The organism is Pelatocladus sp. BLCC-F211 (genome assembly GCF_041928655.1).
Taxonomy (GTDB): Bacteria; Cyanobacteriota; Cyanobacteriia; order Cyanobacteriales; family Nostocaceae; genus Pelatocladus.
In genome coordinates this window covers 1-57,671 of record NZ_JBHFLM010000081.1, presented here as the reverse complement: position 1 = coordinate 57,671, position 57,671 = coordinate 1, and the positions used below count along the sequence as shown (strand labels likewise).

Below are 57,671 nucleotides of genomic sequence, written 5' to 3'. Positions count from 1 at the left end.
AATTTTGGAAATTTCCTGTGATGATTCTGCTAGTCGCTTCACTTTGCGGGTGGTTTCGGCGACAGTTTCGCGAATTTCTAAAATCCCTGCTACGGTATTTTCTACTGCTTCTCCTCCTTTAAGAGCGATCGCACTGGCTTCACGAGCAACTGTTTCTGCTTCCCGTGCCGCTTCTGCTACCCGTTGGATAGAATCAGTCATCACCTGTACTGAATTGAGGGTGACAGCTAACTCTTCGGCTTGGCGCAAAGCATCGCTAGATAAGGCCCTGGCAAATGTTTCAGAGTTAGTTGCACCTTTGGTTACTTCCCGTGCTGCGACTTTCACCTGTTGGACGATATCTCGCAGGTTTTGAATCGTTAAGTTAAATGCATCAGCAACTGCTCCTAAAACGTCGGCTGTCACTTCGGCTTGGACAGTCAAATCTCCCCTCGCGGCTCCTTCTACGTCGTCTAATAGACGAATTACTTGCCGTTGCAAGTTTTCTTTGGCTTCTTCCTGTTCCTGGGCTTTGTGTGTGGCTTCATTGGTGGTCGTAAAAATTACCCGTGCCATTTCATTGAAGCCAGCAGCTAACTTGCCTAATTCATCTTCTGAGTAGACTGTGGCTTGGACATTGAGATTGCCTTTTTGCACCGCATCAAATTGGTTTTGCAAATCTTTGGTCGTGCGCCGGATTTGCTTGAGAGTGAGATTGCCCATAATCCCAGTGGTAGCAAAACTTACAAGCCCTGCGGCTAATGCCATTGCCCAGCCAGTATTGCGTACAGACTCCCGTTGTTGGGGTGGAGAAACTGTCGTAGCGGTGAAACTAACTAAAGCTACAACTACTGCTGAAGCTACACCGACACAGCCAGCAACTATCCATTGCTTTTTGCCTAGTGGCGCATTTTCTAGGGGTGCGAGAATCCCTTGTTCAATGCTGACTTGAGGTCTGATGTTGTTAACGTCTGTTTGAGCAAAGACTGGGACTGCTTCTTGGGAACCGGTGATACTAAACAATTCATCATCGCGATCGCCTTCTGTGGAGTTATCCACATTTTCATTTCCTTTTTCAGCAATCTCAGAATTTTCCAAAGGTTGACTAAAACTTTTGTTGTTTGATACGAGTGAAGCAGAATTTAGTTGCGAGTCAGCGAAATCAGAATTGGTGACAAAATCAAACTCTGCCTCAATATTTCCCAAATCGTCAAATTCACCAAAGTCATCTAAAAACTCAATATTGCTACCTTGAGAAACTTTGCTATTTAGTTGGCTGTTATCTTCTTGTTCATTTTCAGAAAATGATTCGGAACCAAAAGCTGATTCAAATGCCTCTAGATCAAAACTGTCATCATCAAAGTTGTGATTTTGCTTCGTCTGGGAATTGGAATTTATTTCGTTATCTTCAATAGTAAAATTACTTTTTAAAGATTTACTGTTGTATTCCACACGATTGATTTCTGTGATTTCAATATCTGTCTCTAGTTTTTGAACTAGCAAAGTTTCATCGTCGGAATAATTTTTTTTCATGTTCTGCAAACTATTATCACTAGTTTTTGGTGAGATTTGCTCCACAGAATCATGTTCTTGACTCTTTAAGGTAGGACTGGGTGTGAAAGAGATTTTTGCAAAATCTGAATCACTAATGTTTGGCTGATTTTCCACCAAATTATGATGAGAAGTACTTGTATTATTTTTTTCTAAATCGCTATTAATTTCTGTTTTGTCTATAGATGATGAAAGATCATCCTGTAAAAAAGCAGGTAATTCTAATTCTGCTTTTTCCCAGATATTGGCTTGTGAAGTTAACTCTAATTCTTGTTGAGAGGAGGTAAAAGGATTATCGTTGATAATTTCGGGAAAATCTGTGTCTGGAACTGATTCACTACTATCGGTAGGTGTATGAAATGGGTTTTCCGCTAAGAAAAGCTCTTCTATCTCCTCTGCTGTCTCTTCATGGTTAGCGATCGCGTTTAACTCAAAGCTATGATTATTTAAATCCTCTAAATTTTCTAAATCTTCTAATATTTCTAACTCTTGTTCTGCTGGTTTTTCTTCGGCAAACACAGAAGCATCTTGTGCAGATTGCTGGAATTTGTTATCATCAGTAGTATTATCTAATGCCTGTTGATATTGATTGATATGCTCCAGTCCTGTTTCCGCAAAAACAGTTACTTCTGGATCATCAGTTAGTTCCAACACTTTTTCATATTCGACTTTTGCCACATCATACTGCTGTAAAACATAGTAGATATGACCTCGTAACAAATGGGTGTTGGGGTCATTTGGTAGATTTTGCACCACCTCGTCGATGAGGATGGCTGCTTCTTGGTAGTCTTGTTGCGCGTAGGCTGTTAAAGCCTGTTGGTATGTCTGCGCGTTATCTTCTATACTCGCTGCCATTTCTTAACCTCCCTGTTTCATCCTGCCCAACGCGCACTGCGTAAAATTGCCGTTTGATCTAGTAGTCGCAGACACTGTTTGTGTTGAGCATTTAATAACCACTCTCCTCGCAAAAAAGGAGCCATTGTATCCGGTATATTTGTTGGTGTTAATAGATGCTGTGCATCTAGCCAATCCATACCGCCAATTTCTTCCACTGCTAAACCGACAATTGTGTCTTGTTCTTCTATGGCGATCACCGGAATTTCGGCGCGATCCGTATTTAATACTGTTGCTTCCCCTAGAAATTGACCCAAATCAGCCACCCAGATAACTCGACCTCGTAAATTTAGAGTACCCAAAAGTAAAGGAGAAGCATTAGGGATTGGGGTGATTCGATCAGGACTCAGTTCGATGACTTCCCGAATACCAGTTGCTGGTAGTGCAAACTCCTGATGCGAAGGAATAAGAAACCGCAAATGTAACTCACCTTCAGGACTTTCTACTTGTAATTCAGGACGAAAGTGATCTTGTCCATTGCCTCCTAAAAAGTCCGGTTTATTGACCATGTTCTGCTCATCCTTATCCTCGCAGTAGTTGTTTGACTGTTCCCACCAACTCAGTTGGTTGAAATGGTTTAGCTATGTAGGCATCTGCACCTTGTTTCATCCCCCAATAACGATCAAATTCTTCCCCTTTAGAAGAACACATCACCACAGGTACATTTTGGGTTTTGGGATCGGACTTTAAGCGACGGCAAACTTCGTAGCCATTCATTCGGGGCATGACAATATCTAATACCACTAAATCAGGAGCAGTTGTTTGAATTGCTTCCAAAGCTTCTACTCCATCACTGGCATGGGTTACTGTTAAGCCACTCGCTTTCAGGAGGTCTGTGATCATCTCCCTTTGTGCGATACTGTCTTCCACGATCAGAACTGTACTCATAAACGCCCCTATCTACCTCCTGATGTAGACGTCCCTACTTGGAACAGGCCCTGCTTTCCCCGTAAGCATTTACTGTATAAAATAATTTTATTTTTCACTTTTACTAGATAATGAGGTTTCTTAGGCTGGCTAGTTCTGTAGATATTATTTTTTACTCTATCTTTTACCAAATCAACAAGTGCTATGTTTGTTTTATTACTTCATATCCACTATTGTTTAAATATTTCTCCACAAGAATTACTAACTCAGTATGCCCAAATGGCTTGGTTAAATAATCGGTAGATCCCACCATTGTGGCTCTGATTCGATCAAAAAATCCTTCTTTGGCAGTGAGCATAATAATAGGTATATTCCGAAACGATTGGGAGTGTCGCAGCATTGCACAAATCTCGTATCCATTCAACTGTGGCATAGCAATGTCACAAAAAATTAAATCGGGTTGGAATTCAAAAACAAGACTGAGTGCTTCTAAAGGATTTGTGACGGCGATAGCTTCATAACCTTGTGTTTTCAAAATAGCCTCTATATTTGTACAGATGCTGAGTGCATCATCAATACATAATATGCGTTGCTTGTGGTTTTGTTGTAGGGAAAATGCATTATCTTGTTGATTTGTCAATAATTCAGTTGTGTTTGAGTATACTAAATGTACCCAGCCCTGTTGTACATACGGATATATTGCCTGAGCAACAATTAGAATACTGCGGTTGAGATGACGAGCTAATTGACGTAGAGATGTTTTCCCATCTGCCCAATGCTGTAGCTTATTCACAGTTACTTCTGGTAGGGAAGACCGTAGGTTCACTATGTCAGTAAGCATGGGAAATTGTTCTGGCGACTGAATATGAGGATACAATTGCTTCCACTGCTGCACCTGCTTAACGATTTTGGTAAGTAAAGGAGCAACTTCTAAAGTCGTTAATTGTGGTGTCAGTGCAGAACCCACTTCAAAAACAAAGCTACCTTGCTGTAAATTCAGCAGGTCAAATAGAGTCTCATGCACTAGGCTATAAATAATACTCCGAGCCTGAGTTGGATTAATAATATTCTGCTCTAATAGTGTCCATAAATAGGCATATTCTGGTGCATTCAATGTTTCTAAACAGACTCTTTGTTCTTCATCAAACTGTAGCTTGACTTGATAATGATGCAAATAATCACTCAGGCGAGATAAAGTGCGATCGCCATTAACTGCATAAATAATCTGACCGTTTACAAAAAAGATAATCCAAGACAGATTTTTGCGATTCTGATTTCTCCCAGCTTGAGGATGCTTGTGAAAGCTATGAGCTTCTACAAATAATTGTCCAGTACGCTGCCCCAATTCTATTAATTGCAGGATACTGCGAATATCTATTTCATATAAATTTCCCTGCATTTAGTGAAAAGGTACTCCTTTTTTGGGGACTGGGAAGGGGGACATAGGAGACAAGGCGAGCCACTGCGCCCTTGCGGGTTAAGAGCGTTGTAGCACGTGGGGTGGACAAGGGAGATGGGGAGAATAATTAATGACAATTGACCATTGACCCTTGACCAACCACTAACATACTGAGGTCAAGTTAGTGATCACACGGTAGTCATCATAACTCACAACAGTACAAAATATTGGATAAACAACGAGTTACTTGTATGAATATCCAGACGTGATATTTCCCGTCTATACATATATTTTGCCTGTCTTGTTTACCTATGATTTGGGTTAGACAAGGCAGGTTAACGCAATTATCTAATGTATAACCGAAAACACAATTATTAAGTGCATCAAAAGGATTAAAGGAGTGCTGTATTTAGCAGAAGTACAAAAACAAAAAGGTGGTTTACTTGGTGGTGGTGGCAAAACCGAGCTAAAACTTCTGGCTTGTCAACGGACAGATCAAAGTTGGAGTGCTGGATCAGAAGAAATTATTACAGCTGAAGAAGCCAGTAAATTAAATGATGGGGCGCTCATACTTGTAGAATTGAATCCTCAGCGTCAAGTGCAGCGAATTCAAGAAGCGGGACGCCCGCTAGTAAATATTTTGCAGAATTTTTCCCGTCAGTTAGAAAAATTTAAACTGAAGGAAGAAGAAATTGACCAATGGAAAGAGTCGCTGACATTTCAAGCGCAGGAACTTAACCGCCGCGAAATTGAAATGGAAACGCGCTTAGAACAACTCCAACAGATGGAGGATGATTTTCAACACTTAGATGCAGAAAAACAAGAAGTGGAAACTTCCCGTGCGGATATCGAAAAGCTGCAACAAGAAATTGAGCGTAACCGCCAGGAACTCGAAGGAGCTTGGGAGCATTTACGGGGTGAGCAACGTCGTCTAGAAGAACATCAAGCACAGTTGCAACAAGGAACTGTGGTGGATGAAGAACAAAGTCGCACCTTAAAAGAGTTGCTTGATCGCCTTTCTAGTAGTGTTGCTCCGACAGAAATAGTGGGGGAAAATCTACATCTGGCATTTGAAATGGTGGAACAACAGCAAGCTCTACTTAATCCCCACTGGGAACAACTGGAACAACAAAAGAAATTAGCTGAGGAACAACAGGCTGAAATTGAGCATTTGTCGCAAATTTTTTTTGAACATCAAAATGAATGGCAGCAAGCTCAAAATTCTCTAGAACAACAAACAGTTGATTTACAAACAAATACAGCTACTCTTAATAGTAAACAAGAGTATATTCGGATACTGGAAGAACAACTGCAATATCAGGAACAATTATACCAACAAATTTCGGCTTTATCTGCAAATTCTGGTGATGTAGTTTCCTCTGGGGAGATTGATATTGAAACTTTAGAAAAAATGCCTCTAGAAGAACTGCAAAAAACAGTGCAGGACTTACAGGACAAGTTAAATATAGACTCTAGCTTTGTTAATGATCAAGAACAAGAACTGAAATATAAACAAGAAACTATAGAAGAAATACAACAAAAAATCAATCAAGCATCCCCAACTGAACGAAGTCAATTAGAAACAGAATTAGCTGATGAAAAAGACCACTACCAAATGCTGAATGAGACTTTGGTGGGACAACGCCGTCATTTAATTGAGCGTCAAGCACTTCTCAAGCAGCACAAAATAATACTAATGCGGCGACAAGGACAAAATCTCACAAATGTTGAGGAAGATGAAAAATTAGATTTAAATCCGATACTCGAACAAATCCAAAAACAGCGACAACAACAGTCAGAAATACTACAAAATTTAGCAACAGAGATTGAACAGATAAAAGATAGTATTCATCAAATGCAAGAAAACATTGAGCAGCAAACTCAACAACAGGTGATGAAACGTGAGGAACTGCAAACAATGGAGCAGAACTTGCTATCATTACGAATGACAACAGCTAAATCTCAAGGTCAGCTAAATTTATATCAACAAGCATTACAACCAATTCAAGATAGCTTGGATGGATTGCGACATAAACTACAAAGCGTTTCTGAATCTTTAGCTGAAGTTCAACAAATTGGTGATTCTCAAATCGACGTTATTACTCAAATGCGTCAAGTAATCTTAAATTTAATTTCTCAACCAGAATTAGCAGGAACATAGAGATCAGGGACTAGGGTTAGAGATTTATTATTAAAATAGGTATTAACTGATCATGAATTTAATAACCTACAATTTTTATAGGGTGCGTGACGCTAGCGCTAACACACCCTACAGTGATTTTATTTTTACTTTATAAATAACCTCTAATCCAGATCCAATCACTTTCTACTCTTGCTGTTGCACCACCAGGAAATGGATCGGTTTGAGATTTATTTGGTGCTGTAATTAAGGCTGTAAGTTTTTCTATTTGCTCAAAACTAGGACTTATAGGAAGTATTTGTTGTAATACTTGCCGCATTACCCGTCTTTGCAGAGCAAGAGGGGCTTTTTGTAATACATGACGGTTGAGTTTGAGAGGAAGAGAAAAAGAGGACACGGGGACACTCTGACACTCTGACACGGAGAGTATTGTTGATAGATTCACCGCGTCACCGTGTTTTCCCTTCTCCGCGTCTTCTTCTTTGCTCATTGCTTCTTCTCGCAACTCCTGAGCAGCTTTTTCTAAGTATTCCACTTCTGCTTGCAGTAGTTCTGCTGTTTGCGCTAAAGCTGATTCTACTTTTGGGTTAAAGTTTTCGCACAAATATGGTAATAGTTCTTGGCGAATACGGTTACGGGCGTACTTTAAATCTTGATTTGTTGAATCTTCCCAGATCGGTAGTTGAAAATCTTCACAAAATTGCCCGGTTTCTGTGCGCGTAATTTCTAAAAGTGGGCGTACTAGCATGATGCCATCAACAAGTGGACGTCGCCAAGTTAAAGCTTGCAAACCATCAGCCCCAGTACCACGAATTAAGTTGTAAATTAGGGTTTCTGCCCGATCGCTGGCTGTGTGACCTGTAACTACATACTGATAGTTATGCTGCTGGGCGATCTTACTCAAAACTTTATACCGCCATTCACGTGCAGCAGCTTCAGTTTGTATAGCCTCTCGCTCTTGCGTTTCTACAGTCTCTAAGTAAAATGATATACCCCAATTTTTAGCTAAATTTTCTATGTGTTGGGCATTAGCTTGTGAATCAGGACGCCAGCGATGATCACAGTGGGCAATACTTACGTACCATCCCCATTTTGGTTGCAAATCTAATAGTATTTTTATTAAACACAGAGAATCTTGTCCGCCGGAAACTGCTACTAGTAAGTGCTGGTTACGTTCAAATAGGTGACGCGATCGGATCGTGCGATGTGTTTTTACATGTAAAGGAGTCCATGCCATTTTGGATTTTGAAATGCAGATGGACGCATAGGTATAGGTTTTTTATGAAATTAGTTTAAGGGTTTGACATCCTCACCGCCCTAAAAGTGCGGTGATTCCAAGAATCACTTCTTGGTTTTCCTCTTTCCGCGACTCGACTTACTTTGAGGAGTTTCCTCACTCCTTGCAGAGGTCGATGTCTCCAGAGGCGTTAGTTCCGATGTGACCCACCGTACTTAATCCTTTTTCCAATATGTTTCGCGCAGCATTATGATCTCTGTCTTGGACATGTCCGCAATGTAAGCAAGTATGTGTTCTGGTACTCAAGGTTTTCTTGACCAGCTTCCCACAGTTAGAACAATTTTGGCTGGTATAGTGAGGTGGGACAGCAACCGTGACCACGCCAAACACTTTGCCATAATACTCAACCCATTGCCGAAACTGAGTCCATGCTGCATCAGATATCGATTTGGCGAGGTGTCGATTCCTCACCATGTTTCGCACCTTCAAATCCTCGTACGCCACCAAATCGCTAGATTTGACCACGCACCTTGCTGTCTTAATAGCAAAGTCTTTACGCTGGCGACTTACCTTGAGGTGTTTGCGAGCCAATTTATTTCTAAACTTAGCTCTGTTTTTAGACCCTTTTTTTGTTTTAGACATGCGGCGAGAAAGTCTTTTCAAGGACTTCTCCATCCGGCGAAGATGTCGGGGGTTGGGAACTGTGTTTCCGTCAGAGTCGGTGTAGAAATGGTTCAGTCCTACATCAATTCCAACCGTCTTGAACGTGGGTTCTCGTTTTTCCTTCCGCTCAGTGTCGATGCAAAATTGAACGTAGTACCCATCTGCGCGACGGACAACACGGACACGCTTAAGGAGCTTCAACTGATAAAAATGCAAGTCACGGGTTCCCCACATCTTGAAGGTTCCCGCTTCAAAACCGTCAGAGAAAGTGATATACTGCCTATCTTCAGAGAGTTTCCACCCACTGGTCTTGTACTCAACACAACCATGTGTTTGTTCTTTCTTGAAGCGCGGATATCCCTTCTTCCCTGGTTTGTTCTTTTTGCAATTATCGTAGAAATGAGCAATGCTAGACCAAGCCCTTTCCGCACTAGCTTGACGCGCCATAGAATTGAGATTCTTGGCAAACTCAAACTCGGATGCCAATACAGCGCAATAGGCAGAAAGTTCGTAGCGCCCAATATCTTTATTGTCCATCCAGTATCTTAAGCAAGAATTACGAACAAAACGAGCAGTCCGAATCGCTTCATCAAGCTTTCGGTATTGCTCGCTTTGTCCAGAAAGTTTTGCTTCAAATACCAGCATTCTTACGTTCAACTCACTGACGTAATTATACCACAAAGTCGCCCTAGAAGGGCGAGGCTTTAAACCCAATTTTTCGGTAAGGGTATAAGGGTAAATATTTAATTGTTTTTCTTCCTCTTACACCCCTATATCCTTATACCCCTATACCCCTACATCCTTATGCTAAAGCTGGTACAGGAATTACCAAGTGGGGGTACAAGGGGAAGCGATCGCACAGTGCTGCTACCCGTCGCCGACAATCAGCAGCAACACTTTCGGAATCTGGATTTAACAGGCGATCGGCAATAATATTACCAATCTCTGTGAACTCTGCTAATTCCATACCCCGTGTCGTCATCGCCGGCGAACCCAATCTCAGACCACTAGTTACAAATGGTGATTCTGGATCGAAAGGTACGGTATTTTTGTTAGTAGTAACATTTACAATACTTAGATACTGTTCCGCTTGCTTTCCAGTCATGCCTATACTCCGTAAGTCTACGAGCATGACATGATTGTCAGTACCATTTGATACTAGTTTAAAACCGCGATTTTGGAGTTGTGTAGCTAAAGCACGGGCATTTTCAATTACTTGGGCGGAATAAGTTTTAAATTCGGGCTTCAAAGCTTCTCCCAAAGCCACCGCTTTACCTGCAATGACGTGTTCTAATGGGCCACCCTGAGTACCAGGGAAAACGGCTTTATCGAGTTTTTTACCCAATTCCGGGTCACGAGTCATAATTAAACCACCTCTTGGCCCGCGTAGGGTTTTGTGGGTAGTTGTTGTCACTACATCACAATAAGGTATGGGGCTGGGATGTAAACCGCTAACCACCAAACCAGCAATATGAGCAATATCTGCGAGCAAATATGCACCAATTTCATCAGCAATGCTGCGGAACTTTTCAAAATCGATGATCCGGGGATAGGCAGAATAACCACAAATCAAGAGCTTAGGACGCTCCCTTAGCGCCAGCTCTCGAACTTGGTCATAGTCTAGTTGTTCTGTCTCCTGATTGACACCGTAATGAACAACCTTAAACCATTTTCCCGACACATTTACAGGTGAACCGTGAGTCAGGTGTCCGCCATGGGATAAATCCATTCCCATGATCTTGTCTCCCGGTTCTAGAAGCGTTAGAAAGACAGCAAAATTCGCCTGAGCGCCAGAGTGGGGTTGTACGTTTGCATGAGCAGCATCAAACAATTGTTTAGCACGGTCAATGGCGATTTGCTCTATTTCATCTATAAATTCACAACCGCCATAATAACGTTTACCAGGCAAACCCTCAGCGTATTTATTTGTGAGTACTGAACCCTGTGCAGCCAGTACAGCCGCTGAGGTAAAGTTTTCACTGGCAATCAACTCCAAATGATCACGTTGACGCTGTAGTTCTTTGTTGATTAAATTGGCAACTGCGGGATCGGAGGAGGTCAAAAAATCTGAATTGGTCAGAGTCACTTTTAGCTATCCTTGAATGGAAATTTGTATGCAAGTGGGTTGTTGGTAGTTAGTTGTTAGCTGTTATTAGGAGCGCAAGGCCTTGCGCCCCTACAGTGGTTGTTCCAAACAACAATCAACAATCCACAACCAACTACCACAAGCAATATATTTATTTAGGCTAACCCACATATCAAGTATGGATCATTGCTGGTATTGGTTGGTTCTCATGAAGTTATGTATTCGTTTTTACTACAAAAAATCTGATCCAACATACAATAAAATTAAAGTCCTAATTAGACTCATTTTTTGGTTTGTTCTCAACTGCATACTTCCAAACTGACTTTGGAAAGCGAGAATTCATAGATGTTTAATTGATGAACAGATCATTTATCTATTAAGTAGACTAAATACATTATTAAATACATCTGCGATTAAATTACAATCTACAATCCAAAATACCAGCTTAAGAGGAAATACAAGAAATTATTGAGGAGTTAAAGGAGGGATTGGATGCTAGTAATTTTGATGGAGGATCAGATCCTTGCCCCTCAGCAAGTTTGTCAATCTTGTCTACTAGCTGATAGTAGTGGTCAACCCCGTTGGCGTCAAGGTCAACTACGCTGCGGTCATATAATCAGCAAAATCACTGAGCGTCAACCAGATCAGTACGAGTGTATGATGGGTTTCCGCATTGCTAACATAGAATGAAGCATATCTGTGAGAAATAATAAATAACTTAACTGCGTTATTCTAGGGTCATGTGACTGTTGAATTTTAATCTTAGGAGAGCGCAGTTATGAGTTGGCGTGGGTCTACAACCGTTCAAGATAGGATTTTTGCTTGCTTGCCTTATTTGCTTCCTATTATTGAAGTTTTTGCTTATGGACGATTTTTTCTGGCACAGTTTCCACCTGTGCAAGTGTTGTTTCTGCCCTTGGTGCCATTATTGCAAATTTACTACGGCGTCCGTTATGCCGGGTTGATTATTTTCTTTGCTTTATTTATTTTTGTAGTCCGAAACGAAAAAATCAGTCATTTTATTCGTTTCAACACTATGCAGGCGATTCTTTTGGACATTGTAGTTTTCTTGTTTGGTATCCTAACTGATATTGTGGGACTGCTTCCATCTGGAGGTTTTGCGATCCAAACCCTATATACTACAATTTTTCTAGGAATAGTGGCAGCATCTGTATATTCTATAATCCAGTCGCTGTTAGGGCGTTATGCAGAAATTCCTGCTATTTCCAATGCAGTGTACATGCAACTGCCACGCTAGCGATCAACTACCTACTACTGTGTTTTCCAAGCGACCAATACCTTCAATTTCTATACGGACGCGATCGCCTATTTTCAGAGGGCCGACTCCCACAGGCGTACCTGTCAGCACAATATCCCCCGGTAACAGTGTCATTACCTGACTGATGTAAGATACAAGATAATCTGGGGGAAAAACCATTTGGTCGATAGTTGCAGATTGTACAGGAGCAGGCTCTTCATTCAAGAAAGTCTGTAGTCTGGCTCCTGGGCTTAATTCGCGGACAATCCACGGGCCAAGAGGACAAAACGTATCAAAGCCTTTTGCTCGCGTCCATTGATTATCTTTTCTTTGTAAGTCTCGCGCCGTTACATCATTAGCGATCGTATAGCCCCAAATTTTCGTTTGGGCTTCTTGGAGTGTGCAATTAAAAGCGCGATCGCCAATGACTAATGCTAATTCCCCTTCATAGTCTACTCGTTGTGACTGCGGTGGATACTGAATTTTTCCTAGCGAAGCAATTACAGACGTGGGCGGTTTGAAAAAAATCAGTGGTTCAGCAGGGACATCAGTTCCCATTTCCGCTGCATGTTCCGCATAATTTTTGCCGACAGCCACGATCTTTGAAGGCGCACAGGGAGCCAAAATTTCGTAATCATCTGGTTCTAATATTAAATCCGTGGGTTGACCTTGTAACCACGGGGGAGCATCCAGCACCTGTACTTTCATGGAAAGTTGTAGCAAACCATAATAAATCTGCCCTTCTGGATTCTGAACTCGCACAAAGCGCTGCGCCATAACTTTGATAAATACCTCTGTTTTTAATCAAATCGCTTCTGAAGTCAATTGTCTACAGTCCAAAGTCTATAAACTAATGACTAATTGCCGGAAACTGGCGCACCCTTGCGGGAAGCCGAAGAAGGCGGCTCTACAAACTTTTCGCAAAATCTAAAATTGTTATTATTCACCTCCTTGTTGGATCATATTTTACTTTCACTCTTAAAAAACGCTACGCTCAGAAATTGTGTCAAACTCCTAAATATCAGAAATTAAGATTTCACACTTTGGCAAATTTCTTGTAAGATCGTAATTCCTTGTTGCTGTATGTGTAGTTAGTTTATTTGTATAACTTATTACTCTCACTACTTTTTGACATCAGCAGCCACATAGTCCAAAAGGAGATTAGAACCATGCAAACAGTTTACGAAACAATGTACATCTTGCGTCCTGACTTGGGTGATGAGCAAGTAGAGCAAATTATTGCTAAGTATGAGAACTTGCTAAGGGAACAAGGTGCTGACAAAATTCAAAGTCAGAATCGAGGTAAGCGCCGTTTAGCTTATGAAATTCAAAGACAAAGAGATGGGATATATATTCAATTGAACTACACTGGTCCTGGGAAAATGATTGCTGTGTTGGAACGCGCTATGCGTCTGAGCGAGGAAGTCATTCGCTACCTAACACTCAACCAACAGGTAGAAGAGCCAAAAGCTTCTACAGAAGCAGCATAGGTAGTTAGTGGTCAGTAGGGGCGCAAGGCTTTGCGCTCCGATTATTTCTTTGCTAAAACCCACTAACAACTAACAACTTATTATTTATATTTTAAGAAAGTAAAAAAAAATTCGTTTTTCTACTTGCCGAATTCTCCGGGAATGCTAAATTAACTAGTACTTGGAAGTATGAGCCAAAAGCAGTACAACCGCGTTTATACCTAATAAGGGGAAAGATTATTCACCGGAGATAGTTGCCACTGTGAGCCAAACTGATAACTCCAATATTCAAGCTCTCTCTACAGAAGTATCGAAGTTGCGTCAAGAATTGCAACTTCGTGATCAATTAGTGCAACAGCTGTCTCAAGAACTGTTCCGACTGGTGAAGGGTAATGCTAATTTTATGCCCCAGCCAGAAATGTCTGAGCGTTATCAAAGTCAGCTTCAAGCTTTGCGAGAACAACTACAAGCAGTTGAACAACAAGTAGCTTTTTATCAAGAACAAATTTCCAATCGAGATACTGAAATCTATCAGTTGCGTCAGTCGGTGCAAGAACTAAGCGATCGCAGTCGAATGTTAGAACAAGTAGTACAGGAACTACCACAAATTTATCGTCGTAAGTTTGAGGAGCGTATGACTCCGGTTAGAGAAAAAGTTGCAATGCTACAACGAGAAAACCGTCAGTTACAAGCAGAACTGCAAAGTGTGAGTTATCGTTTAGCCCAGAAAACTCGTACGACTTCTCACAGCGCAGTTGATTTACCAAATTTTCCACCCATGGCATCTGAGGCAGGTAATATTTCTACTGTGCAAAATGCTTAAACTTAATTTTGGCTATGTCAGCATGTGGCATGGCAGTTGCAACTGGTAATAGATTATGGTTGCTTTTGGTGATTCAGTAGTGCTTACTAGCCAAAACACCAATTATTTAGAGAATCAACAGCTTTAGCCAAAAAGTTTATCAAAAAATTGTTTCCCACCCTAGCTACTTTGAGTAGCCTAGAAAGTGCAAAAACTAGTACTGCAAAGCCACTGCTTGACCTAACCATTAGTTTTCAAGTATGGAGTGGCACTTTTAACGTACCAACAACAAATTATTTTTGTTTACAAAACCCAATATTTCTTCTTGATTGTGAACAATTTCAAATACTGAATCGAGTTGAGTCAGTTCTAAAACTAATCTCACAGGTGTTTGTACGTTGCACAGTACCAAACGACAACCATTTTGTCGTGCAGCTTTCAACCCATTAACCAAGGCAACTAAACCGGAACTATCCATAAAATCGACCTCAGCTAAATCAATCACCCAGAGTTGATCACGCTGGGGCAATAATTCAGTCACCTTTTCATTGAAAGCCACACTACCCTCTAAATCCATACGTCCTTGAGGCTTAAACAAGATGATTTGGCGTTCTGATGTGAGAGTCATAAATCTTTACTAGGTTATTGAATCAATCAAAAAACAAAAAAACAGGCATAAAAACTGCTTTGTTTACAACCGTAATAATACTGCTTTCCTTAAAAATTTGGTAGCTTTATAATAGTACGGTTGAGACGAATAATTTCAGTATTCATGCCGTATAATTTATCTTAATCTTTCCTCAATATAGGCATAAGCCTCTAAGAATTTTAGTATTACATGTACTTTTTACAAAATTTTTATAAATATCTAGGAAGTTTATAAATTTTTCATAAAAAAATTTAGCTTTACTTCTGTACATGTACTGGTGTGATAGAACTTAATCTACCGAAATAGTGGCTATTTCGTCAAACTTGACACTAAGTATAGTATCGATAAAAATTTATTTTCCTTGCAATCCCACTAAAATAATGAGTAAAAGCATCCTCTAAATGAAATTTAGGGATCTTCCTGGCTCGAAGAAATTGATGAGTTTGATAAAGCTTATTTAAAGTTTACAAGTACTTAAGTGTGATTTATGTGTCTTTCAAAGACTCGATTGACACACTACAAGAAGACGAGACAAGATATAGTAAAAGTAAACATTTGTAAAGGCTGCGGTGCTGAATGTCTTTGGAATTTATCTCATTAGAAAATATCCAAAGGATTGCCCATGATTATGGATACTGGGCAATTTTTTTCGGAATATTGTTAGAGAACTTGGGCATTCCCATTCCTGGTGAAACCGTAACTCTAGTCGGTGGGTTCCTAGCTGGTAGTCATGAATTAAATTACTGGCTAGTTCTGGGTGATGCTGTTGCGGGAGCCGCGATTGGTGGTATTTGCGGTTATTGGGTTGGTAGAACTGGGGGCTGGCCAATGCTAGTGCGACTCGGCAGCCTGTTTAGATTTTCAGAAACCCGACTGTTGACTATAAAAGAGCAATTTAGTGAAAATGCAGCAAAAGCTGTTTTCTTTGGGCGTTTCTTAGCCTTATTGAGAATTTTTGCTGCACCCATGGCTGGTATAGCTGGAATGCCTTTTGGAAAATTCTGCCTTTATAACATCATCGGGGCGACTGCTTGGGGTGGGGTGATGGTGACACTAGCATTTTTTGCTGGTACTGTTGTTTCCCTAGAACAGTTGGTTGCTTGGGTGAGTAAATTTGCGATCGCTGCCCTATTAATTCTTGCAGCCTTTATCATTATTCCCCTGTGGCTAGAAGCTAGGCAACAGAGAATAGGGACTGGGGATTAAGAGGACAAGGGGGACAACTTCTCAGTTATCAGTTATCAGTTATCAGTTATCAGTTATCAGTTATCAGTTATCAGTTATCAGTTATCAAATTAAACTGGTAACTGTTAACTGTTAACTAATTCATGTCCAATACCCGATCCCCGATCCCCTATCCCCTACGCTGCTGCGCCCAAATCCGAGTTGGCAAACCCCAAACGTAAATGAAACCTTCGGCTGCCTTATGATCAAATTTGTCATCGGCTCCGTAGGTTGCCAAGTCAGGAGTATACAAAGAGTTTTCGGAATGACGCCCAACAATAGTAGCGTTACCCTTAAATAGCTTGACTTGAACTGTTCCCGATACTTGCTCTTGTGTTTTTTGAATAAAAGCATCTAGGGCTGCTTTGAGGGGACTGTACCACAAGCCGTTGTAAATCATTTGGCTGTAAGTTTCTTCAATACCCCGTTTGTAATGGGTAACATCTGCCGTGAGAGTCAAACTTTCTAAATCGCGATGGGCTTGAATTAACACTACCATTGCGGGAGATTCGTAGATTTCCCGCGATTTAATCCCTACCAAACGATTTTCAATCATATCGATGCGCCCAACACCGTGATTTCCTGCAACTTGGTTGAGTTGTTCGATTAATTCAATTGGTCTTTTTGTTTCACCGTTGAGGCTGGTAGGAATACCTCTAATAAAACCTATTTCAATGTATTCTGGTTCGTTGGGAGTGTCAGCGATCGCCTTTGTCAATAAATAAATTTCTTCTGGTGGTTCCACTGTGGGATCTTCCAGAATTCCAGCTTCGATGCTTCGACCAAGGAAATTGCGGTCAATACTGTAAGGAGAAGACTTTTTCACGGGTGCGGGAATGCCAAAGTTTTCTCCGTAGGAGATGGTTTCCTCACGACTCATACCCCATTCTCGTGCCGGCGCAAGAATTTTGAGGTTGGGGTTGAGGGCTGCAATAGATACATCAAAACGCACCTGATCGTTACCTTTACCAGTGCAGCCGTGAGCGATCGCATCAGCACCGTATATTTCTGCTGTTTCTACTAAAACCTTAGCAATCAACGGACGAGCTAAGGCTGTTGCTAGAGGATAACGATTTTCGTAAAGGGCATTGGCTTGAATGGCAGGAAATGCATAATCTTTTACAAACGTCTCTTTAACATCTGCCACTAATGACTCACTTGCACCTGATTTCAGGGCTTTTTCTCGGACTGGTTCTAATTCATCTCCCTGTCCCAAGTCTGCTGCTAGGGCAATTACTTCTTCTACACCCCACTCATGCTTGAGGTAGGGAATGCACACCGATGTATCTACTCCGCCAGAATATGCCAGGACAACCTTTTTGGCGCGACCCATTAGCTTCTCCAGTCAAAAAACAAAGAATCGAGTCAATATTATATCCAAAATAAGCCTTGCATATTTTGTTCATTCAAATATATTGGGTAGCAAATTATCCCATAACCTAGATAACAAAGTTTTCCAATCCCAAATCCCAAATCCAAAATCTAAAATCATATTACCCACTCCTGGGTATACGCTCAATCTCCGCATATCCACTGAAAATTAATCGTTTTCCCTCGGTTTCTAATCGATTTAGCCGCATTTTGACTCCATCTAAGTCAAAGCGATCCAAATCAACCATGTTATCCAGAATTTCTACCAACGCCAGACTCAAGTTTTGCGAGAGTTCTTGCTGTGCTTCTGGTACTTGTTCGAGATCAATTCCTTGATTGGTAAAAGAAATACGCCGTCGCCGTTCAATACTCACAGCTACAGTCATATTAATTGGCACAAGTTCACCGTTGTCTAAATCTGCTTTTGCCAAAATTCGCAGGCGATTTTCCGTCAATAGTTCTACTTGCACGTCAATAAAGGAGACTGGCTTTCCACCAGATAACGCAGTCAAAGCAGGTAGAGATTGATTCAACAGTCGCTTTGTCACTAGTTCTGCTTTAAAGGCCCGGTTAATACCTGCTTCTGTCAACACAACTTGAGCGATCGCCTGGGTGGGTTGTTTGAGACTTAGCTTGCCACTTAAAACAGAGCTAAAGTCAATGGCGACCGCATCGGTTTCGATAAAAATTTCTTCAGCAGCAAAATCTTTACGGATAACCAAGCCACGACCTTTCATTGTGAAGCTATCGATGCTGCCTTGCAATAGCTTGCTGGAAGGGTGACAACGGACAAAGACTTCTACTGACTCGCTTTTGGTGAACAGGTGGCGAATTGTTTGGGTAGCAACAGTGTTGAGCATCTGTTCTCCCCAGTCTGTGCCTTTTGGATTTGTTAAACCAGTAAGTCCGCCGAACATTTGGGTTGATGTCTCTAGAAGTTCTTTGTATTTTTGTAACAAATTGTCAAGAGAACAGCAACCATCTAGGGATTAGTTGTGTTAATGGTTAGGTGTGGGTGTTGCATATTTGTGGAATGATCTTATTTTATTCCATCGCTCGAATTAATTTATTTGCTTGTGTTTGCGCTCGTTGCATTGCTTGTTGTAGTGGTTGTTGTCCCAGTAAAGCACTGATAAATTGGTTATCAAAGTTGTTCATAATGGCGGCGGGGTATTTGCCTGCTTGCCAAGGCATAGCATAGCTGACTCCGGTGACAAAGGGCGATCGCAACGGATCTTTGTCGTAACCCAATTTTTCAGCTACTGATTTACGTGTCGGTAAAGTAAAGCCTGTTGCTGTCCACTTTTCCATACCTTTCTTACCTGTGAGGTAGGAAATCAACTCCCAAGCTTCAGTTTTATGTTGTGCTTGTTTGTTCATGACGTAGGCAACAGTAAATAGCATTGTGCCTTTTTTATCATTAATTCTTGGTACTTCTGCGGTAGCAAAATCAAGTTGGGGAAAAGTTTCCTTCAAGTAGGTAATAGCCCAGTTGCCTTCAATCACCATTGCTACTTTACCTTGACCAAACATTTCACTGCCTGAGTTTGTGCCAACGTCCGATTTTTGAGCGGCGGTATGATCTTTTTGATACTGGTCTACTACCAACTGTAATCCTTTGATCCCAGCTTCCGAAGCAAATACAGCATAACCATTTGCATCTACGAGTTGTCCACCAAAGGCTTTGATTTTGTAAGCTTGACGTCCTAACTCTGGGATGATGCCATAGCCGTATTGGTCAATTTTATTGTCTTGGTTTTGATCTACTGTTAACTTTTTGGAGTAAGTACGCAACTCATCCCATGTTGTGGGAGGACTTGTTAAGCCTGCGGTAACAAAAGCTCGCTTGTTGTAAAAAAGAGTCAGGGTAGAGTAGTCTTTGGGTAAACCATATATATGATTGTCGTACTTAAAGCTGTTAAGTATCGACTCCTCAAAATCAGCTAGGTCAAATTCTGAGTTAATATAAGCATCTAATGGCTCTAGAACTTTCTGGCTCATTAAGAAAGGAGCCTCAAAAGCATCCAAATAGAAGACATCAGGCGCTGCTTCTCCAATCAAGCGCGTTTTAATCACATCCATGTACTGATCAGCAATGACCTCATACTTTACCCTGATACCTGGATGCTGGGCCTCAAAGTCTTTGAGTACCTGTTTCAATAGTTTTTGCTCAGTCGGATCTGCACCCCAGCCGCTAAGTTTGAGGATGACTGGAGTGGTTGTCGTGGTAGTGTGGGGCAAGGGCGAATTCTGGCAACCAATCACGCAAAGAGCGATCGCTACCATGAACGCCAAAAATTTCCCAAAAATTCTTTTGCTCACTGCATAATAAACATTCTTCTTATAGCTTCTCTTACTCTGGAATGAATTTTGGAAAAATTAAATTTTTATTAATAAATGCACGGTAGAATAACTAACAATTGACATTCATCTTGAGTTAAGAACATATGTCTCAAAAAATTGATATATTTTAGTTTTTCTAAATTAGAGAAGAGCAAATAAAAACAAAAAGCTATTTTCTCGCCTGAAAAACAGATATAAATAATGGCTAATATGTCATGGCAATTAAAAATTAATTATTAACTATTAACTATTAATTATCTACTCAGTTCATGAATCATGATCAGATGGAAACAGATTTACCAATAATATCAGAAATTTCTGAGATTGAAATTTCAAAAACAACTATTTTTTCTGATATTTTACCAAAAGATAAAGACAAATTTTCCAAAGATGCGATTCGTACTAGCCTTAAAGCTTCAACCATAGATGGTATATTTGCAGGCATCTTTGGGATTACGACTGGCGGCATTTTATTGAGTAATTTTTTAGTAGAGTTGGGTGCTAGTCCACTGGCTTTTGGGCTGCTTGCTTCTATCCCGATGCTGGTGAATTTAATTCAGCCTTTAGGTGCTTATATATCAGAACGTTTTCCCAGTCGCTGTCAGTATTCTCTCTTAATTTATGCACCTTCTCGACTAATTTGGTTGATTTTAGTAATTGGTATAGCAGCCTTTAGCCAGAAATTAATTGATTCTCAGCAGTTAGTTACACTAACACTGTTGATTGTCTTAGTCAGCCATCTTTGGGGTGGGTTAGGTAGTGCATCTTGGCTTTCGTGGATGGCTACATTAGTCCATCGACGTTTGCGGGGGCGATATTTTGGCATACGCAACAGTGTTGCTAGCTTGACTAATTTGATTTGTGTACCTTTAGCAGGATTGGCTGTATCTCATTGGTATGGTGGTACTCTCCAAGGTTACGGAGTAGCACTGTTTATAGGTATTTTGTTTGGGATGATGAGTTTGGCCTGTCAGTACTTTAAGCTAGATATCAATCCTCAAGCACAAAATGCTGTCGTTACAGATGCAAAAAATTTAGATGTCACTACCAAGGGGGAAATAGCAGATGTTAACTTGATCTCTCAAGCAAAATTTTGGCAGAGTATCCGCAAGGACACCAATTTTTTGATGTTTTTGCTTTACTTCAGTGTATGGATGTTTGCTGTTAGCCTTTGTAACCCCTTTTTCAATCTTTACATGTTAGATACCCTCAACTTAGATGTCAGTTGGGTAACTGTTTACAGCAGCCTGCAAGCAGGGGCAAATATGTTAATGTTGATTCTCTGGGGCAGATTAGCAGATAAAATCGGCAATCGTTCTGTTCTATTTTTAATTGGAATTTTGGTAGCGATCGCACCTTTGTTGTGGTTGGGTATTGGCTACACTTCCCTAGATATGTGGCTATGGTTGCCAATGTTACACATTTTCTTGGGAGGAACTGGAGCGGCTATTGATTTGTGCGGTAATAATATGCAGCTAGAAGTTGCACCAGCGAGAAATCAGTCAATATATTTTGCAACGGTAGCTGCGGTTGCTGGCTTGTGTGGTGCTTTCGGTACAATTCTTGGTGGTTTTCTCGTACAAATTAATTTTTGTGGAGGTTTACTAGGATTGTTCGTTTTCTCCACAATATTTAGGCTTGTTGCACTTTTACCGCTCATTTTTGTGCAAGATTCACGCGGACAGTCTTTTATCCAAGCCTTCCAAATTTTTCGACCGTTTAGGCTAAGGGTTAGAGGTTAAGGATTTGGGGGCTAAAAACCTGCTTTTATTGGCTGATTGTTTGCGATTCGACTTGCTGTCTTAGTGTCTTAGTGGTTAAATTAAAATTTATTTTTTCACCACTCAGACACAAAGACAAAAATGCTTGTTCCTTGACTATTCTGCCAGTGTCGAACTTAAACTCATAGTTTTCTCCCACAACACTACATTATGAGTGTTGGTTGTAGTAGGGGGCTGATGTAGAGAGATTAACTGAGTTAAAGTACTTTTTAATTGGGTACGCGGTACAATTTCATCAACAAAGCCGTGTTTTAGTAAATCTTCGGCAGTTTGAAAATCATCAGGTAGTTTTTCTCGTAAGGTTTGCTCAATCACTCGCCGACCTGCAAAACCAATGGTAGCTTTGGGTTCTGCTATGATAATATCACCTAACATAGCAAAACTGGCGGTAACTCCACCTGTGGTAGGGTTAGTTAATATTGGCACATACAACAAGCGTGCTTCTTTGTGTCGTTCTAAAGCTGCGGAAATTTTCGCCATCTGCATAAGTGAGAGCATTCCTTCTTGCATTCTGGCTCCACCAGATGTACAGACGATGACTACAGCATACCGCCTTTGAGTAGCTTGTTCAATTAAGCGGGTGAGTTTTTCGCCTACTACTGAACCCATGCTTCCACCCATAAAGCGAAAATCCATTACCCCAAGGGCGATTGGTAAGCTGTTAATTTCACCCAAACCTGTTTTGACAGCATCTACCAAGCCGAGTTTTTCTTGTGTTTCCCGGAGGCGATCGCTATAGGCTTTGCGATCGCGAAATCCTAAAGGGTCGTCAGGACGTAATTGTTCATCAAGCGGCCTCCAGGTATTAGAATCTATCAACTGGTGGATGCGCTCATCACTATCTACCCGATTATGATGTCCACATTCGGTGCATACCATTAAATTTGCTTTTAAATCTTTGGCATAACTTAATACACCGCATTTAGGACACTTATTCCATAGTCCATCTGCGATTTCACGTTCTTGGCGTTCTAGACTGATAGGCCCTGATTTCCGTCGATTTGCAAACCAATCAAACAGAGATTTTAAACCACGTGATTCTTCGTTGTTTGCCATGTGTTTCTTATGCCAGTAGAGTATGTCAAAAACAGGTTAATCCCTTTAGTGGAGTCATTGTCATTTGTCATTCGTCATTTGTGTTTAGTTTCTACTAATGACTCAATTACTAATAACTACACAACAAAATTTGTCTTTTAAGCAATATTTCAGATTAAGTTTTGCATCTGTGCTTGTCAGCTTAACGAAAATAAGTAAACCAGTTCAAGTGTGTTGTTCTAGATGCCAAGAAGTTTATAACTTTTCAGGTATGAAGAATATACAGTTAGTTATTGGACAGAGTAAATTTCAGAGTCGGATCAGGGGAAATATTGCTTTGTTTTAATCCTTCATATCCCAAATTTACCTGTAAAGCTATGGATATACCATCCCTGAGATAGAAGTTCACCCCCAGACCAATAATAAACTGTTGATATGTGGTAAACAGCTAGATATTGCGGCATTAGTTTAGTTTTTACACCCTTAATTTTGTAAAGAAAGTTATCCACCATTACAGAATTAATCTTAACAGAAGTTTAATACTATTAAGGGTAATGAAGTTTACAGTTGAAGGTTGATAAGTAAGGGTGTCCTGAAATAGGCTGCTTTTTCTCTATCTCCTTGTAAGTTCATGTTTCGGCTTTCTGCAAAGAATATATGTGCAAATATTCCATGCAAGTCTCTATTCCCTATTTCCTGTTCCCTTTTACCTTCCATTGACAAACAACCGTAAGTAGCTAGACAAAATTGTCTCACCACCAAACAAAGTCACTACAGATCCAAGAGCTAGAAACGGGCCGAAAGGCATTTTGTATCCCCATCTTCGCCGCGATAAGATAATCATACCGCCACCTACGGATACTCCCAACAAGCAAGCAACAAAAGCAGCCAAGAGTAAATACTTCCAACCTAACCAGGCTCCCATCATGGCTGCTAACTTGGCATCACCTCCACCCATTACAGTTTTACCAAAAATAATTGAACCAACTGTAGCGATCGCGTCAAACAGCCACAATCCTAGTACTATTCCCAGGCTCGCTGTCATCAAGTTACTAGCGACTCTTGTCCAGCTGCCATCAGGCAAAAAACCAACTACTGCTTGAAACACTATCCCAATCACTAATCCTGATTGAGTCAGTTGGTTTGGTAAAGTCATTGTATCTAAATCAATCAGTGACAATGCTAGTAACCAACTACAAAATACCCAGTAACTAATCGTAAACAAAGATACATTAAAATTCCAGAAAATTAGTATAAATAACAGTCCTGTTACCGCTTCTACCACAGGATAACGCAGAGCAATTTTACCTTGGCAATAACGACAACAGCCTTTTAACCATAGCCAACCTAGCACTGGTACATTATCGTATGGCTTAAGTTTAGTTAAGCAATGAGGACAGCGAGAAGGAGGAAAAAGCAGGGATAAACCAGCAGGAAGCCGATAAACCACAACATTAATAAAACTGCCAATAGAAATACCCAAGGCAAATACGATTAAATTTGCCAGGATGAGCATCAAAGTATCCATAATCAGTGCTATGTCATTTGTCTTTTGTCTTACCCTGCGGGTAAACGCTTGCGCGTCTATGTCATTTGTATAACACCAATGACTAATGACCAATGACCAATAACCAAAGACTAATACATATGTGATTCAATTTGATTCAAAGGTACAAAACATTCTGCGGGCAAGAGGGCTGGTTGACCATTAAAAATCACCTTGCCCCGATGAGTATCACGGTTAATTGCTACACCAGATGCTTGTCCAGCCATTTCAGGGTGTACTTCGCAGTAAGTGTAGTAGATTTTACCAGCTGCTCTGATGACGGCAGGATCAATCAAAGGTGGCTGGTTCTTAGGTTTGGTATAGTTTACTTGTTCTTGTCGTAAAGCGTACACGACTTATTGAGTATAGTTATGAGGTTTTGTGTTAATAGTGTATACGAAAGTTTCAGCAATGGTTGCTAAAATTTTCGTTTGCTACTATGGCAGATTATTCTTCCAATACTTGAATTAAAGCCTCACCCATCGCACGACAACCCAATAGTTGCATACCCGAAGACATGATATCTCCGGTTCGAGCGCCATTTGCTAAAACTTGCAACACACCGTTTTCCAAATAGTCTGCGGCGGCGGCTTGGTTTAAACCATAGCGCAGCATCATGGCTGTACTCAAAACTTGGGCTAGGGGATTAGCTTTATCAAGTCCAGCAATATCAGGGGCAGAACCATGAACAGGTTCAAACACTCCTAGACCGGAAGCACCTAAACTAGCAGAAGGTAACATGCCAATGCTACCAGTGAGCATCGCAGCAGCATCTGAAAGGATATCGCCAAACAGGTTCCCTGTGACAATAGTATCGAACTGTTTAGGAGCGCGCACTAACTGCATAGCAGCATTATCTACATACAGATGAGTGAGTTCCACATCCGGATATTGCGCTGCTAACTTCGTCATGCGATCGCGCCACAGTTGCGATACTTCTAAAACATTGGCTTTATCTACTGAACAGAGTTTGCTTTGGCGTTTACGTGCTATTTCAAATGCAACTCTACCAATGCGATCAATTTCAGACTCGGTGTAGGCCATTGTGTTGACACCACGCTTTTCACCAGTTTCCGTGTCAAAAATTCCCTTGGGTTTACCAAAGTAAATTCCACCAGTGAGTTCGCGCACCACCATAATATCAACGCCTTCGACGATTTCTCGTTTCAAAGTAGAAGCATCAATTAACTGGGGTATGATTTTCGCCGGACGCAAATTCGCAAATAATTCCAAACCTGCACGTAGTCCAAGTAAACCTGCTTCTGGACGCAAATGAGATGGTAAAGAATCCCACTTATAACCACCAATCGCCGCTAATAATACTGCATCGCTGTTGCGGCATACATCTAAAGTAGCTGCTGGTAAAGGTTCCCCTGTGGCGTCAATTGCTGCACCACCGATCAGTGCTTCTTGGAATTCAAACTGAAGATCAAATTTTTTTTCCACGACTTTCAGCACGTCTACCGCCACAGCCATAATTTCAGGGCCGATGCCATCGCCAGGAAGTAAGGTAATGCGGTATTGCTGTGCCATAGTAAGTTTTAATTGGATGAGTGTTTAAGCTTGCAGAAAAATATCATAATCGAGCAATGGCACCAATGGCATGGAAAATATAGGATGAGCTACAAAGATACCAAAGTTAATAATCAAAGATAGTGTTTGACACCATTAGACACAAAAAATGCACACAAATAATATCATTTAGTGTCTATCTGTGTGCATTCGTGGTCATATTTTGGAATTACAACGGACGGTAGACGCGATAGTTGATGCTAGGGAATATGTTATCCATAAACTCGACTTTTTCTAACCAACCGCTATCGATTTTGCCGATATTGATATCTTCGTAGAGTTTGTTAAACCGCATGAGATGCGATCGCGTCCTTCTCACAGCATAAGGAACCATTGTCCCTGTCCGCATAATAAATGCCCAGTCGGAAGATTGTGCTAAAAGTAACTCTCTTGCTGCTTGGTTAAGTGCTTTCCATTCCAGTTCATCTGCTACTTCTCTTTTAGATAGTTCAATCATACGTTCAGCAGCTTTATGCAAATGTGGGTAAATCCACGCATTCGTCTCATTCAACCAATACTCATGGAAACCCTTAAAACCCCAGCTTGATTGAGATGGACGGCAAACTTGCTGATTTGGCTGGACGCGTAAATAATCCGCTAAATGAGTCATTTGATACGTTTGTTGGTCGTACCATGACTTGCGGAACAAATAATCAATGAACCAGGGCCCTTCATACCACCAATGTCCAAACAATTCCGCGTCATAGGGGGAAACCACAATTGGCGGACGCTGCATAATCCCGTAGAGATGCCCTACTTGCTGCTCACGGTTATACATAAAATTAGCAGCGTGTTCGGCAGTTTTTTCCCTTGCCCAATAGGGATCATAGAGGGCTTTATCTGCTAAACCGAGACCTCGACCAGTGATTTTATGATATTTGATCCCCGTGTTTTTTCGCTGACCATTGGGCATAATGTAGGGCTTGATGTATTCGTATTCAGCTTCCCAACCCAAGTCTTTGTAAAACTCTCGATATTCCGGCGCACCAGGATAACCTACCTCAGAAGACCATACCTGTTGAGAGGATTCATGATCACGTCCAAAAGCAGCCACACCAGTTTCTGTAAAAATAGGAGCATAGGTGCCAAAGCGGGGACGGGGACGGGCGTAGAGGATACCATGTCCATCAATCAGAAAATAGCGCAACCCAACATCTGCCAGCATCCGCTCTAAACCTTCATAGTAGGCACATTCAGGTAGCCAAATTCCTCTAGGCGGACATCCAAAAATTTCCTCATAGTGTTCACAGGCTACCTGTAACTGCGCCCACACAGCTTGTGGATACATTTTCATCAGTGGTAGATAACCATGGGTAGCACCGCATGTGATGATTTCGAGATTATTTGTATCTTGGAACTGCTTAAAAGCTGTTACTAAATCACCTTTATATTGCTCCCAGATTTTTCGTGTAGAGTTAAATTCACTGGCGTAATGTTCGGCTAAATATTTAATATGACCGTTGTGAGCATTATGCTCAATTTCTAGTTCTACAAGTTCTTCCAACTTTGCTAAGTGTTCGTTGTAGCGTTCTTGTAGCAACGGATCACGCAGCATCGACACCAAAGGTGGTGTCATACTCATAGTGATTTTAAAGTCTATACCGTCTCGCTTTAAACCTTCAAAAACTCGTAGTAAAGGGATATAAGTTTCTGTAATAGCTTCATAAAGCCATTCTTCTTCCAGTACATAGTCACTTTCTGGATGCCGGACAAAGGGCAGATGTGCATGAAGTACTAGCGCAACGTAGCCGATAGCCATAATGATTTCGGGGTGGTATTAATATATCTAAGGTTGGGGATTTGGCAGAAGTTAACAATATTTTAAGACTTTCTGGGGATCGTAACAGGCTTTAGGCAATTCTTTTATGATGGCTGACACTCCAGACTCGAAAAAAGCAGCTATGCTGGATGAATTGCCCACAAATTTATAGTGGGTATAAGCGTGTGATGGTATGGGGTCTAGGAGGAGTCTTATTTTCATGCTTGGCAGTGAAATTTTTTAATGGGACTACCTTCTTCAAACAAAGCAGCGAATTTGTGCGGAACTGACAGGAAAAAAAAGAAGAGATGGAAATTTCTCAATTAGTTTTTACAAAAATTAAAGACTAACGTAGAAAAGTTAAGGCGTTTTTTGTTTACCTATGAAATTATTACAAGTGAAAAAGCAAATTGCTTTAATTTTATCCATCTTCACTAGTGCTGTTTTTGTGGCTATCCCAGTTCAAGCAGTTCCTTCTGCTGATACACCCAAAGAAGCAACTTCCCCAGCTTTAGAAAAAAAAGCACCGATACAAATCACTACACTGACACTTCAAGATTTGCCATCTGGGTATAAAGAAATTCCACCCGAACTCAAAGAAGCGATCGCGACTCAGTTGGAACCTTTTAAACAGCTAATTGCTAAAGAAAATCTGCCATTAAATAACTTTTTTGCCTTTATTGACCCCAAAAAAATGGAAGTAGTTATGGGCTTTACGGGAATGCTAGCAAATCCAACCCAACAAGCTCAATTCGATGCTGCTTTACAGCAAGTACAAAAACCAGAATTTGAGAAAGAAATCAAAAAACTACAACAAACATTGCCATCAGATCAGCAAGTTCAATTGTTAGGTTACAAAAATCTCCCAGAAACGAATAAACTCGCTAACAACTCTACTGGATTTAGTTTAGGTGCAAAGGTACAAGACCTACCAGTAAATTTTGACGTCATCGGCTTCCGTCGTAGTAATTTTGGGTCATTTACCACAATTATGTATTTAACTGAAAAACAACCTTCTATCTCTGTCAAAGATATCGCTACCAAGTTAGATGGACGTTTTTTAAAATCATCTTCCGCAACAAATTTACCAAACTGAGACTGCAACTAAAGTTGCTACGCATTCATGAGGCGGCGATGTCGAAACCTGCGTCCGACATTTCAGCCGCCGTCCCCACACCTGAAAGGAGTCGGCTTTCTGCTTTCATTGTTGTAAATCAATTTTAGATTTTGGATTTTGGATTTTGGATTGACTCCACTTATGAAATCTGGGAGCTTATATCTTCAAAGAAGTATCGGTCATTAGTAGTTATGTTTCTCTATTCCTAATCCCTATTCTTCGCTCTCTCGATATAATTCTTGCAATTCTTGTAACTGTGTCCGCCGAGATTTTTGACGATATTTTTTAGTTTCTAATTTCGGTTCGTACTTTTGCTTACCTTTACCTTTTGTTTTGACTTTAATAGTAGATTCTGGATCAGCTTGTTGATTGAGTTGAGATTGACGTGCGATCGCTTCTTCTAAAAACTCTAAATAATGCTGATAACGCTCCCAATCCCCCCGAACTGCACAATCAGGTTCGTCTCGATGCAGACAGTTACTAAATCGACATCTAGCAACAGCTAACCTCTGTCTCGCTTCTGGAAAATAAACAGCTAATTCTTCTGGTGAACAATCCAATTCAGGCTGATTAAAACCGGGCGTATCCGCTAACAAACCACCACTAGGCAAATCAAACAACTCTACGTGGCGGGTAGTGTGACGACCACGGGCAAGTTTACCAGAAATTTCACCTACTCGTAGGTTGATACTAGGAATCAAAGCATTGATTAAACTTGACTTTCCGACACCTGAAGGGCCAGCAACGACGGTAATTTTATCTTTTAGCCGGATTGATAATTTGTCAATATTTATACTTTTATATACGCTTATAAAACTTGGCTGATAACCCCAGTTGATGAGGTGTTTATTTACTTGATCTTGCTGTTGAGTTGTAATTAAGTCACTTTTATTTAGACATAAAACCACATCTAAACCTGTAGACTCAGCTTTTACTAAAAAGCGGCTGAGTTGGTATGGTTCTAAAGGGGGATCAGCGACAGCAAAAACTAAAAGAATTTGATTGACATTCGCGATCGCTGGACGATCCAATTGATTTTTTCTGGGTAAAACATCAGCGATCGCGCCTCGTTTACCAGCCCAATCTGGTTCTTCTACCAGGACGCGATCGCCTACCATTACCTGCTGCCCAATTTTTTTTAAGCGCGTTCTACGAGTACAAAGCAAGAGCGGGGGATAGAGGGATGGGGGAGACAAAGAAGAAGGGACAGGTAAGGGATAAAATAGCTTCTTGTCTTCCTTGTCCTCCTTGTCTTTTTCCTCACTTCCTAGATCAAGCTGTACTCGATAAAAATTAGCTTGCACGGCTAACACCGTACCCAAAAACCTCAAGGAATCTTGTAATACTTCCTCTGTCATGAGGTACTAATGGGACGGCGTACTAACAAAGAAAAATAGCCAGCACAGTCTGTAATTTGTTCTACCTGATAACCTGCCATTGTCAGACTATCAGGAACTTGCTCAATTGGCTCACCAGGATCTAGCCAAACTTCTAATAAAGATCCGGGTTGCATTTGTTCTAAACGAAGTTTTGTGCGTACAAAATTAATCGGGCAAGGGGTGCCGCGCAAATCCAGTTGAGCATCAGGAGTTGAAACAGAAAATAGACTCATCTTTGATGAAAGAAATTGCCCAAAAAACCTTCTATACCACCTTTCCCAGTGCGGTCTCCTCTAATTTTAGCTAGCTTTTCTAACAATTCTCGTTCCTCTGGAATTATCTTGTTGGGAATATCAATCAATATTGTAATCATGTGGTCGCCCCGACTCACTGGGTTCCCCAAACGTGGCACACCACGATTTTCTAACTTCATCACCGTATTTGGTTGAGTACCAGGTGGAATCGTAAGTTCCACAGGTCCATCTACCGTATTAACTTCAAAACGAGAACCTAAAATCGCTTGGAGATAGCTAATTTTTATTTCCGAAAGAATATTTATACCTTCTCGCTGGAATTCTTGGTCTTCATTGACGAACAAGTAGACGTACAAATCTCCTGGTGGACCTCCACGTTGACCGGCGTCACCTTCTTGAGATATCCGCAAGCGTGTACCGTTATCTACCCCAGCAGGAATAGTAATTTTGAGCTTCTTGGTAACTTGATTTGCACCCTTACCGTCACAAGCATCGCATTTGTCTTCTATAACCGAACCTGTACCATTACAGGTGGGACAAGTCGATACTTGAGTAAAACTACCAAATGGTGTCCTCGTCACACGGCGTACTTGACCCGAACCGCTACAAGTAGAACAAGTACGAGGGCGAGTACCGGGTTTGGCACCAGAGCCATTACAAGCTTCACAAGTCTCTAAATGCGAAATGCGAATTTCCTTTTCACCACCAAATACCGCTTCTCGAAAGTCTAACTTCAGGTCTAGCCGTAGGTCATCACCCCTAACTGGACCACTGCGTCGTCTTTGCGTTTGAGTACCCATACCACCAGCAAAGCCACTGAAGATGCTTTCAAAGATATCGGCAAAACCGCCCATATCCACATCTTGGTAGCCTACACCAGCGCCTGCTGAAACTCCAGCTTCACCAAAGCGGTCATAACGAGCACGAGTTTCGGGTTCTGAGAGTATCTCATAGGCACGGTTAATTTCCTTAAAGCGTTCTTCGGCTCCCGGTTCCTTGTTCACATCTGGGTGATACTTCCGGGCTAGGCGGCGATAGGCGTGTTTGATTTCTTCTTTATCGGCGTCACGAGAGACACCCAGAATTTCGTAGTAGTCGCGGGCCATATAGCAAAGGTGAAAGTTAAAAGGTAGAAAGCAGCTATGCAGTTATAACTTCGTAGACGCACAAGACTTTAGGCGTCAACTCTATTGAGTTGCAACTTCCTCTAGAAATCATGAGACGAAATATCGCCCCAAGAAGTTTGGGCAGACAGAAGGCAGAAGGCAACAGTTAAATTTTCTTAATAATATAATTTTACCTTTTACCTTTTATATAAATCACCAGCAAGTTGCCAGCAACAGGTACTTTCTTCGTAAAGCAGTGCCAATTGCAGAGCCACTGCGCCCTTGGAGGTTCCCTAGCCAGTGCATTAGGCGACAAGCCGCCCAATGCACTGGGGATTCCGTTGTTGCGACTGCCGTAAAAAACGACAAAAGCTTTGGCCTGAAGCTGTCTCTTTTACAATTGTGCTACGTATAAGAGCAAAACTCTGCCCATCAATTAGAGGGGCTAGCCGCACTTATAGGTGTGGAAAACCCCCCATGAATCTGATGACAAAGCAAATCATTTCTATAATTTAGCAAAAAAGATAGCGGTTAGTTTGTTGGTGGCTGGTAGTTTTTGGGTGTTTGGAAGAAACTGTGAACTTTGTTATCTAAACCTATAAACACGGTAATAGGTCGATGTTTACTCTATGGCTTCATAATCAGCATGTAGAGTATTTTCGTCTTCAAAATTAAAGTTAAATTGCGGTGTCAGCGTGCTATGCAATGGTTCAGATTGTTCAGGACTAGAAGAACTCTCTGGATATGAAAGAACATCATCCGTTTGACCATCGTTAACACGATTGTAGACTTCAGCCCCAATGCTAAATAGAGTTTGCTGGAAATCTTCTAAGCGCTGTTTGAATTCTGCAACAGAAATGCTTGATTCATAAATTGCTGCTTGGAGATGAGCAAGTTTTTCATCTGCCAAACTTTTCATCTGTTCGCCAATCAAGTTGCCATTATCTTTGAGTGTTGATTCGTAACTGTACAACAAATTGTCCGCTTGGTTTTTCAATGCTGCTATTTGTATACGCCTTCTGTCTTCTTCAGCGAACACTTCAGCCTCTTGTCGCATCCGTTCAATTTCGTTGCTGCTTAAGCCACCTGTGTTGGTAATCCGAATACTCTGCTCTCTACCTGTACCTTTGTCTTGGGCAGAGACTTTCATGATACCGTTGACATCGATTTCAAAACTAACTTCGATTTGCGGTACACCACGAGGCGCAGGGGGAATTCCTGTGAGTAGGAATTTGCCCAAGCTTTTGTTATCTTTTGCCATCGCCCGTTCACCTTGAAGGACGTGTATTTCCACAGAGGTTTGTCCATCAACCGCTGTGGAAAAAATTTGAGATTTACTGGTGGGAATTGTGGTGTTACGTTCGATGATTTTGGTGAATACTTCTCCTAAAGTTTCAATTCCCAGTGACAGGGGTGTAACATCCAATAAAAGCAGATTATCAACTTCGCCACCCAGCACCCCAGCTTGGATAGCGGCTCCGAGTGCTACTGCTTCGTCTGGGTTAATAGAGCGATCTGGTGTTTTGCCGTTAAAAAATTTAATTAAGGCATTTTGGACAGCAGGAATACGAGTAGAACCCCCTACCAAAATAATTCGATCAATATCTTGTGGTTTGAGGTCTGCGTCTTTGAGTGCTTGCACCATCGGTTTGATGATGGCTTCTATGAAATGACCCGTCAATTCTTCAAATTTGGCACGAGCGAGTTCCATTTCTAAATGCTTTGGGCCTGTTTCATCCGCAGTGATAAACGGCAAGTTAATTGAAGTACTCATCATGCTTGAGAGTTCAATTTTTGCCTTTTCTGCTGCTTCCCGCAAGCGTTGCAGGGCCATTTTATCTTGAGAAAGATCGATTTTTTCTTGTTGTAAAAATATATCTATCATCCAACGGACGATACAGTTATCAAAATCGTCTCCACCCAAGTGATTATTACCACTCGTTGCTTTGACTTCAAACACACCATCCCCTAATTGCAGGATGGATACATCGAAAGTTCCACCTCCCAAATCAAAGACTAGAATTAACTGTTCTTGGTCTTGCTTATCTAAACCAAAAGCTAAAGCGGCTGCGGTTGGCTCGTTGATGATCCGCAGTACTTCAAGTCCAGCGATTGTACCAGAATCTTTGGTTGCTTGTCTTTGAGCATCTGTAAAATAAGCAGGTACGGTAATTACTGCTTTTGTTACTGGTTCACCCAAAAAGTTTTCCGCATCCTGTTTAAGTTTTTGTAGGATCATCGCGGAAATTTCTTGTGGTGTGTAATTACGTCCACGAATTTGAACATCAACAGTATCATCTCGACCTTTGACACAGTTGTAAGGTACGCGATCGCGTTCTGCATCTGTGTCATCCCAGCGACGACCTATGAAGCGTTTTATACTGTAAATTGTATTTTCAGCATTTGTTACAGCTTGGCGCTTTGCCAGTGAACCGACCAAGCGCTCACCACCTTTGCCAAAACCCACAATACTAGGAGTAGTTCGTCCGCCTTCTGAATTGGCAATGACAATTGGTTGACCACCTTCTAAAACTGCGACGCAACTGTTGGTAGTGCCTAAGTCGATCCCAATAACTTTTCCCATATATCTCGATATTTTTATTGAATATTTTTTACTCGAAGTATAAGTAACAGCTTTTGGGGGACAGTTGTTTCAGTGGTGTTGCTCCATTGATAACTGTCCCTCCGTAAGCATTTCCACTGAGGAAGGCGACAAAACTTCGGGCTTTATATTTCGCGGACTACCTTTTGTACGTTTTTATACGCGATAATCGCCTATTTTAGTCATTGGTCAATTGACAAAGGACAAATGACGACTAATTTAACTATGTTACTGGAGGAGACTGATTTTCCTCTGAAGATGGGGTATCTTCTTTAGGAGCAGCCACCTTAACCATTGCATGGCGTAGCACGCGATCGCCCAAGTAATATCCGCGTACTAACTCTTCTAACACTGTTCCTTCAGGATATTCATCCGTAGGTTCGCGCATAACTGCTTCGTGTAGGTTGGGATCAAATGGTTGTCCTTCGGGACGCATGGGTGATACACCTAAGCGCTTCAGGCTATCTACTAGTAATTTGTAAACTCCTTGATAACTTTTGTGAATTCCCATTTCCCCATCGTTTTGGGGTTTGATTTGCGATCGCGCCCGCTCGAAATTATCGACTACTGGTAGCAATTCATTAATTGCATTCCGCTTTGCTTGCACTTCTAGATCCTCTTTTTCTTTGATTGTGCGTTTGCGGTAATTTTCAAAATCTGCCGCAATTCGCATATACTGGCTGCTACGTTCTTCTAACTGAGCTTTGAGAGATTCGATTTGTTGATTCATCTGTGCTGATGCAGCCGTATCAACTGTAGTTGTCTGATTACCAGCAACCCCATTTTCTTGGCTGGTTGTAACTGTGTTTTCAGATACGTTATTTTCGGTTGTCACTTCGTCTGTCGCCTCGGTGCCAGGTTCGTTGGCATTGATTGGAACTGAGGAGTCACTATTCATTGCTTGCTTGACCTCTGTTGGTTCACCCACTTGCTGACTTGTGTTGTTTATCTGTTTATATTCGTCCATCATTATGTACTTATCCCAGATACTTGATCCGACAATTTATCGCCATCTTTGCAGTCATGCATTAAACCTCTTGTAGAAATCGAGAAAAAGTTAAGGAGTAAAGGTTGAAGAATGAAAAAACCTCTGCCTTTGAGCCTTGACCCTTGCCCTACAAGAGTGCAAGAAGTAGTCTATTGCTAGAGATGGCAATAGTAGGCGCATTTTTTTGCCGATATCTTCTGGAATTGATATCACCGTCATCTATTTTGACAAATGCTGGACATATTAGTGCAGATACTGATGTTAGTAGTCTGTCAATTTTCAATTTATAGGGGAAAGGGGAAAGGGGATCAAGGATCGGGGAAAGGAGACAAGGGAAGGGAGACAAGGGAGAATTATTTAACAAATATCTTCCCGATCCCCGATCCCCGATCCCCAATATTTTTATTTATTTAAGTGAGTATGTAAATTCTTGTTCAGAGCTTGGGAATACTCTATTCAGAGATTCCCTCAATAGCTGATTTATGACTAACTCGTCACCACAACGGCGTAGTACAGCTCTGTCTACCAGAGTAGAATTTTCGCCCTTCGGCAACAAACTTGTGCAATCTGGCTTTGTTAATAGCGAACAGATGAGACAAGCGCTGATTGAAAGCCGCAAGTCTGGTATCCCTTTAACAGAAGTACTCGAATCAATATCGGGGCGGCAATTATCACCAGAGTTACTGAGACAGTATAAAAAACAACAGCTATTTGAACTTAAAATACTTTACGGCGTAGAATCCCTCGATCCGGAAATTAGTTCAGTAGGCAACACAACAGTAGCCCATCTGATTGATAGTCTCATCCCAATTGATATTTGTCGTCGTCACCGCTTAGTGCCACTGTCGAAAAACGAGGATCAAAACCCACCCTCTGTTTTGGTGGCGATGGTCGATCCAGATAATCTAGAAGCTTCGGATGACTTAAATCGGGTTTTGCGTCCCCAAGGTCTGGCTTTGCAGCGCATGGTCATTACCCAAGAAGACTACCAATTGTTGATCAATGTATACCTCGATGATTTAGCTGTTCGACAAAAGCATTTAGAGCAAGAAAAATATACAGACATTAATCAAGATTTAGAAAATCTAGACAACCTCAACCTAGACGAAGCTCCAGAAGAATCCGAAGCTGACTTGGGAGCAGCGATGAAAGGTGCTGAAGATGCTCCTGTGATCAGTCTGGTTAACAGAATTTTGGCAAAAGCATTGCATGAGAAAGTATCTGATATTCACATAGAACCCCAAGAAGAAAACTTACGTATTCGCTTTCGTAAAGATGGGGTGTTACGGGAAGCTTTCGACCCTTTGCCAAAAAAAATTATTCCTGCTGTGACTGCGCGGTTTAAGATTATCGCCAGTTTAGATATTGCAGAACGACGCTTACCCCAAGACGGACGGATTAGGCGATTGTTCGAGGGACGTAAGGTAGACTTCCGTGTTAATACCCTACCTAGTCGCTACGGGGAAAAAGTTGTACTGCGAATTTTGGATAACTCTGCAACTCAACTAGGTTTGGATAAGTTAATTACCGATCCAGAGACGCTACAGATTGTCCAGGAAATGGTTAGTCGTCCTTTTGGGTTAATTTTAGTAACTGGACCAACAGGTTCTGGTAAGACAACTTCACTATATTCGGCACTAGCAGAAAGAAACGAGCCAGGAATCAATATCAGTACTGTAGAAGATCCAATTGAGTACAGCTTGGCGGGAATTACTCAAGTACAGGTGATTCGGGAAAAAGGGTTAGATTTTGCCACTGCATTACGGGCATTTTTGCGGCAAGATCCAGATGTGCTGCTGGTGGGTGAAACAAGGGATAAGGAAACAGCAAAAACGGCGATTGAAGCAGCATTAACTGGTCACTTGGTATTGACGACTTTACATACTAATGACGCCCCTGGTGCGATCGCTCGTTTAGGGGAAATGGGTATTGAGCCTTTCATGATTTCCAGTTCGCTGATCGGCGTTTTAGCACAGCGTTTGGTACGGCGTGTTTGTGCTGACTGTCGCATTCCCTACACACCCACAGTAGAAGAACTTGCTCGCTATGGTTTGTCAGCTTCCCAGGAAGTAGGAATAACCTTTTATAAAGCTAATACTCTGACCGCAGACCAATTTCAAGAAGCCAAAACTCAAGGTCATTTATGTCCAACCTGTAATGGCGTAGGCTACAAAGGACGTTGTGGCGTCTATGAGGTCATGCGAATCAGCGAAAATTTGCAAACCCTCATTAACGAAGAAGCACCGACAGAACGCATCAAAGAAGTAGCAGTAGAAGAGGGTATGAAAACCCTACTGGCGTACAGCTTGGACTTAGTACGTCAAGGTTCAACCACCCTAGAAGAAGTAGAACGAGTCACCTTTACTGACACAGGTTTAGAAGCGGAATTAAAAGCTAAACGCAAAACTAGTCTTACCTGTAGGACTTGTAATGCTGGGTTACAGCCTGAATGGTTGGATTGTCCATATTGTTTGACGCCTCGTTTTCAGGATTAGTCATTCGATTTTGGATTGACTCCAATGTGTGGAATTTGCTTGCTCTCTACCCTCAAATAAGTATCAGTTATTGGTCATTTTCAAGCCACTAACAAATAACAAACAACAAAGGGAAAAAATATGGAAATGATGATTGAAGATTTAATGGAGCAAATGATTGAAATGGGTGGTTCGGATATGCATTTATCTGCTGGTTTGCCACCATATTTTCGTATCAGTGGTAAACTGACGCCCATTGGAGAAGAGCCTTTATCTGGCGATCAATGCCAAAGATTAATTTTTAGTATGCTCAATAACTCCCAACGAAAAACATTAGAACAAAACTGGGAGTTAGATTGTTCTTATGGTGTCAAGGGGTTAGCACGTTTCCGTGTCAATGTCTATAAAGAACGCGGTTCTTATGCAGCTTGTTTGCGAGCATTAAGTTCTAAAATTCCTAACTTTGATAAATTAGGTTTGCCCGATGTAGTAAGAGAAATGTCGGATAAACCTAGAGGATTAATTCTAGTTACAGGTCCAACTGGTTCTGGAAAAACAACGACACTAGCGGCGATGATTGATTTAATCAACCGCACACGAGCAGAACATATTTTGACAGTTGAAGATCCGATAGAGTTTGTTTATGAACCAATCAAAAGTCTTGTCCACCAAAGACAATTGGGCGAAGATACAAAAAGTTTTGCCAATGCTTTAAAAGCTGCTTTGCGGGAAGATCCAGATATTATTCTTGTGGGAGAAATGCGGGATTTAGAAACTATTTCTTTAGCAATTTCTGCTGCTGAAACTGGGCATTTAGTATTTGGTACTTTACACACTAGTTCAGCAGCGCAGACTGTTGACAGAATTATTGACGTTTTCCCCCATGAAAAGCAAACCCAGGTCAGAGTACAGTTATCTAACTCGCTAGTAGCAGTATTTAGCCAAACTTTAGTTCCTAAAAAGAATCCTAAACCTGGTGAATTTGGTCGGGTGATGGCACAGGAAATAATGATCATAACTCCGGCTATTTCTAACTTGATTCGTGAAGGCAAAACAGCACAAATTTATTCGGCTATTCAAACTGGCGGCAAATTAGGTATGCAAACTCTGGAGAAGGTTTTAGCTGATTTATATAAAGCAGGAACTATCTCTTTTGAAGCAGCAATGTCTAAAACTTCTAAGCCAGATGAAGTGCAACGTCTTATTGGCCCTGCTGCATCACCTGCTGCTGGAAAAGTCGCTACTGCTGGAACTGTAAAAGCACATTAAAAATTTTGTTATCTGGATTTTTCCAGTATTTCTTAAACAAGCAACTAACAACTAAATTATTAACTTTCATACGGATAGAGGAAATTCATGCCTGCATTCGTTGCTCGTGTTCGGGATTCGCAAGGGAAATCAAAAACAGAAAAATTATTTGCGAAAAATTTGGCAGAAGCACGTACAAGACTTAGACAGCAAGGATTTGTTGTCCAAGAATTAAAAAAATCTGAAGGTTTGGGAAATTTTGATCTGAAAAAATTTCAGACTTCATTAGTCAAGGTTTCAGTTAAGGATAAAGCTGTTTTTTCTCGTCAATTTGCGGCTTTGGTGAATGCAGGAGTAGCTATTGTTAGAAGTTTGGGAGTACTGTCTGAGCAATGTAGTAATCCTAAACTTAAACAATCTCTTGTGGATATTAGTAATGATGTCCAAAATGGGATAAATCTTTCGGATGCAATGCGTAAGCATCCTGATTGTTTCGATGGATTATATGTCAGCATGATTCAGGCTGGTGAAGTTGGTGGTGTGCTAGACGAAGTCTTAAATCGATTAGCCAAGTTATTAGAAGATGTGGCTCGTTTACAAAACCAAATTAAATCAGCGCTTGCTTATCCAGTAGCAGTTAGTATTATTGCAGTCTCTATTTTTGTGGGGATGACGGTTTTTCTAATTCCTATATTTGCCAAAATTTTTGATGAATTAGGAACAGAATTACCTCCGTTAACTCAATTTATGATGTTTTGTAGTGAAGTTCTGCGGAGTTGGCGAATTTTTGTGTTTGTTGGATCTTTAATGGCAATAGCATTTGCTTACAAACAATACTATAAAACCCGTATTGGGAAGGAAACAATTGATCGTCTTTCCCTAAAAATGCCGTTGTTTGGTGACTTAATTCAAAAGTCATCTGTTGCTCGTTTTAGTCGTACTTTTGGTGCTTTGACTCGTTCAGGTGTACCAATTCTGACTTCTCTAGAAATTGTGCGAGATACTTCTGGTAATCAAGTTGTTTCAAATGCGATTGATGGAGCGCGGGCAGAAATTCAACAAGGAGGAATGATTAGCATCGCCTTACAAAAAGAGCAAGTTTTTCCGCCTATGGCGATTCAAATGATTAGCATTGGTGAAGAAACTGGTGAATTAGATGGCATGTTAATGAAAATAGCTGATTTTTACGAAGATGAAGTAGAGCAAGCAGTCAAAGCACTCACCAGTGTTTTAGAACCAATTATGATTGTCGTTTTAGGAGGAATGGTTGGTACTATTTTGATGTCGATGTATTTGCCTTTATTTAAAGTGTTTGAAAAGCTGGGGTAATCAAAAAATCAGGATAAAGGATGAAAGATAAAATTATTTTTTCATCCTTAATTAAAAAGTTTAAATAATAATTTAAAATTCATAATTTTAATCATGTTTATCAAAAAATCATATTATGAAACTAGTTTAGCGGAATACAGTAATCATATTGGTGCGATCGCTTTACTCAAGCAACATCGTCCATACTTAGAAATGATTCCTAGCCTACGTCGTCCAGACGAAAGCATCATCACTATACCTTTGCCAATTGTGCGTTTGCGTGGGGAAGCAACAACCACAGGTAAAACTATTTCTCTACCCTGTGATGTCGCAGTTTTGATGTGTGATCCTGAATGGAAAATTAAAACAGGAAGCGAAATTCTTGTCTTTATTCATCGTCCCCATGAAGATTTTTCTGATTTTTTAGGACGTTGGCGACAAACACAAATTTGGCTGGATCAAGACTATGAATGGTTAATGTCCTCCCGCTACCAACATATTTTAAGCGAGGGGACAAATACTATATATCCTCTGTTTGTCGTTTTCCCAGAGACATTAGAACGGATCAAGCGGGGTATATTAGGCGCTGATTTACCGTTTGTGGTGCAAACACCTGGATTGATTTTGGATGAAGAAGAAGAGGGATTGGGGATTGGAAATCGGGGATCAGGGATTGGGGATTAGGTTGTCTTTTGAAGTATTCGACACTTTATATCAATCAAACGGTCTGCTTAAGCAGATTTTAGCTATGAGACTGCGATTTTAATCGTAGGCGGGATTTTTTGAATATTTGAAATGCTTTGGTAAACTACGCTCAACTATGTGAATGATATAAAAATTTTATAATTCTTTTATTTAACTTTAAAGCTATATTCAATACTTTTACGGGAACAATAAAACCATCGGCGATAAAGCATTAACATTACATACCGATGGATAAAATTGAACATCTTTTCCAAACATCTGTTGAACAGTTGGTGAGAGAGATTGTTGCAGTTAATCATGCTTGGAAAGCTATACGGGAATTATTTGGTGATGATTCTCCTCTCTCTACTTCAACACGAGATTTAAAAACTTGCTTGCAGGTGCGGTTATTAAGAGAACATGCTCCTGAACAAGTTTATCTAGTTAAGGATTCAGTTGAATCTAATCAGGTAGGTGAGGAAATTTACAGTTTGCAACTACGGGAGAAAGTAGGCGATCGCTTATATGCAGAACACCTTCCTGTGAGAGTAGCGAAAGAATTTCTCACAGAGCAAGAATTACGTAAATTTACTAAATATCAATAAATATAAATTAAAAGAGGGGCTATATGGAAATACTCAAAATTTGGGACATCATTTGGGATAATACTCTTTTTCACTACGCAACAGCCATAGTATTAATATTCGCAATTTGTGTTGAGTTATATAGCGTGTTTCGTTATTGTTTGAAGTTTCGCACAACTCAAACTGCTATTAATATTTTAGAGCAATGGCGGCTAAAGGGTAAAAATTCAAATCCTAAAGAGGATATCCGTGATTGGTTAAAAAAGCATTTAGGAACTTATGAACTGGATAAAATTCAACGCAGAAATAACAAATATTTCCTGATTACATATCCAGCCATTTTATCTAGTCCTGTACCGCGTAGTTCTCTTCGTTTTGTCACTACTCTTTGTACCGCTATTGGTGTTTTGGGAACATTTTATGGTATTCAACAAGGGCTACAAGATGTAAATTTTGATACTAGAAGTATTGAACAGTTAATGCCTGCTATTAAACAATTAATTGCAGGTATGAAAACAGCTTTTTCTACATCATTAATGGGACTTGGTTCTGGTAGTATTTTTACCCTAATTTTATTCGCCACCGATTCTATAAAACAAAATCAACGTGACGGGCTGCGTGAAAAATTAGATGAGATAACTACTCAAGAAATAGCAGCAGATCAAGAAGCAAATAGTCTGCAAGCGGTTGTTAATAATTTAAATCGTGTTGCTAAAAACTTATCTGGGCTACAACCACCAAGTGCAGAATTAATTGGAGAAGCAATTGGTCAGCAAATACGAACAATTCTTTTACCGGGACTGAGAGCTATACACCAAGAGCAGCGTCAGACAAGAGAATTACAGGAAAATCAAGGACAGAGAGTTTTAGAGAACCTAATTCAAGATTTACGAATTCAGGTATTAGAACCAATAGTAGTTAGGCTTGATAAAAGTGCAGATTTAACAGAGAAAGCATCTGAATCAGTTCTTACTCTTCATCGAGATTTAGGAACATCTATCACTACAATTCAGAATTTTCAGCAACAAACATTGACGCAACTTAAAGAGTTTACTAACGACTTAAGTCACACTCTCAGTCAATTTCAAACAGAGACAAGAGGTGTTTTAGGACAAACAGCAGTAGAAATAAATCGTGCGGTTAATCAAAGTATTGAAGGAATGACAGCACAAAGAGCCGCATTTCAAGAAAGTGCTGAAAATGCAGCCGCAACATTTAGAGGAATTAGAGAAGAGTTAGAAGAAGCTTTGCGACACCGAGCAGAAGTTGAACAAGAAATGCTACAAGTTACCCGCACTGGAATGATTAATATTCTTTCTCAAGCTCATACTGCTTTTCGTGAGCAAAATAGTGTTTTAGAAACGACTGGAAATCAAGCATCTTCTTTGATGAATGGTGCTAGAGATAACTTACTTGATACTTTAGGAAATATTGATCACACACTTAGTGCTTGTAATCAGACAGTTCAGCAAGGTTTAACATCATTTCGTGAAGAGTATCAAGCACATCTACACAACTTTTTTGAACAAACAGCAGTAGAAATAAATCGCGCACTTGATCACAGTATAGAAGGAATGACCGCACAAAGAACCGCATTTCAAGAAAGTGCTGAAAATGCAGCCGCAACATTTAGAGGAATTAGAGAAGAGTTGGAACAAGCTTTGCAACAACGAGCAGAAGTTGAACAACAGATGCTACAAGCTACCCGTACTGGAATGATTAATATTCTTTCTCAGGCTCATAGGTCTTTTCAGCAGGAATTACAAACTACTGGAAATGAAGCATCTTCTCTGATGAATAGAGCCAAAGAGAACTTACTTGTGACTTTGGGAAATATTGATCATAAACTTATCGCCTGTCATCATACGATTGAGGAAAATTTAACAGCATTCCGTGAACAATATCAAGCAAATTTGCATAACTTTTTTGAAGAGCAAAATAATCTTCTAGAAGAAACACTAGGAGAACAGAGAGATGGTTTATCAGGAGTGGTAAATCATCTCAATAATGTTTTTAAAGAAGAATATCAGCGTAGAAGAGAATTATCTGACCAATTTCAAAAAGATATGAACTTAGTCAGTGATACTACTCAAGAAGTGAGCAAACTTGCAAATACTGTAGGAATTAATTCAAATCAACGACTACTACAATTACAAGAAATTGCTCGTGAAATTGGAACTCAAGTTAAAGATATACAAAGTCAGTATCGAGAATTATCTGAAAGTTTTGAAAGTTCATTAAATGCTTGGAAAAATCATTTTGAACAAACACAGACTCATTTTTTCAAAGAAGCAGATACTGCATTAGCTCAAGTTTGTCAAAACTTATATCATTCTGCTGATGTTCTAGTCAGAGCTACTGATCACCGTAACCAATTCAACGGGAATCATTAAAATGCAAAACTTTATATGGAATTCTGAAACAGAGAATACCGAAGATGATGATGCAAGTACATATCTTTCTATCGGTGATTTAATGTCTGGATTGCTAATGTTCTTTGTGCTTCTCTTTATTACTGCTCTTGCTCAAATTGACGAACCAAAACGGGTAGTGATTGGAAATGTCATTGGAGAAATGAAAAACAATAATATTAACGTTAAGGTTAATCCTGAAACTGGAGATATTAGTATTCAGGAATCAATTCTCTTTGCTCAAGGTAGTACAGAACTTAAATCACAAGGAAAAGATTTTCTCCGTAGATTTGTTCCGGTGTATAGTCGAGTTATTTTCTCCAAACCAGAAATCGAAAACGAAATTTCTCGTGTAGTGATTGAAGGTCACACGAGTTCTGAAGGAGATAATAAAACGAATATGGAATTGAGTGTCCTGAGAGCTTCATCTGTATATAAGTTCATATTTTATGATCTGAATTTTTCCACTAAAGCATCTTTGAGTCAGAAAATATTAGCCGCAGGAAGAGGAGAAATTGAAGCTGATAGAACTCGTGATAATCCTGCTGACCGTAAAGTACTATTCCGTTTACAATTTCGTAGTGATGAATTAGTCAAGAAATCATTTATCAATAAATCTCAGGATAAAAATAAATGAATGATAAATTTTCTGCGCCTCCTATCGATTCTCTTTCTGTCTATCTCCAACCCAAAAAATTACTGGAATTTACTACTCAATTACCCAAAGTAGAAATTTCTGTGAAGACTATTGATGAAATATTGAAACAAGTTCAAGAAGGAGAAGAAGAAAATATCAGTAAAATTGAATGGATTCATTGTATTGGTCGTAAATCAGAATGGGATAGTAAAAATCCTTTAAATACTACAAAAACTTCAGTACTCATCTGGAAATACGCTGCTCATAATTCATGGCTACAAAGTCAATTATTGTGGCGTTTAGCTCTTTATTATCATGACCAAAATCAAAATAATCTAGCATCTTCTTTTGTAGACTCTTTTCATGTATTTTTGAGTATTGAAAATATCAAAGAAATACTAACTGTAAAAATACTTCGATCACTTAGTACTACTAATACAGGAATAGAAATCAGCAGAATAGCTTGTGAACTCAATTTCACTCCCAGTGAATTAATTACAGAAATTAATCATGATTTACCTGTGTGGATTGCAGCATTTAAAAACTTTGTTGAGGATATAGTTCCCTATTTTTGTTCTCTCACTAATCCAAATCAGCAACAGGTAAACTGGCTATTACGATGCTTAAATGAAATGTCGTTATCTGAGCATCAAGTAAACGCCGTGAATTATTTGTTAATTTACGTATCTAAGGAAGTAGCGAGTAAGTTTTCACCATTAATTGCATGGGTTAAAGAAAATTATAGTAACGCTGAAAAAACCCATAGACTCTCAGAACAAGCAAGACAAAAACTCAGAGGGTGGATAGGAGCAGTTAATTACGCTGATTTTCAAAGTTTAGTAAATTTGATTTTGCAAAGACTTCAATTAGAGGACTTTGAGGTAAATCAACTATCACGTCGTAGTAAATTTTGGAGTTTTTATAGTGATCGCTTTGAGGATATCCGCATTTTACTTCCCCAAAGAACATTCAATACTATAGGAAATGAGATAAAACGAGATGTTGATATCTTGAAAGATGATGGTAGCGACCCAACAGAAATTTGTATTTTCGATTTTGGTGATTGGTTTGTAGTAGAGTTCTTTCGTGGAAAAGGTAGTGAAACTCGCTTATTTCCCAATAACTCGAAAAATCAACAAATACTTTTCGGTCAACATCAACTATCCGTTAAGCAAATTCGTTGTCTTGGTGGTGATAGACACGATCATGTATTTCTTTGGCAATACTATTGTCGTCAATGGCTAGAAAAGAGGAAAATTTATCCTAACCCAGGTACGAAACCTTATCCAAAACCTACAGAATATCAATTAACAGAGCGATGGAGCAAACTTCAGCGCTGGGAAAGCGAAATTAGAAGGTTAGAGGAAGAAGCAAGGCGCTACTGTAATAAATTAAATAAATGTGAAGGTTTGTAGTGAGGGCTTTAGCCCTCTAAATTTAAGCACTGAAGTGCTTACTACAAACTTATCTCACAAATTGGGGCATAATTTCGGCGGCGGTGAATATTCCGTGGATACCGCGTTGATGTAGGTTTATTCCTGCTTTGAGATAGCCGAAAGCTGGCCCACACACGTTTGCAGCCATGCTGGTTTCATCTCCTAATGTAAAGGTGTGGGTGGAAATCTTACCTTCAAAAGTGCGACCTGTGATTTTGACGTTAGTGCTGAGGGGCTTTTTGGGATTTCTGGTATCGACAACACCACCAACAGTAACGCGATCGCGCGCACAAATTCCTGCTAACTCTAACATCACATCGTCGGCGTGTTCCATATTTTCTAGTGTCAACACACCATTAGTTTTATCCAAAAGTGCTTCTACTTCTGCATCTGTCATCGCCCTTGCTGTTTCTACATTGTAACCAGGCATATGGGCAATATCTTCGCGGATAGTGGCGCGGTAAGCTTCCCAATTTGCAATCCCCACCCCAAAAGTAATTTCTACGCGATGAATTTCAGCATAACTTTGGGCTGCGATCGCTGCTGCTGCTGTTAATAGTCCTGGTGTCGCCCCGCATCCTGTCATGTAGGTAATACCTGCGGTTTGTAGTTCTGCTTTCAAGGTTAGTAACTGTTCTACTGCACTGGTGCGTTTAATCGCATCTACTAATACCCCACGCCAACCAGAATCAATAAATTGCTTGGCGACAGTAGCGATAAAGTCATTAGGTAAGTTTGGTAAAGCCAAAAAATAACCATCTACAGGCTGATTACTTTCGATTAAATCCTGAATACTACGATTGGTTAATGTACCAAATGGTTCTAAATAACCAAGGGAACCTTGAGATTGATATGTGGTGATGCACTTTTCGGCATTTAAACCCTCGGTAGCATAAGCATAACCTTTGTTATCTGCTGCTGCTACTAATATCATTTCTTGTTTCGGTGCTAGAACTTTCGCCGCAGCTTGTCCTAATCCGCCAAAACCCAGTACTCCGATACGTATCGCTGGAGCAAAATTGGTAGAACCTATTATTTGTTCTGTATGCATGGTTAATTAGCTCAGTTAAAAATTAGCTTTCGCATTCAGCCTTAGTTCTAAGTCTTGTGACTGTGGCTTTTGGCTAGTGGCGAGAGATTTTATCTTGATTTATTATGCTGGGTTGTTGGCTTGGCAGATCGATTTTTTATTTTTTAGATACAGATTTTCCCTACAAAGAAGCTCAAAGCATACCTGGCGTGGAATCAGTGGTTTTAGGCGTAGGAGTTTTTTAAGCACAAATAAAGTGCGTTCGCGTAGCGTCTCCTTTGGAGAATCGCTTCTCATCTTGCAAAATTCATCATAATGATAGATTTTTTCAATAAAAATCATTATTTTCTGACAGATATTACTGTCTAAGCTAGCCATTGTTATGGTTTCGCCGTTTTTAACAAATTTGTTGAGAGTTAAATTTTGAGCTTGACTTCTCGATTAGGTTAAGAGAAACTTACATGTAATAGATGTGTTAACTAATAAGATTAATAACTTTTGTAAATTTTCTGAGATATATATTTTGAGAGATGGAACATTAGTTAACAAATAGGTAATTTTGTGGCTAAGGAAAAATGCTGTTCCCTAAAGCTACATTTTTAGCCATTTGCTAGAGCAGTACAATCCAAGCGTACTATTTGTGGTTAGACCAAAAGCATGGAGACATTAGAATTCATCATTTATCCAGATGGTCGGGTACAGGAGAAAGTCACAGGTATTGTAGGTAATTCCTGCGCCGAAGTGACAGCGGCTATAGAAGCACAGCTGGGACAAGTGCTTAGTCAAGAGCCAACCTCAGAATTCTTTGCCGCCAAGGTGCAGCAATCTGGAGTGGTGAACACACAAACCACTCATAGCGGTTGGTAAATTTGCAAACATAAACATTTAGCTTAGTCGATTCATAACCACCATGTCACACTTTAGCCAAATTAAAACCCAAATCCGTAACCTTGAGTCTTTGCAAGATGCTCTCTCTGACTTGGGTATAGACTGGAAGCAAGGCCCGCGTCAAGTGCGTGGCTATCGTGGTCAAACTCACAGTGCTGAGATTACTATCGAGCAAGAAAATGGTTACGATGTTGGTTTCAAATGGAATGGCAAAGAATACGAATTGGTAGCTGATTTGCAATATTGGCAACAAGACTTATCTGTAGAAGGATTCCTGCGCCAAGTAACACAGCGCTATGCTTATCAAGCAGTCGTGAAAGAGACAGTAAAGGCAGGCTTTCAAGTCGCTGAACAACAAAAAAATGAAGATGGTTCAATTCGTCTGGTAGTGCAACGCTGGAGTGCGTAATGTCTGATTTTTTGCCGTCGCTGGAAGAACAGGAAGATAACCGGTCTGGACTAGAACCAGAATTAGGCGGCTTTTTGCGGGACGCTCCAGAACGCTCTGGCTTAGAGCCGGAGTTAGGGGGTATCCTACGCCAAAAGGGTGTGTATGTTGATGAAATCACTTGTATTGGCTGCAAGCACTGCGCCTTTGTTGCCCGTAACACTTTCTATATAGAACCAGATTATGGGCGATCGCGTGTCATGCGTCAAGATGGTGATTCAGAAGAAATCATTCAAGAGGCAATAGATACTTGTCCAGTTGATTGTATCCATTGGGTTGATTACACCGAAATCAAACGTTTGGAAGAAGAACGTAAATATCAAGTCATACCTGTAGTAGGTTATCCTGTAGAAGGTGCAGTTGCAGCTTCTGAGCGACGACGCAAAAAGCAAAAATTAAAACCAAAAAAATCCCGTTATTAAATACAACTGGTTCCGAAACAATCATAAAGGAGATGGCTGGAAATCCAGCCTTTTTATTTTTTAAATTAAATAAGATTATTCACATTTTTAGTTTTTTGATCTTGTGCTTCATGATTTTTTAATAAAGATTTTATGTAAAAATATGATTTTTTTATGAACTTGCTTGATTTCTAGTGCTGTTTTAGATTTTATTGCTTTAACATTTTTAATTAATGCTTCACTAAAGAATATAAATTGTGAAACAGTGGGTATGTGCAGATACTAGCACAACTCTGAAATGAAAACTCAGAGGACGCTCTTATGTTTAAGCTAGGTTCAACAAATTCAATCTTCCTGGCACGCATCCAGCAAGTATTGCTAGGGGGTAGTCTTTTCATCGAATATGAGCTAGTGCTTCAGAGTGTCCATGCTGTGAGGATTCCTGGTGGTTTGACTCCACCCTGAGTAAATGGCTTTAAATGCTTCTGTCTGTAGTTGTAAAAAGTGATAAGAATTCTATTCTCTTCTATCTTGCTGGAGAGAGATTCCACACAGCAACATAGAAATTTATTCTATACTTACCTTCCATTGCTGCAAATGTACTAGGTTAACCATCAATTTTTCGCCAATAGTTTAGTTAAGCTGGATGAATAAGTGTGTTAACACTTATCCAAATATTACTAAATCGAAAAGTTATAGAGTTTGCCAAAAATTGAGGGTAAATCCTCACTTTGTACAATTCTTGGAAACATTTATTCATTAAAAGTGACTTGAGTAATATTGAAAGTCACTTTGGATAAGTGGCACTTATTTACTTGCAAGAATGAAGGTTTACACTACAGTTGAGTTTTTGTCACCAGGGTAAAGTAATAACGCTTTGCACCCAGAGAATTATAGTGACACAACAAATTTTATCTCTGCAATTAGGATATCAAACGTAGTTGGTAATTGCTTAATTCTGTTACCGCTCTTGGGAGTAACACAACACAAAAACCATTTCCAGTTATATGACCAGACTTGATATGACTCCAATGCTAAATATTCCCTCAGTTGCCATATGTATTCCCACTTATAATCAAGCCCAATACTTGATTGAGTCCGTAACTAGTGCTTGTCGCCAAACTTATCCAAACGTAGAAGTATGGGTTTCCGACGATCACAGTACCGACGAAACACCCCAAGTGATGGAACAGTTGTGTCAGCAGTTTCCGCAAGTGCATTACTATCAGCAACCTAAAAACATGGGTATTGCTGGTAATAATTCTTGGTTAATGAGCCAGCCAAAAACTGACTTTATCGTACGTCTAGATTCAGATGATGCTTTAATGCCAAATTATGTGGAGAAATTAGTTTCGCTACTACAAAAATATCCAGAAGCTGGTTATGCTCATACTGCTATCCAAGAAATGGATGAGTATGGAAATCATCATTCCATAGGACGAGTTGTCAGAAAAAAAGAGTTTCAAAATTCAGATGACGCACTAATGGCAGCAGTTACTGGTTATAGAGTAGCAGCGAACATCATCATGTTTAGAACCAAGGCACTGCAAGAATTAAGATATTACGAAAATGGGCCTGAATATGTTGAAGATTATGATTTATCTGTCAGAATTGCCGATGCTGGCTACGGAAATGTTTATGCAGATGAAATATTAGCAAAATATCGAGTTTGGACTGATGTGAAGAAAACACGTTCCAAGCGTAAACATTTGCAGTTGAAAGGATATATTCGGATTTTTGAAGAGAGTTTTTTGCCTGCTTTTCAACGGCGAGGCTGGGATACGAAAGTGTTAGATCAGCAAAGACGCAAGATGGCAATTATACACTCAGCCTATTGTTTTCTGCCTATTTTTAATCAACAAGAAAGAGCAGAACTTGTTAGCTTGTTGAAACAATTGGGTGATTCGCCTGTGTTGCAACTGCGGATTTTTGCATTGTCTTTAGGTTTCGCTCCTTTGTTTGAGTGGCAACATCACACAGAATTGAAGTTAAAAGGTTTTGTGAAAGACTGGTTAAGCAAACTGAAAAGTATGACAGCAGTCAAAGTTGCAGGATAGATTTTTTAGGTGTAGGTGTGTAGGTTAAGTAATGGCTTTAGTCCTGATTTTGAGGACTAAAGTCCTCACTACAAACTATACTGCACCTAATATTAAGATTGATTTATACAACCTTTTGGTTTAAGTTTTGATTATTAAGCTGGGATCTATAGAGCGATCGCTCACTTCATCAAATTATCATGTTGAGAAAGTAATCTTTCTACCTTTGCTTCATCTATCCTCGCTGTCAGCCTTCTAGATTCATGTAAATCCCTCATAGTTTTTGCTAAAGAGAAAGTAGAACCTATTGAAAAAGCCATACCCATACCCATAAAACCTTTCACCCAGTTATCTACGGGTAAGTTGACAATACCGACAGTAGTCATGGAAAGAGAAAGTAGAAAAGCAGCCCATGTTTGAAAAATCCAAGCTGCACTCTCTTTTTGTTGTGGTGCTGGTGTATGCATATTCCCTATCTGAGACAATACGAATTGATCGTTATTGTATTGATAGATATTGTGATGGAAATATCTTCAAAAGACAGTTTGATAACTGGACTCAAATGCTGTTAATAGTTAAAGAGTAAAGGGCAAAGAGAAAGGACATTATCTTTATCCTTTAACCTTTTCTCTTTACCCTTTTACCTTTATTTTATTTGTCGCACTTTGGCAACTGGCACACAAGCAACAAGATCAATTAATCCCTTTCTGAAAAAGTTTGTACTTTGCCATCAGGACTGTAAACGGCTCTAATGATCACAGATTGTCCATTGCGATTGGGAGAAATAAAACGTTCACCAATTAAAGGCATTCCTGTGCGATCAATATATATTCTTGAAGCTTTTCCTAAAGGAAGGATACGTTCTATAGTGCCATCAACACCCACCATCAAACTATACTCTAGTGTTTGGTTCAAGCCAGAAGGTGGCTGCCAGCGCTTTGTTAAATATTGTTTAGCTTCTGACAATTGAGCAGTTGCGTCAAATACAGTGCTGCTGTTTCCTGTAGCAACTTTGTTGGAATTACGGTCTTGGCGCAATCTCTGGATTAATGTCGAAGTATCTTCTGCATCAACCGAGGAGGTAGTTGTTGATGATTGATTTTGTTGACTACTGCTACCACGCCTATTGGGTGCGGTAGCAATCGGTGGTGGAACAATAGGAAGAGTCGAAGGTAAGCTTGTGGCTGTAGTGGGTGAATTTAATGAAATTTCCCCATTTTGGGCAACAACTCCATTTTTCGCATTCAGGGCGGTGCTATTGGGTTGTGAGGAATTGGGTTTGGGTTGAATATTAACTTGCTGCGGTTGTGTTAATGTCAGTGGCGCGGGAAGTTTTGCTATTGGGCGTGTGGTGAATACGTTTTTCCCTGGAGAAGGCGAGGAGAAGGTGGTTGTAGGAGATGTTGTAGAAGCTGAAGGGGAAACAGCTTGAGAAGGCCCATTAGATATTAGGGGCGCAGTTGGAAACCCCTGGGTTTGAGGAGAAGTTTGGTTTGGTGGTAGTAAGGTTGAACCAGGTACAGATAAATTCTTAGAATCGAAGGGTAGGGCAGGCAGTTGATCGGTAGGAGTGAGTGCAGGTGCAGGTGTTGCCAGCTCCGGTAGGGGTGATGGTTCTAAGGCAAGTTTATCTTTGCTAGTATTGGTTTTTTGCTTACTCTGAATAGCATATTGATAGGTAAAGGGTACTAAACCAATAGCTAACACCAATACTGCTACCGCAGGCACCCAACCAGGAATAGCAAAACGCGATCTGTTTTGATAAAGACTAGGTAGGGCAAGCAAATCATCAGAGTATTGATCTAAGGCTGTTGCCAAATCAAATAACTGTAGCAAATTCAGTTGAACAACAGGCTGAGATGCTTGGTATCCTAAAGAACCGAGAAACAAATTATGGGTTAAACGGCTGTTTGGTTTGATGTGTATTTCGGTTTCTGGTAGCTGATTATTAAAAGAATTTAATGTTTGAGTAGAAACGGAAGGTTGTAATTGTTCTTGTGATGCTAATTGATCTGATTGCTCTTGATCTAATGCTTTGCTTGAGTCCTCTAAATCTGAAAAGTTTGCCCAAAAACTTTCAGGGGACATTTGAAGGAATTCCTGCACATAGTTTGTTACTGCTGCACACAAAGCTTCTAGTTGGTCGCGATCGCCCCGAATAATGATCTTCTGTTCTTCGCTTAGTCGTGGATCGTCAAAGCTTAACTCAAAGCGTAGATCCTTCAGAACAGATTTTCCCACCCAACGAGATAGAGATGAGCTTTGCGCCAAGACTTCTAGCGTGCAAGTGGGTGGTGTGTACCGACGGATGACAGAATTTGTTAGAGGCATGGCAAGAACTGCAAGCAGGATATTTTCAAAATTTAGTTGAACGGTCTATAAGTGCTAGCCAGAGACGGCGATGTCCACCGGGTCCGCTATAAAAAAGTAAATCTATCAGCAGTTTTAAAGCCAGGTGGGTAAGTTCATCCGTGGAGATTGTCGAGTCTTCCTCCATCCGTTCTTGGTAAGTGTTGCAGAAAGCATCAATATAATCTCCTAACAAAGCAGCTTGATGAGGTTCGCGGTTGTTTTCCGCCATCTGTTCTAACAAGCCAACAGCACGCCGAATCAATTCTTGATGCTGCTTGGCAAGATAACAAATAATGAGAACAAGCGCTCGCGCTTCTTCAACATCGAGCTTTTTTCGCCCTCCTTGACCTTTGCGTAGCGGGTTAGACTGGCGTAGCCGCCACAGCGCTACACGGTCTGGCACTCTTGACTCTAAATTCAGATTAATAGCCGCTGAAAGCATGGCCTCGGAGCCAATGCCAGTCAATGTTTCTAATGCCAACAGCACCAAATCTAATTGGGTTTTAATGTTTTCCCATTGAGTTGTATTCGGGGCTGGAAGCTTAATTAAATCCTCCCACTGGGGAGTAGGAGTGGGTAAATTGGCGGCAGAGTGCATAACTTTTAGCATAGATGATCGGGCTGGTAGGGGCTGTTGCTGTTACCCATTTTGAAACCAGACTTTTACGAAAGAAGATTAGTTTCCTAAAGCTATGAACAGAAATTAGCCTACAGCAAGCTGCTGGGCGTTTTCTATAACTGAGATGGTTGGGTAAACAGCTGCGGTCTTTGTCTTACTCTATGACGAAAACCGATTTTATAAAAATTACAAGCACTATTTATTGCGTCTTGTCTGCTAATTGCACCAACCTTGAATTTAACTATACTTTTTGCTTAAAATGATGCTTTATACAAAATAAATAAATCTTCCTTTAGATAGATATTTTCTCCTGGTTAATGGTTAGTTGTTTATTCAGCTACTTTACTTCACAACCAAAGAACACATTATCAGCCATATTTCAACAAGCAGTTTTTGAGAAAGTTTATTGTTTTGTTTACGGAATAATTAAGAATTTTTGATGTTTCTTGTAAATCATTTGGTTAAAGAATTAGCATACTTTTGTTTTTGCTGTTACTTGTTTAATTTTTCATCAATCTTTACTTAAACAATTAATATTCTAAACTGTGATCAAAATTAGAGACACAATGAATTGTGTCTCTACACAAATGCTTGGATTAACTTATACAAATATTGTCTTAAGTATCTCAGTCTACATACGCAACAGTTACACCAGTACCACCATCGGATTGTTCTGCTGCTTCGTAACGACTAACTCTAGGGTGTTGTTGCAAAAAGGCGTGAACACCTTGACGCAGTTTACCAGTGCCGTGTCCGTGAATAATCCAGATCGGCCCTGTTGCTTCCGAAATTGCTTTGTCTAAAATAAGTTCCGCATCTGCAACCCTACGTCCGCGTATATCTACTGTATTTTTGGATGTGCGAATTGCTGGAGCTGGTTGGGTTGGAGTAACTGGTATTGCTGCTGGCGCTGGTTTGGCTTTCACTATTGGTTCAGCTTTTTTACCATCCAGAGATTCCACATCTTCGAGCTTGACTGTCATTTTCATAATCCCAAACCGGACGGTTAACTCACCATCATCATCGGGTGCTGTCAAGACTTCTGCTGTTTGTCCTAATTTGGGAATACGGATGCGATCGCCTTCTTTAGGAATGTATCCTTGTTTCGGTTTTGGTGGTGGTTGGGGTATAAATTTTTCGGCGATTTGATGCAAAGCCTTTGTGGCTTGCTGGGCATCTTGGGCGGTGGGTGTACCTTGCTGCAAGCGGCGAATTACTTGAGCAATTTCGCTTTTCGCTTGAGCGATCGCCTGCTGAACTGCGACTTCTTGAGAAGCACGCAAAGCTTGTTCTCTTTCCTGTAAATTTGCGGCTTTGGCTGAGACTTCTTTGTATAAACGTTCGGCTTGCTGCAACAAATCTTGTGCTTGTGCTGCTTTGGTTTCTTGACGCCGACGTTGCGCTTCTAATCCAGCAATTACCTGGTTAACTTCATCTGTTGAGCCTCCCAGATTCGTTTTCGCCTGTTCCACAACTTCCGCTTTTAACCCCAAGCGTTGAGCAATTGCCAAAGCGTTAGAACGTCCAGGAATTCCCCACAATAGACGGTAAGTAGGCGAAAGGGTAGCTTCATCAAACTCTACTGAGGCATTTTCAAATCGTTCATCTTGGTATTTCAACGCTTTGAGTTCGCCAAAGTGAGTAGTTGCCATAGTCAATTGTGCATGATCTGCCAGATAACGTAACAAGGCGATCGCTAAGGCACTACCTTCAGCAGGATCTGTACCTGCACCAACTTCATCGAGAAGGATCAGGGATTGGGGAAACAAGGGAGAGTCGGAAGACAAGGAAGCAGTTTCTTCCCTGTCCCCCATGTCCCCCATGTCCTCATTCACTGCTCCCAAAATTCGGCTAATACGGCGAATATGCCCAGAAAAAGTAGAAAGATTCTGTTGTAGTGATTGTTCGTCGCCAATATCGGCTAATACCTGGTCAAACCAAGGTAATTCTACTGGTTCACGGGCAGGAACAAATAAACCGACTTTTGCCATTAAGGCTGCCAAACCCAAGGTTTTTAAAGTGACTGTTTTCCCACCTGTATTTGGTCCGGTAATGGTTACTACTTTAATTTCTGGCTGAACCAGTAAATCTACAGGTATTACTGCTGATCCTTGTTCATGTTGTTGTTGCCACACTAACAACGGATGACGTAATTGCCGCAGGGTGATGTACTCATTTTCTTGGCGATTGATAAAACGGGGTGGGTTGGCTTGTAGCCAGAAACTATAACGCGCCTTAGCAGTTGCCAAATCTAAAGTGGTGGCGATCGCGAGTAATTTTTCTAAATCAGGTTTTACCTCTGCTACTTGTTGAGTTAAAGTACGACGAATCGCTTCTTCTTCCGCCTGTTCTCTTCTGACTAACTGCCGCAGTTGATTACCCAAGGGAACAATAGAATTTGGCTCTACATATAGCGTTGCCCCGCTAGCAGAGGTATCGTGAACTATGCCGGGAATCGCATCTTTTTGGGGTGCTTTTACAGGAATGACATAGCGATCGCCTCGTTGAGTAATTAGCTGTTCCTGAACTGCATTTGACTTTACTTGTATAATATTTTGTAATTTTTGTGTGATCTGGTTACGTAATCTCCGCAAATCTGTACGGATATCGGCAAGTTTTTGGCTAGCGCGATCGCTGACTTGTCCTCGTTCCTCAATACAACGATGAATTTCCTGCTCTAGTTCTGGATAAGTTCTTAAATCAGCAACTAATTTGATGAGAATGGGTAAATCTGGTTGGTTATCAATGATACGACGTAGATTTCTACTTCCCGCCAGCGTGGTAGCAATAGCCAGCAGTTCATCACCTGCTAGAACTCCTTGTAGTTCTGCCCTTTCGAGTGAATCACCAATGTCTTGAATTCCGTCAAACGAAAGTCCTGTAGTCAGGCGACTTTCGAGTTCATAGACTTCTTTGGTTTGTGTCAACAAATACTCACTCTCAACTTGAGAGTCAGGTGGCGTCAAATCACGCGTTGCGATCGCCCCAAGTTTTGTAGCCGCAAAGGTGGATAGATGCTGGCAGAGGCGATGCCATTCGAGTAGTTCTAGAGTTTCAGATTGAATCAAGGCTTTATATATTTGTCTTGAAAATGGGTGTGGGAGTGTAAGGGTATAGAGGTGTAGGAGGAGTCATATTTTCATCCCGTGGTTGTGTTATTTATCATAAAACCTCGCGGGAAGTGTGGAAACCCATAGCCTTTAGGTATGGGAGGAAACACAACACGAGAACATGCGCGGTTCCGTGGAATTGTGCTATACTGGGATGAAGTGTTACCCATCTCAAATGCAAACAATATCTGTAAAATGCAAGCTTCAAGTACCTACTGAGTTGCGGAGTGAAATAGACCGCACCTTGGTAGGTTTTGCTGATGCTTGCAATCAGATATACGAGGTTGCAAAACGAGAGAAATGCTGGAACACAACTAAGTTGCACCACTTGGTATACAAACCAGTTAGGGAAGCTACCGGGTTGAAGGCAAACCATGTTTGTCAAGCAATTCGTCGTGTAATTGGTAACGCCAAGGCAGTTAAGCAAGTTCACCCTTCGGGTTCGCCACTTTGCCATCGGCGGGAACCGCCAAGACGGCAAGTGGCTCACAAATTCAGTCCGACATCTATTAACTTGGATATTCGGACTTTTCAATATATTGAGGAACTGCAATCTGTTGGCGTTACCTTGATGTGTGGTCGTAAGCGGTTCAAGTTGAGTATTGGTAACTACCAGTTGGCTTTGCTGCGTGGGCAATCTCCCACTGCTGCTACACTCAACAAAACAAAACGCGGTGACTACTACATCAATATCTGTGTTGACTTGCCAACCGACCCCACACCTCATACGCCTAAAGTAATTGGGGTTGATTTGGGTAGAAGAGATATTGCTACCACTTCCAACGGTAAATCTTGGAGTGGTAAACAGATTCAAAACACTCGTGACCGATATAGCAAGGTCAGAGCCAATGTTCAATCCAAACGCACTCGCAGTTCTAGACGGCTGATGAGAAGGCTCTCTGGGAGGGAACAAAGGTTTCAAAAGTGGTTGAAT

47 protein-coding genes and 1 pseudogene (1 of these 48 running past the window's edge) are annotated in these 57,671 nt (G+C 40.6%); 21 read left to right on the top strand and 27 right to left on the bottom strand.

What is annotated here, in order from left to right:
* The 4 genes from ACE1AT_RS10210 to ACE1AT_RS10195 all read right to left on the bottom strand — a co-directional run.
* Nucleotides 1-2,385 carry the 5' portion of a methyl-accepting chemotaxis protein gene (locus ACE1AT_RS10210; protein WP_374867869.1) on the bottom strand. The gene continues 522 nt to the left of window position 1, outside the view, so the window shows 2,385 of its 2,907 coding nt (coding positions 1-2,385); the start codon lies at nucleotides 2,383-2,385; its stop codon lies beyond the left edge, outside the window.
* Nucleotides 2,386-2,402: 17 nt separating this feature from the next.
* Nucleotides 2,403-2,933 (bottom strand): chemotaxis protein CheW, encoded by a 531-nt coding sequence (locus ACE1AT_RS10205; RefSeq protein WP_374867867.1) that lies wholly within the window; start codon nucleotides 2,931-2,933, stop codon nucleotides 2,403-2,405.
* Between the two features lie 13 nt (nucleotides 2,934-2,946).
* A complete protein-coding gene (locus ACE1AT_RS10200) occupies nucleotides 2,947-3,312 on the bottom strand; it encodes a response regulator transcription factor (protein WP_374867865.1) in 366 nt (121 codons plus the stop codon).
* Between the two features lie 181 nt (nucleotides 3,313-3,493).
* Nucleotides 3,494-4,690: a response regulator gene (locus ACE1AT_RS10195; RefSeq protein ID WP_374867863.1), complete on the bottom strand. Its 1,197-nt coding sequence runs from the start codon at nucleotides 4,688-4,690 to the stop codon at nucleotides 3,494-3,496.
* Between the two features lie 400 nt (nucleotides 4,691-5,090).
* Between ACE1AT_RS10195 and hmpF the strand changes: the two genes are divergently transcribed.
* A complete protein-coding gene (gene hmpF / locus ACE1AT_RS10190; protein ID WP_374867861.1) occupies nucleotides 5,091-6,851 on the top strand; it encodes a pilus motility taxis protein HmpF in 1,761 nt (586 codons plus the stop codon).
* Nucleotides 6,852-6,981: 130 nt separating this feature from the next.
* Here the strand turns inward: hmpF and tilS are convergent, their stop codons facing one another.
* From tilS to glyA, 3 genes and pseudogenes are all read right to left on the bottom strand, one after another.
* Nucleotides 6,982-8,067, bottom strand: coding sequence for a tRNA lysidine(34) synthetase TilS (gene tilS / locus ACE1AT_RS10185; RefSeq protein ID WP_374867859.1), 1,086 nt, complete (start codon nucleotides 8,065-8,067; stop codon nucleotides 6,982-6,984).
* Nucleotides 8,068-8,171: 104 nt separating this feature from the next.
* Nucleotides 8,172-9,375, bottom strand: a pseudogene (locus ACE1AT_RS10180) (RNA-guided endonuclease InsQ/TnpB family protein).
* A 157-nt stretch (nucleotides 9,376-9,532) separates the two neighbouring features.
* The gene (gene glyA / locus ACE1AT_RS10175; protein WP_374867857.1) at nucleotides 9,533-10,816 is read right to left on the bottom strand and encodes a serine hydroxymethyltransferase; all 1,284 of its coding nucleotides are present in this window, start codon (nucleotides 10,814-10,816) and stop codon (nucleotides 9,533-9,535) included.
* Nucleotides 10,817-11,308: 492 nt separating this feature from the next.
* Between glyA and ACE1AT_RS10170 the strand changes: the two genes are divergently transcribed.
* Together ACE1AT_RS10170 and ACE1AT_RS10165 are read left to right on the top strand one after the other, a co-directional pair.
* On the top strand, nucleotides 11,309-11,506 hold the full coding sequence (locus ACE1AT_RS10170; protein WP_374867855.1) for a hypothetical protein: 198 nt from the start codon (nucleotides 11,309-11,311) through the stop codon (nucleotides 11,504-11,506).
* A gap of 88 nt (nucleotides 11,507-11,594) precedes the next feature.
* On the top strand, nucleotides 11,595-12,074 hold the full coding sequence (locus tag ACE1AT_RS10165; protein WP_374867853.1) for a Tic20 family protein: 480 nt from the start codon (nucleotides 11,595-11,597) through the stop codon (nucleotides 12,072-12,074).
* 3 nt (nucleotides 12,075-12,077) lie between these two features.
* On the opposite strand, the gene ACE1AT_RS10160 is transcribed toward ACE1AT_RS10165, so the two are convergent.
* Complete coding sequence (locus ACE1AT_RS10160; protein WP_374867851.1) at nucleotides 12,078-12,851, bottom strand: fumarylacetoacetate hydrolase family protein; 774 nt, start codon at nucleotides 12,849-12,851, stop codon at nucleotides 12,078-12,080.
* A 392-nt stretch (nucleotides 12,852-13,243) separates the two neighbouring features.
* Here ACE1AT_RS10160 and rpsF point away from each other — a divergent pair, with 392 nt between their 5' ends.
* Together rpsF and ACE1AT_RS10150 are read left to right on the top strand one after the other, a co-directional pair.
* Nucleotides 13,244-13,564, top strand: a complete 321-nt coding sequence (gene rpsF, locus ACE1AT_RS10155; protein WP_017312145.1) for a 30S ribosomal protein S6 — start codon at nucleotides 13,244-13,246, stop codon at nucleotides 13,562-13,564.
* Nucleotides 13,565-13,805: 241 nt separating this feature from the next.
* Nucleotides 13,806-14,366 carry an Npun_F5560 family protein gene (locus ACE1AT_RS10150; RefSeq protein ID WP_374867849.1) on the top strand — a complete coding sequence of 187 codons (561 nt, stop codon included), beginning with the start codon at nucleotides 13,806-13,808 and terminating at the stop codon, nucleotides 14,364-14,366.
* Between the two features lie 253 nt (nucleotides 14,367-14,619).
* Here ACE1AT_RS10150 and ACE1AT_RS10145 read toward each other — a convergent pair whose 3' ends face one another.
* Nucleotides 14,620-14,973 carry an STAS domain-containing protein gene (locus tag ACE1AT_RS10145; RefSeq protein WP_374867847.1) on the bottom strand — a complete coding sequence of 118 codons (354 nt, stop codon included), beginning with the start codon at nucleotides 14,971-14,973 and terminating at the stop codon, nucleotides 14,620-14,622.
* A gap of 597 nt (nucleotides 14,974-15,570) precedes the next feature.
* On the opposite strand from ACE1AT_RS10145, the gene ACE1AT_RS10140 reads away from it, so the two are divergent.
* The gene (locus tag ACE1AT_RS10140) at nucleotides 15,571-16,200 is read left to right on the top strand and encodes a DedA family protein (RefSeq protein WP_374867845.1); all 630 of its coding nucleotides are present in this window, start codon (nucleotides 15,571-15,573) and stop codon (nucleotides 16,198-16,200) included.
* Between the two features lie 148 nt (nucleotides 16,201-16,348).
* Here the strand turns inward: ACE1AT_RS10140 and ACE1AT_RS10135 are convergent, their stop codons facing one another.
* From ACE1AT_RS10135 to ACE1AT_RS10125, 3 genes are all read right to left on the bottom strand, one after another.
* A complete protein-coding gene (locus tag ACE1AT_RS10135) occupies nucleotides 16,349-17,551 on the bottom strand; it encodes an argininosuccinate synthase (RefSeq protein ID WP_374867843.1) in 1,203 nt (400 codons plus the stop codon).
* Nucleotides 17,552-17,711: 160 nt separating this feature from the next.
* Nucleotides 17,712-18,506 (bottom strand): DUF2993 domain-containing protein, encoded by a 795-nt coding sequence (locus ACE1AT_RS10130; protein WP_374867841.1) that lies wholly within the window; start codon nucleotides 18,504-18,506, stop codon nucleotides 17,712-17,714.
* Between the two features lie 127 nt (nucleotides 18,507-18,633).
* On the bottom strand, nucleotides 18,634-19,875 hold the full coding sequence (locus ACE1AT_RS10125) for an ABC transporter substrate-binding protein (protein ID WP_374867875.1): 1,242 nt from the start codon (nucleotides 19,873-19,875) through the stop codon (nucleotides 18,634-18,636).
* Between the two features lie 326 nt (nucleotides 19,876-20,201).
* Between ACE1AT_RS10125 and ACE1AT_RS10120 the strand changes: the two genes are divergently transcribed.
* Nucleotides 20,202-21,674, top strand: coding sequence for an MFS transporter (locus ACE1AT_RS10120; RefSeq protein ID WP_374867839.1), 1,473 nt, complete (start codon nucleotides 20,202-20,204; stop codon nucleotides 21,672-21,674).
* 135 nt (nucleotides 21,675-21,809) lie between these two features.
* Here the strand turns inward: ACE1AT_RS10120 and accD are convergent, their stop codons facing one another.
* The 5 genes from accD to ACE1AT_RS10095 all read right to left on the bottom strand — a co-directional run bounded on the left by accD (nucleotide 21,810) and on the right by ACE1AT_RS10095 (nucleotide 27,625).
* A complete protein-coding gene (accD, locus tag ACE1AT_RS10115) occupies nucleotides 21,810-22,769 on the bottom strand; it encodes an acetyl-CoA carboxylase, carboxyltransferase subunit beta (protein ID WP_374867837.1) in 960 nt (319 codons plus the stop codon).
* Nucleotides 22,770-23,454: 685 nt separating this feature from the next.
* Complete coding sequence (locus ACE1AT_RS10110; RefSeq protein WP_374867835.1) at nucleotides 23,455-24,276, bottom strand: prepilin peptidase; 822 nt, start codon at nucleotides 24,274-24,276, stop codon at nucleotides 23,455-23,457.
* 110 nt (nucleotides 24,277-24,386) lie between these two features.
* Entirely contained in the window at nucleotides 24,387-24,647 is a 261-nt protein-coding gene (locus ACE1AT_RS10105) for a hypothetical protein (RefSeq protein WP_374867833.1), read from the bottom strand.
* Between the two features lie 94 nt (nucleotides 24,648-24,741).
* Nucleotides 24,742-25,827: a 3-isopropylmalate dehydrogenase gene (leuB, locus tag ACE1AT_RS10100; protein ID WP_374867831.1), complete on the bottom strand. Its 1,086-nt coding sequence runs from the start codon at nucleotides 25,825-25,827 to the stop codon at nucleotides 24,742-24,744.
* A 208-nt stretch (nucleotides 25,828-26,035) separates the two neighbouring features.
* Entirely contained in the window at nucleotides 26,036-27,625 is a 1,590-nt protein-coding gene (locus ACE1AT_RS10095) for a glycoside hydrolase family 57 protein (RefSeq protein WP_374867829.1), read from the bottom strand.
* 397 nt (nucleotides 27,626-28,022) lie between these two features.
* Between ACE1AT_RS10095 and ACE1AT_RS10090 the strand changes: the two genes are divergently transcribed.
* Nucleotides 28,023-28,721 (top strand): hypothetical protein, encoded by a 699-nt coding sequence (locus ACE1AT_RS10090; RefSeq protein ID WP_374867827.1) that lies wholly within the window; start codon nucleotides 28,023-28,025, stop codon nucleotides 28,719-28,721.
* A 233-nt stretch (nucleotides 28,722-28,954) separates the two neighbouring features.
* Here the strand turns inward: ACE1AT_RS10090 and rsgA are convergent, their stop codons facing one another.
* From rsgA to grpE, 5 genes are all read right to left on the bottom strand, one after another.
* Nucleotides 28,955-30,100, bottom strand: coding sequence for a small ribosomal subunit biogenesis GTPase RsgA (gene rsgA / locus ACE1AT_RS10085; protein WP_374867825.1), 1,146 nt, complete (start codon nucleotides 30,098-30,100; stop codon nucleotides 28,955-28,957).
* Nucleotides 30,097-30,354 carry a sulfurtransferase TusA family protein gene (locus ACE1AT_RS10080; protein ID WP_374867823.1) on the bottom strand — a complete coding sequence of 86 codons (258 nt, stop codon included), beginning with the start codon at nucleotides 30,352-30,354 and terminating at the stop codon, nucleotides 30,097-30,099. Before ACE1AT_RS10080 ends, rsgA begins: the two co-directional genes overlap by 4 nt.
* Nucleotides 30,351-31,481, bottom strand: coding sequence for a molecular chaperone DnaJ (gene dnaJ, locus ACE1AT_RS10075; RefSeq protein ID WP_374867821.1), 1,131 nt, complete (start codon nucleotides 31,479-31,481; stop codon nucleotides 30,351-30,353). Before dnaJ ends, ACE1AT_RS10080 begins: the two co-directional genes overlap by 4 nt.
* Nucleotides 31,482-32,103: 622 nt before the next feature.
* The gene (dnaK, locus tag ACE1AT_RS10070) at nucleotides 32,104-34,065 is read right to left on the bottom strand and encodes a molecular chaperone DnaK (protein ID WP_374867819.1); all 1,962 of its coding nucleotides are present in this window, start codon (nucleotides 34,063-34,065) and stop codon (nucleotides 32,104-32,106) included.
* Nucleotides 34,066-34,306: 241 nt separating this feature from the next.
* Entirely contained in the window at nucleotides 34,307-35,050 is a 744-nt protein-coding gene (gene grpE / locus ACE1AT_RS10065; RefSeq protein ID WP_374867873.1) for a nucleotide exchange factor GrpE, read from the bottom strand.
* Between the two features lie 503 nt (nucleotides 35,051-35,553).
* On the opposite strand from grpE, the gene ACE1AT_RS10060 reads away from it, so the two are divergent.
* From ACE1AT_RS10060 to ACE1AT_RS10025, 8 genes are all read left to right on the top strand, one after another.
* The gene (locus ACE1AT_RS10060) at nucleotides 35,554-37,566 is read left to right on the top strand and encodes a GspE/PulE family protein (protein ID WP_374867817.1); all 2,013 of its coding nucleotides are present in this window, start codon (nucleotides 35,554-35,556) and stop codon (nucleotides 37,564-37,566) included.
* A gap of 120 nt (nucleotides 37,567-37,686) precedes the next feature.
* The gene (locus tag ACE1AT_RS10055; protein ID WP_374867815.1) at nucleotides 37,687-38,814 is read left to right on the top strand and encodes a type IV pilus twitching motility protein PilT; all 1,128 of its coding nucleotides are present in this window, start codon (nucleotides 37,687-37,689) and stop codon (nucleotides 38,812-38,814) included.
* An 87-nt stretch (nucleotides 38,815-38,901) separates the two neighbouring features.
* Nucleotides 38,902-40,122, top strand: coding sequence for a type II secretion system F family protein (locus tag ACE1AT_RS10050; protein WP_374867813.1), 1,221 nt, complete (start codon nucleotides 38,902-38,904; stop codon nucleotides 40,120-40,122).
* Nucleotides 40,123-40,215: 93 nt separating this feature from the next.
* A complete protein-coding gene (locus tag ACE1AT_RS10045; protein WP_374867811.1) occupies nucleotides 40,216-40,785 on the top strand; it encodes a hypothetical protein in 570 nt (189 codons plus the stop codon).
* A 248-nt stretch (nucleotides 40,786-41,033) separates the two neighbouring features.
* Nucleotides 41,034-41,390, top strand: a complete 357-nt coding sequence (locus ACE1AT_RS10040; protein ID WP_374867809.1) for a hypothetical protein — start codon at nucleotides 41,034-41,036, stop codon at nucleotides 41,388-41,390.
* Nucleotides 41,391-41,413: 23 nt separating this feature from the next.
* Entirely contained in the window at nucleotides 41,414-43,762 is a 2,349-nt protein-coding gene (locus ACE1AT_RS10035) for a hypothetical protein (protein WP_374867807.1), read from the top strand.
* Nucleotide 43,763: 1 nt separating this feature from the next.
* Nucleotides 43,764-44,417, top strand: a complete 654-nt coding sequence (locus ACE1AT_RS10030; protein ID WP_374867805.1) for a flagellar motor protein MotB — start codon at nucleotides 43,764-43,766, stop codon at nucleotides 44,415-44,417.
* The gene (locus ACE1AT_RS10025) at nucleotides 44,414-45,832 is read left to right on the top strand and encodes an EH signature domain-containing protein (protein WP_374867803.1); all 1,419 of its coding nucleotides are present in this window, start codon (nucleotides 44,414-44,416) and stop codon (nucleotides 45,830-45,832) included. Before ACE1AT_RS10030 ends, ACE1AT_RS10025 begins: the two co-directional genes overlap by 4 nt.
* A 49-nt stretch (nucleotides 45,833-45,881) precedes the next feature.
* Here ACE1AT_RS10025 and ACE1AT_RS10020 read toward each other — a convergent pair whose 3' ends face one another.
* On the bottom strand, nucleotides 45,882-46,904 hold the full coding sequence (locus ACE1AT_RS10020) for a saccharopine dehydrogenase-like oxidoreductase (RefSeq protein WP_374867801.1): 1,023 nt from the start codon (nucleotides 46,902-46,904) through the stop codon (nucleotides 45,882-45,884).
* Nucleotides 46,905-47,540: 636 nt separating this feature from the next.
* Between ACE1AT_RS10020 and ACE1AT_RS10015 the strand changes: the two genes are divergently transcribed.
* The 4 genes from ACE1AT_RS10015 (at nucleotide 47,541) to ACE1AT_RS10000 (ending at nucleotide 50,677) form a co-directional block, all read left to right on the top strand.
* On the top strand, nucleotides 47,541-47,750 hold the full coding sequence (locus ACE1AT_RS10015; RefSeq protein WP_026722307.1) for a DUF2997 domain-containing protein: 210 nt from the start codon (nucleotides 47,541-47,543) through the stop codon (nucleotides 47,748-47,750).
* 43 nt (nucleotides 47,751-47,793) lie between these two features.
* Nucleotides 47,794-48,180, top strand: a complete 387-nt coding sequence (locus tag ACE1AT_RS10010) for a DUF1257 domain-containing protein (RefSeq protein ID WP_374867799.1) — start codon at nucleotides 47,794-47,796, stop codon at nucleotides 48,178-48,180.
* Nucleotides 48,180-48,641, top strand: coding sequence for a ferredoxin (locus ACE1AT_RS10005; protein ID WP_374867798.1), 462 nt, complete (start codon nucleotides 48,180-48,182; stop codon nucleotides 48,639-48,641). The genes ACE1AT_RS10010 and ACE1AT_RS10005 overlap by 1 nt, the downstream gene beginning before the upstream one ends.
* Before the next feature lie 1,001 nt (nucleotides 48,642-49,642).
* Nucleotides 49,643-50,677 carry a glycosyltransferase gene (locus ACE1AT_RS10000; protein WP_374867797.1) on the top strand — a complete coding sequence of 345 codons (1,035 nt, stop codon included), beginning with the start codon at nucleotides 49,643-49,645 and terminating at the stop codon, nucleotides 50,675-50,677.
* A 161-nt stretch (nucleotides 50,678-50,838) separates the two neighbouring features.
* Here the strand turns inward: ACE1AT_RS10000 and ACE1AT_RS09995 are convergent, their stop codons facing one another.
* The 4 genes from ACE1AT_RS09995 to ACE1AT_RS09980 all read right to left on the bottom strand — a co-directional run bounded on the left by ACE1AT_RS09995 (nucleotide 50,839) and on the right by ACE1AT_RS09980 (nucleotide 56,695).
* Nucleotides 50,839-51,123, bottom strand: coding sequence for a YiaA/YiaB family inner membrane protein (locus ACE1AT_RS09995; protein WP_374867795.1), 285 nt, complete (start codon nucleotides 51,121-51,123; stop codon nucleotides 50,839-50,841).
* A 229-nt stretch (nucleotides 51,124-51,352) separates the two neighbouring features.
* On the bottom strand, nucleotides 51,353-52,987 hold the full coding sequence (locus tag ACE1AT_RS09990) for a DUF4335 domain-containing protein (protein WP_374867793.1): 1,635 nt from the start codon (nucleotides 52,985-52,987) through the stop codon (nucleotides 51,353-51,355).
* Between the two features lie 25 nt (nucleotides 52,988-53,012).
* A complete protein-coding gene (locus ACE1AT_RS09985; protein ID WP_016859562.1) occupies nucleotides 53,013-53,618 on the bottom strand; it encodes a DUF3038 domain-containing protein in 606 nt (201 codons plus the stop codon).
* A gap of 635 nt (nucleotides 53,619-54,253) precedes the next feature.
* Nucleotides 54,254-56,695 (bottom strand): endonuclease MutS2, encoded by a 2,442-nt coding sequence (locus tag ACE1AT_RS09980; RefSeq protein WP_374867791.1) that lies wholly within the window; start codon nucleotides 56,693-56,695, stop codon nucleotides 54,254-54,256.
* 217 nt (nucleotides 56,696-56,912) lie between these two features.
* Between ACE1AT_RS09980 and ACE1AT_RS09975 the strand changes: the two genes are divergently transcribed.
* The coding region (locus ACE1AT_RS09975) for a transposase (RefSeq protein ID WP_374867789.1) at nucleotides 56,913-57,671 on the top strand (759 nt) is incomplete at its 3' end.

What these genes read in the sequence shown, in the direction of transcription:
- ACE1AT_RS10205 (WP_374867867.1), bottom strand. Translation starts at nt 2,933, where the DNA reads ATGGTCAATAAACCGGACTTTTTAGGAGGCAATGGACAAGATCACTTT.
- ACE1AT_RS10200 (WP_374867865.1), bottom strand. Translation starts at nt 3,312, where the DNA reads ATGAGTACAGTTCTGATCGTGGAAGACAGTATCGCACAAAGGGAGATG.
- ACE1AT_RS10195 (WP_374867863.1), bottom strand. Translation starts at nt 4,690, where the DNA reads ATGCAGGGAAATTTATATGAAATAGATATTCGCAGTATCCTGCAATTA.
- tilS (WP_374867859.1), bottom strand. Translation starts at nt 8,067, where the DNA reads ATGGCATGGACTCCTTTACATGTAAAAACACATCGCACGATCCGATCG.
- ACE1AT_RS10170 (WP_374867855.1), top strand. Translation starts at nt 11,309, where the DNA reads ATGCTAGTAATTTTGATGGAGGATCAGATCCTTGCCCCTCAGCAAGTT.
- ACE1AT_RS10165 (WP_374867853.1), top strand. Translation starts at nt 11,595, where the DNA reads ATGAGTTGGCGTGGGTCTACAACCGTTCAAGATAGGATTTTTGCTTGC.
- ACE1AT_RS10160 (WP_374867851.1), bottom strand. Translation starts at nt 12,851, where the DNA reads ATGGCGCAGCGCTTTGTGCGAGTTCAGAATCCAGAAGGGCAGATTTAT.
- rpsF (WP_017312145.1), top strand. Translation starts at nt 13,244, where the DNA reads ATGCAAACAGTTTACGAAACAATGTACATCTTGCGTCCTGACTTGGGT.
- ACE1AT_RS10145 (WP_374867847.1), bottom strand. Translation starts at nt 14,973, where the DNA reads ATGACTCTCACATCAGAACGCCAAATCATCTTGTTTAAGCCTCAAGGA.
- ACE1AT_RS10140 (WP_374867845.1), top strand. Translation starts at nt 15,571, where the DNA reads ATGTCTTTGGAATTTATCTCATTAGAAAATATCCAAAGGATTGCCCAT.
- ACE1AT_RS10135 (WP_374867843.1), bottom strand. Translation starts at nt 17,551, where the DNA reads ATGGGTCGCGCCAAAAAGGTTGTCCTGGCATATTCTGGCGGAGTAGAT.
- ACE1AT_RS10130 (WP_374867841.1), bottom strand. Translation starts at nt 18,506, where the DNA reads ATGTTCGGCGGACTTACTGGTTTAACAAATCCAAAAGGCACAGACTGG.
- ACE1AT_RS10125 (WP_374867875.1), bottom strand. Translation starts at nt 19,875, where the DNA reads ATGGTAGCGATCGCTCTTTGCGTGATTGGTTGCCAGAATTCGCCCTTG.
- ACE1AT_RS10120 (WP_374867839.1), top strand. Translation starts at nt 20,202, where the DNA reads ATGAATCATGATCAGATGGAAACAGATTTACCAATAATATCAGAAATT.
- accD (WP_374867837.1), bottom strand. Translation starts at nt 22,769, where the DNA reads ATGGCAAACAACGAAGAATCACGTGGTTTAAAATCTCTGTTTGATTGG.
- ACE1AT_RS10110 (WP_374867835.1), bottom strand. Translation starts at nt 24,276, where the DNA reads ATGGATACTTTGATGCTCATCCTGGCAAATTTAATCGTATTTGCCTTG.
- leuB (WP_374867831.1), bottom strand. Translation starts at nt 25,827, where the DNA reads ATGGCACAGCAATACCGCATTACCTTACTTCCTGGCGATGGCATCGGC.
- ACE1AT_RS10095 (WP_374867829.1), bottom strand. Translation starts at nt 27,625, where the DNA reads ATGGCTATCGGCTACGTTGCGCTAGTACTTCATGCACATCTGCCCTTT.
- rsgA (WP_374867825.1), bottom strand. Translation starts at nt 30,100, where the DNA reads ATGACAGAGGAAGTATTACAAGATTCCTTGAGGTTTTTGGGTACGGTG.
- ACE1AT_RS10080 (WP_374867823.1), bottom strand. Translation starts at nt 30,354, where the DNA reads ATGAGTCTATTTTCTGTTTCAACTCCTGATGCTCAACTGGATTTGCGC.
- dnaJ (WP_374867821.1), bottom strand. Translation starts at nt 31,481, where the DNA reads ATGGCCCGCGACTACTACGAAATTCTGGGTGTCTCTCGTGACGCCGAT.
- dnaK (WP_374867819.1), bottom strand. Translation starts at nt 34,065, where the DNA reads ATGGGAAAAGTTATTGGGATCGACTTAGGCACTACCAACAGTTGCGTC.
- grpE (WP_374867873.1), bottom strand. Translation starts at nt 35,050, where the DNA reads ATGGACGAATATAAACAGATAAACAACACAAGTCAGCAAGTGGGTGAA.
- ACE1AT_RS10060 (WP_374867817.1), top strand. Translation starts at nt 35,554, where the DNA reads ATGACTAACTCGTCACCACAACGGCGTAGTACAGCTCTGTCTACCAGA.
- ACE1AT_RS10055 (WP_374867815.1), top strand. Translation starts at nt 37,687, where the DNA reads ATGGAAATGATGATTGAAGATTTAATGGAGCAAATGATTGAAATGGGT.
- ACE1AT_RS10050 (WP_374867813.1), top strand. Translation starts at nt 38,902, where the DNA reads ATGCCTGCATTCGTTGCTCGTGTTCGGGATTCGCAAGGGAAATCAAAA.
- ACE1AT_RS10045 (WP_374867811.1), top strand. Translation starts at nt 40,216, where the DNA reads ATGTTTATCAAAAAATCATATTATGAAACTAGTTTAGCGGAATACAGT.
- ACE1AT_RS10040 (WP_374867809.1), top strand. Translation starts at nt 41,034, where the DNA reads ATGGATAAAATTGAACATCTTTTCCAAACATCTGTTGAACAGTTGGTG.
- ACE1AT_RS10035 (WP_374867807.1), top strand. Translation starts at nt 41,414, where the DNA reads ATGGAAATACTCAAAATTTGGGACATCATTTGGGATAATACTCTTTTT.
- ACE1AT_RS10030 (WP_374867805.1), top strand. Translation starts at nt 43,764, where the DNA reads ATGCAAAACTTTATATGGAATTCTGAAACAGAGAATACCGAAGATGAT.
- ACE1AT_RS10025 (WP_374867803.1), top strand. Translation starts at nt 44,414, where the DNA reads ATGAATGATAAATTTTCTGCGCCTCCTATCGATTCTCTTTCTGTCTAT.
- ACE1AT_RS10020 (WP_374867801.1), bottom strand. Translation starts at nt 46,904, where the DNA reads ATGCATACAGAACAAATAATAGGTTCTACCAATTTTGCTCCAGCGATA.
- ACE1AT_RS10015 (WP_026722307.1), top strand. Translation starts at nt 47,541, where the DNA reads ATGGAGACATTAGAATTCATCATTTATCCAGATGGTCGGGTACAGGAG.
- ACE1AT_RS10010 (WP_374867799.1), top strand. Translation starts at nt 47,794, where the DNA reads ATGTCACACTTTAGCCAAATTAAAACCCAAATCCGTAACCTTGAGTCT.
- ACE1AT_RS10005 (WP_374867798.1), top strand. Translation starts at nt 48,180, where the DNA reads ATGTCTGATTTTTTGCCGTCGCTGGAAGAACAGGAAGATAACCGGTCT.
- ACE1AT_RS10000 (WP_374867797.1), top strand. Translation starts at nt 49,643, where the DNA reads ATGACTCCAATGCTAAATATTCCCTCAGTTGCCATATGTATTCCCACT.
- ACE1AT_RS09995 (WP_374867795.1), bottom strand. Translation starts at nt 51,123, where the DNA reads ATGCATACACCAGCACCACAACAAAAAGAGAGTGCAGCTTGGATTTTT.
- ACE1AT_RS09990 (WP_374867793.1), bottom strand. Translation starts at nt 52,987, where the DNA reads ATGCCTCTAACAAATTCTGTCATCCGTCGGTACACACCACCCACTTGC.
- ACE1AT_RS09985 (WP_016859562.1), bottom strand. Translation starts at nt 53,618, where the DNA reads ATGCTAAAAGTTATGCACTCTGCCGCCAATTTACCCACTCCTACTCCC.